This is a genomic window from Amaricoccus tamworthensis, assembly GCF_049800875.1.
GTDB lineage: Bacteria > Pseudomonadota > Alphaproteobacteria > Rhodobacterales > Rhodobacteraceae > Amaricoccus > Amaricoccus tamworthensis.
Map to the genome: position 1 here is coordinate 1 of NZ_JBNAFV010000011.1, position 57,671 is coordinate 57,671.

General features: G+C 58.9%; 51 protein-coding genes and 2 pseudogenes (1 of these 53 running past the window's edge). 15 read left to right on the plus strand and 38 right to left on the minus strand.

What is annotated here, in order from left to right; translation table 11 throughout:
* Window positions 1-272 precede the first annotated feature (272 nt).
* The 3 genes from ACP15P_RS15580 to ACP15P_RS15590 all read right to left on the minus strand — a co-directional run bounded on the left by ACP15P_RS15580 (window position 273) and on the right by ACP15P_RS15590 (window position 3,961).
* Window positions 273-1,301: an IS110 family RNA-guided transposase gene (locus tag ACP15P_RS15580; RefSeq protein WP_028720250.1), complete on the minus strand. Its 1,029-nt coding sequence runs from the start codon at window positions 1,299-1,301 to the stop codon at window positions 273-275.
* A 195-nt stretch (window positions 1,302-1,496) separates the two neighbouring features.
* A complete protein-coding gene (locus ACP15P_RS15585) occupies window positions 1,497-2,243 on the minus strand; it encodes a hypothetical protein (RefSeq protein ID WP_424929383.1) in 747 nt (248 codons plus the stop codon).
* Between the two features lie 218 nt (window positions 2,244-2,461).
* A complete protein-coding gene (locus tag ACP15P_RS15590) occupies window positions 2,462-3,961 on the minus strand; it encodes a CoA-acylating methylmalonate-semialdehyde dehydrogenase (RefSeq protein WP_424929384.1) in 1,500 nt (499 codons plus the stop codon).
* Window positions 3,962-4,054: 93 nt separating this feature from the next.
* Here ACP15P_RS15590 and ACP15P_RS15595 point away from each other — a divergent pair, with 93 nt between their 5' ends.
* Together ACP15P_RS15595 and ACP15P_RS15600 are read left to right on the plus strand one after the other, a co-directional pair.
* A complete protein-coding gene (locus ACP15P_RS15595) occupies window positions 4,055-4,939 on the plus strand; it encodes a LysR family transcriptional regulator (protein ID WP_424929385.1) in 885 nt (294 codons plus the stop codon).
* Between the two features lie 139 nt (window positions 4,940-5,078).
* Window positions 5,079-6,074: a LacI family DNA-binding transcriptional regulator gene (locus tag ACP15P_RS15600; protein ID WP_424929386.1), complete on the plus strand. Its 996-nt coding sequence runs from the start codon at window positions 5,079-5,081 to the stop codon at window positions 6,072-6,074.
* Here ACP15P_RS15600 and ACP15P_RS15605 read toward each other — a convergent pair.
* From ACP15P_RS15605 to ACP15P_RS15615, 3 genes are read right to left on the minus strand one after another with little or no spacing between them, the layout of a single operon-like run.
* Window positions 6,071-7,228: a Gfo/Idh/MocA family protein gene (locus ACP15P_RS15605; RefSeq protein ID WP_424929387.1), complete on the minus strand. Its 1,158-nt coding sequence runs from the start codon at window positions 7,226-7,228 to the stop codon at window positions 6,071-6,073. The two genes, ACP15P_RS15600 and ACP15P_RS15605, sit on opposite strands and share 4 nt — an antisense overlap.
* Window positions 7,229-7,240: 12 nt before the next feature.
* Window positions 7,241-8,128 carry a TIM barrel protein gene (locus ACP15P_RS15610; RefSeq protein ID WP_424929388.1) on the minus strand — a complete coding sequence of 296 codons (888 nt, stop codon included), beginning with the start codon at window positions 8,126-8,128 and terminating at the stop codon, window positions 7,241-7,243.
* The gene (locus tag ACP15P_RS15615; RefSeq protein WP_424929389.1) at window positions 8,125-9,243 is read right to left on the minus strand and encodes a Gfo/Idh/MocA family protein; all 1,119 of its coding nucleotides are present in this window, start codon (window positions 9,241-9,243) and stop codon (window positions 8,125-8,127) included. The genes ACP15P_RS15610 and ACP15P_RS15615 overlap by 4 nt, the downstream gene beginning before the upstream one ends.
* A gap of 82 nt (window positions 9,244-9,325) precedes the next feature.
* Here ACP15P_RS15615 and iolC point away from each other — a divergent pair, with 82 nt between their 5' ends.
* Genes iolC through ACP15P_RS15630 form a run of 3 tightly spaced genes read left to right on the plus strand, consistent with a single transcriptional unit; the run spans window position 9,326 to window position 11,985 of the window.
* Window positions 9,326-10,297: a 5-dehydro-2-deoxygluconokinase gene (gene iolC, locus ACP15P_RS15620; RefSeq protein WP_424929390.1), complete on the plus strand. Its 972-nt coding sequence runs from the start codon at window positions 9,326-9,328 to the stop codon at window positions 10,295-10,297.
* 12 nt (window positions 10,298-10,309) lie between these two features.
* Window positions 10,310-11,149, plus strand: a complete 840-nt coding sequence (locus tag ACP15P_RS15625) for a 5-deoxy-glucuronate isomerase (RefSeq protein ID WP_424929391.1) — start codon at window positions 10,310-10,312, stop codon at window positions 11,147-11,149.
* Complete coding sequence (locus tag ACP15P_RS15630) at window positions 11,146-11,985, plus strand: class II fructose-bisphosphate aldolase (RefSeq protein WP_424929392.1); 840 nt, start codon at window positions 11,146-11,148, stop codon at window positions 11,983-11,985. The genes ACP15P_RS15625 and ACP15P_RS15630 overlap by 4 nt, the downstream gene beginning before the upstream one ends.
* A gap of 211 nt (window positions 11,986-12,196) precedes the next feature.
* Here ACP15P_RS15630 and alaE read toward each other — a convergent pair whose 3' ends face one another.
* From alaE to ACP15P_RS15660, 6 genes are all read right to left on the minus strand, one after another.
* A complete protein-coding gene (alaE, locus tag ACP15P_RS15635; RefSeq protein ID WP_424929393.1) occupies window positions 12,197-12,658 on the minus strand; it encodes an L-alanine exporter AlaE in 462 nt (153 codons plus the stop codon).
* Entirely contained in the window at window positions 12,659-13,285 is a 627-nt protein-coding gene (locus tag ACP15P_RS15640; protein WP_424929394.1) for a LysE family translocator, read from the minus strand.
* Between the two features lie 216 nt (window positions 13,286-13,501).
* Window positions 13,502-14,314, minus strand: a complete 813-nt coding sequence (locus ACP15P_RS15645; protein WP_424929395.1) for a 3-methyl-2-oxobutanoate hydroxymethyltransferase — start codon at window positions 14,312-14,314, stop codon at window positions 13,502-13,504.
* Window positions 14,315-14,329: 15 nt separating this feature from the next.
* Window positions 14,330-15,523: an NAD(P)/FAD-dependent oxidoreductase gene (locus ACP15P_RS15650; RefSeq protein WP_424929396.1), complete on the minus strand. Its 1,194-nt coding sequence runs from the start codon at window positions 15,521-15,523 to the stop codon at window positions 14,330-14,332.
* A 1-nt stretch (window position 15,524) separates the two neighbouring features.
* Complete coding sequence (locus ACP15P_RS15655) at window positions 15,525-15,836, minus strand: MocE family 2Fe-2S type ferredoxin (RefSeq protein WP_424929397.1); 312 nt, start codon at window positions 15,834-15,836, stop codon at window positions 15,525-15,527.
* A 25-nt stretch (window positions 15,837-15,861) separates the two neighbouring features.
* The gene (locus ACP15P_RS15660; RefSeq protein ID WP_424929398.1) at window positions 15,862-16,941 is read right to left on the minus strand and encodes a fatty acid desaturase family protein; all 1,080 of its coding nucleotides are present in this window, start codon (window positions 16,939-16,941) and stop codon (window positions 15,862-15,864) included.
* A 158-nt stretch (window positions 16,942-17,099) separates the two neighbouring features.
* On the opposite strand from ACP15P_RS15660, the gene ACP15P_RS15665 reads away from it, so the two are divergent.
* Window positions 17,100-18,104, plus strand: coding sequence for a LacI family DNA-binding transcriptional regulator (locus ACP15P_RS15665; RefSeq protein WP_424929399.1), 1,005 nt, complete (start codon window positions 17,100-17,102; stop codon window positions 18,102-18,104).
* Window positions 18,105-18,107: 3 nt separating this feature from the next.
* On the opposite strand, the gene iolB is transcribed toward ACP15P_RS15665, so the two are convergent.
* The 16 genes and pseudogenes from iolB to ACP15P_RS15745 form a co-directional block, all read right to left on the minus strand.
* Entirely contained in the window at window positions 18,108-18,914 is an 807-nt protein-coding gene (gene iolB / locus ACP15P_RS15670) for a 5-deoxy-glucuronate isomerase (RefSeq protein WP_424929400.1), read from the minus strand.
* A gap of 11 nt (window positions 18,915-18,925) precedes the next feature.
* Entirely contained in the window at window positions 18,926-20,053 is a 1,128-nt protein-coding gene (locus ACP15P_RS15675; protein WP_424929401.1) for a phytanoyl-CoA dioxygenase family protein, read from the minus strand.
* Window positions 20,054-20,064: 11 nt separating this feature from the next.
* Window positions 20,065-20,970, minus strand: a complete 906-nt coding sequence (iolE, locus tag ACP15P_RS15680) for a myo-inosose-2 dehydratase (protein ID WP_424929402.1) — start codon at window positions 20,968-20,970, stop codon at window positions 20,065-20,067.
* Window positions 20,970-22,802, minus strand: a complete 1,833-nt coding sequence (iolD, locus tag ACP15P_RS15685) for a 3D-(3,5/4)-trihydroxycyclohexane-1,2-dione acylhydrolase (decyclizing) (RefSeq protein WP_424929403.1) — start codon at window positions 22,800-22,802, stop codon at window positions 20,970-20,972. Before iolD ends, iolE begins: the two co-directional genes overlap by 1 nt.
* Window positions 22,799-24,712, minus strand: coding sequence for a bifunctional 5-dehydro-2-deoxygluconokinase/5-dehydro-2-deoxyphosphogluconate aldolase (locus tag ACP15P_RS15690; RefSeq protein WP_424929404.1), 1,914 nt, complete (start codon window positions 24,710-24,712; stop codon window positions 22,799-22,801). The genes iolD and ACP15P_RS15690 overlap by 4 nt, the downstream gene beginning before the upstream one ends.
* Before the next feature lie 9 nt (window positions 24,713-24,721).
* A complete protein-coding gene (purU, locus tag ACP15P_RS15695; protein ID WP_424929405.1) occupies window positions 24,722-25,606 on the minus strand; it encodes a formyltetrahydrofolate deformylase in 885 nt (294 codons plus the stop codon).
* Entirely contained in the window at window positions 25,603-26,613 is a 1,011-nt protein-coding gene (iolG, locus tag ACP15P_RS15700; RefSeq protein ID WP_424929406.1) for an inositol 2-dehydrogenase, read from the minus strand. Before iolG (ACP15P_RS15700) ends, purU begins: the two co-directional genes overlap by 4 nt.
* Window positions 26,610-27,686, minus strand: coding sequence for a Gfo/Idh/MocA family protein (locus tag ACP15P_RS15705; protein ID WP_424929407.1), 1,077 nt, complete (start codon window positions 27,684-27,686; stop codon window positions 26,610-26,612). Before ACP15P_RS15705 ends, iolG (ACP15P_RS15700) begins: the two co-directional genes overlap by 4 nt.
* Window positions 27,687-27,751: 65 nt before the next feature.
* On the minus strand, window positions 27,752-28,570 hold the full coding sequence (locus ACP15P_RS15710; protein ID WP_424929408.1) for an ATP-binding cassette domain-containing protein: 819 nt from the start codon (window positions 28,568-28,570) through the stop codon (window positions 27,752-27,754).
* 26 nt (window positions 28,571-28,596) lie between these two features.
* Complete coding sequence (locus tag ACP15P_RS15715) at window positions 28,597-29,685, minus strand: ABC transporter permease (protein ID WP_424929409.1); 1,089 nt, start codon at window positions 29,683-29,685, stop codon at window positions 28,597-28,599.
* Window positions 29,686-29,776: 91 nt separating this feature from the next.
* Window positions 29,777-30,721, minus strand: a complete 945-nt coding sequence (locus ACP15P_RS15720; RefSeq protein WP_424929410.1) for a sugar ABC transporter substrate-binding protein — start codon at window positions 30,719-30,721, stop codon at window positions 29,777-29,779.
* A gap of 79 nt (window positions 30,722-30,800) precedes the next feature.
* Window positions 30,801-31,616 carry a TIM barrel protein gene (locus ACP15P_RS15725; RefSeq protein ID WP_424929411.1) on the minus strand — a complete coding sequence of 272 codons (816 nt, stop codon included), beginning with the start codon at window positions 31,614-31,616 and terminating at the stop codon, window positions 30,801-30,803.
* 141 nt (window positions 31,617-31,757) lie between these two features.
* The gene (locus ACP15P_RS15730; protein ID WP_424929412.1) at window positions 31,758-32,789 is read right to left on the minus strand and encodes a LacI family DNA-binding transcriptional regulator; all 1,032 of its coding nucleotides are present in this window, start codon (window positions 32,787-32,789) and stop codon (window positions 31,758-31,760) included.
* Between the two features lie 87 nt (window positions 32,790-32,876).
* Window positions 32,877-33,866 (minus strand): annotated as a pseudogene (iolG, locus tag ACP15P_RS15735) (inositol 2-dehydrogenase); the annotation flags it as partial.
* Window positions 33,867-33,893: 27 nt separating this feature from the next.
* Window positions 33,894-34,391, minus strand: a pseudogene (locus ACP15P_RS15740) (Gfo/Idh/MocA family oxidoreductase); the annotation flags it as partial.
* A 193-nt stretch (window positions 34,392-34,584) separates the two neighbouring features.
* Entirely contained in the window at window positions 34,585-35,217 is a 633-nt protein-coding gene (locus ACP15P_RS15745; protein WP_072776096.1) for a tyrosine-type recombinase/integrase, read from the minus strand.
* A gap of 284 nt (window positions 35,218-35,501) precedes the next feature.
* On the opposite strand from ACP15P_RS15745, the gene ACP15P_RS15750 reads away from it, so the two are divergent.
* Both ACP15P_RS15750 and ACP15P_RS15755 read left to right on the plus strand, forming a co-directional pair.
* Window positions 35,502-35,915 carry a GFA family protein gene (locus ACP15P_RS15750; RefSeq protein ID WP_424929413.1) on the plus strand — a complete coding sequence of 138 codons (414 nt, stop codon included), beginning with the start codon at window positions 35,502-35,504 and terminating at the stop codon, window positions 35,913-35,915.
* Window positions 35,908-36,687, plus strand: coding sequence for a methyltransferase domain-containing protein (locus ACP15P_RS15755; RefSeq protein WP_424929414.1), 780 nt, complete (start codon window positions 35,908-35,910; stop codon window positions 36,685-36,687). The genes ACP15P_RS15750 and ACP15P_RS15755 overlap by 8 nt, the downstream gene beginning before the upstream one ends.
* Before the next feature lie 310 nt (window positions 36,688-36,997).
* On the opposite strand, the gene ACP15P_RS15760 is transcribed toward ACP15P_RS15755, so the two are convergent.
* The 6 genes from ACP15P_RS15760 to ACP15P_RS15785 form a co-directional block, all read right to left on the minus strand.
* Complete coding sequence (locus ACP15P_RS15760; RefSeq protein ID WP_424929415.1) at window positions 36,998-38,527, minus strand: tryptophan 7-halogenase; 1,530 nt, start codon at window positions 38,525-38,527, stop codon at window positions 36,998-37,000.
* Window positions 38,524-39,897, minus strand: a complete 1,374-nt coding sequence (gene melA / locus ACP15P_RS15765) for an alpha-glucosidase/alpha-galactosidase (protein ID WP_424929416.1) — start codon at window positions 39,895-39,897, stop codon at window positions 38,524-38,526. The genes ACP15P_RS15760 and melA overlap by 4 nt, the downstream gene beginning before the upstream one ends.
* A gap of 109 nt (window positions 39,898-40,006) precedes the next feature.
* A complete protein-coding gene (locus tag ACP15P_RS15770; RefSeq protein WP_424929417.1) occupies window positions 40,007-41,617 on the minus strand; it encodes an ABC transporter ATP-binding protein in 1,611 nt (536 codons plus the stop codon).
* Window positions 41,610-42,770 carry an ABC transporter permease gene (locus ACP15P_RS15775; protein ID WP_424929418.1) on the minus strand — a complete coding sequence of 387 codons (1,161 nt, stop codon included), beginning with the start codon at window positions 42,768-42,770 and terminating at the stop codon, window positions 41,610-41,612. Before ACP15P_RS15775 ends, ACP15P_RS15770 begins: the two co-directional genes overlap by 8 nt.
* 4 nt (window positions 42,771-42,774) lie before the next feature.
* Window positions 42,775-43,797 carry an ABC transporter permease gene (locus ACP15P_RS15780; protein WP_424929419.1) on the minus strand — a complete coding sequence of 341 codons (1,023 nt, stop codon included), beginning with the start codon at window positions 43,795-43,797 and terminating at the stop codon, window positions 42,775-42,777.
* Between the two features lie 83 nt (window positions 43,798-43,880).
* A complete protein-coding gene (locus ACP15P_RS15785) occupies window positions 43,881-45,875 on the minus strand; it encodes an ABC transporter substrate-binding protein (protein WP_424929420.1) in 1,995 nt (664 codons plus the stop codon).
* Between the two features lie 109 nt (window positions 45,876-45,984).
* Here ACP15P_RS15785 and ACP15P_RS15790 point away from each other — a divergent pair, with 109 nt between their 5' ends.
* From ACP15P_RS15790 to ACP15P_RS15800, 3 genes are all read left to right on the plus strand, one after another.
* The gene (locus ACP15P_RS15790) at window positions 45,985-46,929 is read left to right on the plus strand and encodes a helix-turn-helix domain-containing protein (RefSeq protein WP_424929421.1); all 945 of its coding nucleotides are present in this window, start codon (window positions 45,985-45,987) and stop codon (window positions 46,927-46,929) included.
* Window positions 46,930-47,345: 416 nt separating this feature from the next.
* Complete coding sequence (locus tag ACP15P_RS15795) at window positions 47,346-48,008, plus strand: potassium channel family protein (RefSeq protein ID WP_424929422.1); 663 nt, start codon at window positions 47,346-47,348, stop codon at window positions 48,006-48,008.
* Window positions 48,009-48,016: 8 nt separating this feature from the next.
* Complete coding sequence (locus ACP15P_RS15800) at window positions 48,017-49,354, plus strand: TrkH family potassium uptake protein (RefSeq protein WP_424929423.1); 1,338 nt, start codon at window positions 48,017-48,019, stop codon at window positions 49,352-49,354.
* A 382-nt stretch (window positions 49,355-49,736) separates the two neighbouring features.
* Here ACP15P_RS15800 and ACP15P_RS15805 read toward each other — a convergent pair whose 3' ends face one another.
* Window positions 49,737-50,582 carry an SDR family oxidoreductase gene (locus tag ACP15P_RS15805; protein ID WP_394423199.1) on the minus strand — a complete coding sequence of 282 codons (846 nt, stop codon included), beginning with the start codon at window positions 50,580-50,582 and terminating at the stop codon, window positions 49,737-49,739.
* Between the two features lie 102 nt (window positions 50,583-50,684).
* Here ACP15P_RS15805 and ACP15P_RS15810 point away from each other — a divergent pair, with 102 nt between their 5' ends.
* Window positions 50,685-51,074 carry a winged helix-turn-helix transcriptional regulator gene (locus ACP15P_RS15810; protein WP_424929424.1) on the plus strand — a complete coding sequence of 130 codons (390 nt, stop codon included), beginning with the start codon at window positions 50,685-50,687 and terminating at the stop codon, window positions 51,072-51,074.
* A gap of 415 nt (window positions 51,075-51,489) precedes the next feature.
* Complete coding sequence (locus ACP15P_RS15815; RefSeq protein WP_424929425.1) at window positions 51,490-51,873, plus strand: GFA family protein; 384 nt, start codon at window positions 51,490-51,492, stop codon at window positions 51,871-51,873.
* A gap of 216 nt (window positions 51,874-52,089) precedes the next feature.
* Here ACP15P_RS15815 and acmB read toward each other — a convergent pair whose 3' ends face one another.
* The 3 genes from acmB to ACP15P_RS15830 all read right to left on the minus strand — a co-directional run bounded on the left by acmB (window position 52,090) and on the right by ACP15P_RS15830 (window position 55,611).
* Complete coding sequence (gene acmB / locus ACP15P_RS15820) at window positions 52,090-53,283, minus strand: methyl acetate hydrolase AcmB (RefSeq protein ID WP_424929426.1); 1,194 nt, start codon at window positions 53,281-53,283, stop codon at window positions 52,090-52,092.
* A 106-nt stretch (window positions 53,284-53,389) separates the two neighbouring features.
* Window positions 53,390-54,406 (minus strand): AraC family transcriptional regulator, encoded by a 1,017-nt coding sequence (locus ACP15P_RS15825; RefSeq protein ID WP_424929427.1) that lies wholly within the window; start codon window positions 54,404-54,406, stop codon window positions 53,390-53,392.
* 447 nt (window positions 54,407-54,853) lie between these two features.
* Window positions 54,854-55,611 (minus strand): IS5 family transposase gene (locus tag ACP15P_RS15830; protein WP_424929428.1). Its coding sequence is split into 2 segments (ribosomal slippage): window positions 54,854-55,290 and window positions 55,290-55,611, totalling 759 coding nucleotides; the frame shifts between segments, so codons are not numbered across the junction.
* 299 nt (window positions 55,612-55,910) lie between these two features.
* On the opposite strand from ACP15P_RS15830, the gene ACP15P_RS15835 reads away from it, so the two are divergent.
* Window positions 55,911-57,344 carry a helix-turn-helix transcriptional regulator gene (locus tag ACP15P_RS15835; protein WP_424929429.1) on the plus strand — a complete coding sequence of 478 codons (1,434 nt, stop codon included), beginning with the start codon at window positions 55,911-55,913 and terminating at the stop codon, window positions 57,342-57,344.
* A gap of 84 nt (window positions 57,345-57,428) precedes the next feature.
* Window positions 57,429-57,671: the start of an ABC transporter permease gene (locus ACP15P_RS15840; RefSeq protein WP_424929430.1), read on the plus strand. It continues 780 nt past the right edge of the window; 243 of the gene's 1,023 nt are visible here — the first part of the coding sequence; its start codon is at window positions 57,429-57,431; its stop codon lies beyond the right edge, outside the window.

Sequence of the window (57,671 nt, forward strand, 5' to 3'; positions counted from 1 at the left end):
AACCTTCTCTTGTGGATGCCGCCCTCATTTGCAAGGAATTTCTGAACATTAGACATGTGATCGAGTGCGGACTCTTGTCAGGCCTGTTAGTGCGGCCCGATAGATGCCGCTGGCCGGGATGGTGATGCGCGGACCGGGGCCAAATCTCCAACAGCGAGCTCGAAGCTCTGAGAAGGTTCCTGGTTTGCCCAACCCGGATCATGTCGATCATTTGCCCATTCGGATCATGCCTTCCTCACAACTCTGCGTTCCGTTCCTGCCGACGCGCCCGATCAGGCGGTGGCCATCACCGGATCGCGATAGTCCTCGCCGCGCGTCAGCATCGCCCAAATGCCGCGCGCCATCTTGTTGGCCAGCGCGAAGGCTGCGACCATCGGTGGCTTGCGTTCCAGCATGCGCTCAAGCCAGGGATTTTGCGGTGCGCCACGGCGCAGCGCCCAGCGGACCACCGCCATCGCGCCGGTGACAAGCAGTCGCCGGATGTCCCGCTGCCCCATCTTCGATGTTTTCCCCAGCCTCTGTTTTCCGCCAGAAGAATGTTGCCGCGGCACCAACCCGAGCCAAGCTGCAAAATCGCGGCCACGCCGGAACTGGTCCATCGGCGGCGCGAAGGTTTCGACTGCGAGCGCAGTGATCGGTCCGACACCCGGCATGGTCTGTAACTGCCGGGGCATGGCGGCCGCCCTGGACGCGGCGGCGAGCTTTGCCGAGACTGCGGTAAGGCGGGACGTCAACAGTTCGATCTGCTCCAGAACCATGCGGCAGATGTCTCGCGCCAGGTCAGGCAGGCCCGAACCAGGATCCTCGACCACCTTCGCCAGCCGCGGGATATATCCGACCCCTTCCGGCGCCACATGCCCGAATTCATAGAGGTGCGCGCGAAGGGCGTTGATCGCTTCGGTCCGCTGCTTCACGATCTGCTCGCGGGCGCGAAACGCCACCGCCCGGGCCTGTTGGGCTTCGGTCTTGGGTTCGACGAACCGCATGGTCGGACGCATCGCTGCCTCAACGATTGCTTCCGCGTCGGCGGCGTCGTTTTTCTGGCGCTTGATGAACGGTTTGACGTAATGCGGCGCAATGAGCCGGACGCTGTGCCCGTAGGCGGACAATTCCCGCGCCCAATGGTGCGCGCTGGGACACGCCTCCATCGCCACGTCGCATGCGGGATGGTCCGTCATGAATCGCGCAAACTGCAGTCGCGACAGCTTCTTGCGGAAAACAACCACCCCATCCGCTGCCGCCCCGTGCAGCTGGAACACGTTCTTTGCCAGATCGACCCCGATAATGCTAACTTCTTCCATGGATGCCCTCTCCTTCAGCTTGTGCTTCGACACCACGAGTATGGCACATCGCGATGCCGTCAGGGTGAGAGCGGCATCCACCCCATCTCTAACGTGAAAGCAGCCATTGACGCAGCAGCAGCGAACGACCGGTGTTTGATTAGCTTCGAGCACTTAGGCCGACACGGACGAATGCCAACGCTGTCTCTGTTGCCGCTAGTAGTTCACCTGCTCAAAGCCGTAGTTCCCTTCATAGTCACGCCAGTCGACGTAGACAGAACGGTGATAGATGCCGGGGCAGTTCTGGCCCCAGCGTTCGAGGCCGATATGGGCGGAGGGTAGGGCGCTGATGGAAGACCTCTGCCAGGCGAAATCGCCTTGGGTTCCGTATGTGCCGAGGACCACGGTGGCGCTACGGTTGCAGTCGCCGTCATGTCCGGATTCATGCTGTCGCGCATACCGGACATCGAAGACTCGGATGGATCGTACGAAGTTGAACTCAGGTCCGCTGATATCGATGTCCGCGCGATCTTGAATGAGCCGAAGGGCCTGGTCGGCAGGAACGAAGTCACTAGGTGTTTCTGGAATGCGCCAAGCAGCCATAATTGGATCAGCGGTATCGCGCGCTGGAAAGGATTGTCGCGGTCCAGTGCTGTTCTTCTGGAAGAACGCTTCAAAGATGCGGTCTACACTGTTTGCTGCTGGAGCTGTCTCAAAGGACGCGCCCATAGGACAGCGCCAGATTTGAAGCGGGGGTTCCACTGGCCAAGGCGTAATGCGTCGGATGAATTCGGCGCGCGCTCGTGCGCAAGGGACGGAAGCAGGCCAACCGCCAGACAAGCACAGGAGGATCGCGCAATCGATCGGGTATGTCTGCGCTCGGGCGGACATAGGCAGCGAGAGACCTGTCACAGTTAGAGCGACTGCGACCGAGGGGAGGAGCTTCTTAAGTAGATGACGCATGCTGTGGGCCTTCTGTGATAGGGTCAGCATACAACGAAATTATACTATCGCAACACTAAGTATATTATCGCATAATGAAGTTTATGTTAAAAAAATTTGAACAAGTCACTTCACGCGCAATTCGCTCAGCACAACCAGCTAAGTCGCGGAAAAGCAGATCACTTCGTTCCGGCCCTCCCTGACAGAGGCGGCGGGGTCATTCCCCGCCGCTCATCTTTTTAGCCCATCGTCGGCATGACGAACTCGGGATCGGTTCGCACACCCGTGGGCCAGCGGGTCGTGATTGTCTTCAGCCGGGTGTAGAACCGGACACCTTCTGGCCCGTGCATATGGTGGTCGCCGAAGAGCGATTGTTTCCAGCCGCCGAAGGAGTGGAAGGCCATTGGCACGGGGATCGGGACGTTGACGCCGACCATGCCCACCTCGATGTCATGGGCGAAGGTGCGGGCCGCATCACCGTCGCGGGTAAAGACCGCCACCCCGTTGGCGTAGTCGTGCGCGTGGATCAGGTCGACGGCCTCGGCATAGTCTTTGCGGCGCACGACCGAGAGAACCGGTCCGAATATTTCTTCTTTCCAGACCGTCATGTCGGGCGTGACCTTGTCGATCAGGGTCGGGCCTACAAAGTAGCCGTTTTCGTAGCCTTGCGGTGGTGTAAAACCGCGGCCGTCGACGACGATTTTCGCACCTTCCGCCTCACCCTTGTCGATCAGGCCGACGATCTTTTCCTGAGCGGCCTTGGTCACGACCGGCCCCATCTCTGACGCCTTGTTCGCGGCCGGGCCCACTTTGAGCGCTTCGATCTTGGGCACGAGCCGCTCGATCAGGGCATCAGCCACGTCGTCGGTCACCGGGACAGCGACCGAGATAGCCATGCAGCGCTCGCCAGCAGAGCCATAGGCGGCACCCATCAGCGCGTTGGCGGCCATGTCGAGATCCGCGTCGGGCAGGATCACCATGTGGTTCTTGGCGCCGCCAAGCGCCTGCACGCGTTTGCCATTTGCCGTGCCGGTCTCGTAGATGTATTTCGCAATTGGTGTGGAACCGACAAAGCTGATCGCCTTGACGTCTGGATGCGACAGCAACGCGTCCACCGCTTCCTTGTCACCCTGGACCACGTTGAACACGCCCTCCGGCAGCCCGGCCTCGGCCAACCACTCGGCGATCAGCAGCGATGCAGAGGGATCGCGCTCGCTGGGTTTCAGGATGAAGGTGTTGCCGCACGCCAAGGCGACCGGGAACATCCACATCGGCACCATGGCCGGGAAGTTGAACGGGGTGATGCCGGCAACCACGCCAAGGGACTGGCGCACGGAATTGCTGTCCACGCCCGTGCCCACATCTTCGGTGTAGTCCCCTTTCAGCAAGTGGGGCGCGCCGACGGCGAATTCGACGACCTCGAGCCCACGGGTCACCTCACCCACGGCATCATCATGGGTTTTGCCATGTTCGGCAGAAATGGCTTCCGCTAACTGATCCGCCCGATCCCACAGGATCATCTTGAACCGGTCAAGGATGCGCGCGCGGCGAAGCGGCGGTGTTTTCGACCAAGTTGCCCACGCTGTCTTTGCGGACGCAACGGCGGCGTTCACTTCGTCCGTGGACGCGAGTGCCACGGTCTTCTCCGCCTCTCCGGTGGCCGGGTTGAAAACCGGCTGGCTGCGGCCAGAGGTTCCCGCGACGCGGGCGTTGTCAATGAAGTGTGCGATCTCGGTCATGGATATCTCCTCCGTTTGTCAAAGGCTCTATCGCTCTTTTGATTTCGCATATAAACAGACAAATATGGTGATCCGTTATGCAGTAATGTAGACATGAACTGGGATGATTTGAGATACTTCCTCGCCGTGGCGCGCGAGGGGCAGATGCTGGGTGCAGCGTCCAGACTTGGCGTCAGCCAAGCCCGCCTCAGCCGCCACATTGCTGCCTTGGAGGACGCCATCAGCACGCGCTTGCTGGAGAGGACACCACGTGGCTCGACCCTGACAGAGGACGGGGTGGCTTTGTTCGAAGTTGCCGAACGCATCGAAGCCGAGGTGCTGAACGGCACCGCGCGTTTGCGGGGTCGTGACACGGTCTCTGGAACCATTCGCATCGGTGCACCGGACGGGTTCGGCAGCGCGTTTCTTGCGCCGCGACTCGGTCGGTTTCGCGACGCGTATCCCGACCTTCGGGTGCAGCTCGTTCCGGTGCCGCGCAGTTTCTCACTGTCCGAGCGGGAGGCCGATCTTGCGATCATGGTCGGGCGTCCGAAAAAAGGACGCTTGCGGGTCAAGAAACTCGTCGACTACTCTCTAGGGCTTTATGCATCGCAGGACTACCTGACCCGCGCCGGGACGCCGCGTTCGATCGATACGCTCAAATCCCATACGTTGATCGGATATGTCGACGATCTGATCTACAGCCCGGAGCTCAATTACACGCAGGAATTTGTGCGCGACTGGCGGTCCGATATCGCGGTCTCAACCGCCATCGGTCAATTCGAGGCTGTGCGCGCTGGCGCCGGGATCGGGATCTGCCACGACTTCATGGCGTCGGGTGTGCCCGGCTTGACGCGGCTCTTCCCCGACGTGTCCGTGACCCGAAGTTATTGGATCGTCTGGCACGAAAACCTTCGCGTTGCGCGCCGGGTGCAGGCTGTTGTCCAATTGCTTGATGAGATGGTGCGCAATGAGCGCGAACACTTCATGCAAACGTAAGACGCGCGCCCTGATGGATCGCCGACCTGCGCATCACGCCCTACCAGGCGCCCCGTTTTGCGGTGTCGCGAAACGCGGCAGGGCTTGTCTGCAACGCCGCGAGGCTATCAAATCAGTCACACGCGAGAGGTAGAAACTCATGGCCATCACGCTGCAAGATGTCGCCGTTCGGGCCGGTGTATCCAAATCCGCGGTCTCCCGAACATTTACTCCGGGTGCGTCGGTTTCGTCCTCGATGCGTGCCAGGGTTGAAAAAGCCGCGCGGGACCTTGGCTATCAGCCGAACGTGCTAGCCTCTAGCCTGACGACGGGTCGCACCAAACTGATCGGGCTGATTTCCAACAATTTCACGAACCCCTATTTTCTTGAGATCTTCGACGCATTTACCCGTGCCCTGCAAGACGCTGATCTACGCCCCATGCTGCTAAACCTGTCCGACGCTGCAGACGCTGAGACGTCGCTGAAGAAGCTTCAGCAATACAGCGTCGACGGGGTGATCGTGGCCTCCTCAACATTGCCGCCGCAATTCGCGACCATATTCCAGAACGCGGGGATCCCGGTTGTGCATGCTTTCGGATGGTCGTCGCCAATAACCGGGACGGCCTTCGCCGGTATCGACAATGAGGCTGCCGGGCGGTTTGCGGCCCAAACCCTTTTGGCGCGGGGCTATGACACGGTGGGGTTTCTCGGCGGTCCCGAGCACGCGACAACCACTCAGGAACGCCTGAACGGATTCAAATCCGCGCTGAATAGCCTTGGGAAAGCTGCACCCGTCCATTTCGCAGAAGACTATTCCTACACTGCGGGATTTGAAGCGATGAACGTGGCCCTCAAGCAAGAACCGGTTGATGCGTGGTTCTGTGGCGATGACGTGATTGCAGTGGGTGCGCTGCAAGCCGCACGGGCTGCCAACCTGCAAGTTCCGCAGGATCTGGGCCTCTTGGGGCTGAACGACATGGCGATGGCCGGATGGTCTGGGATCGAGCTGACCACCATCATTCAGCCGCTGAATGCCATCGTAGATGCAGCGGTCGCGCTTATTGAAAGCGGCATCGCCGATCCCGACGCCGTGCCAGACCATCGGCTACTGCCGTTCAGCCTTGCAGAACGTAAGACGCTCAGACTGCCGGGCTAGCGAAACATAGGCGGGCGGGCGTCGGTCCAGGCGCCATCCGCCTTGCCGCTTTCAGCGACTGCAAAGACCGCCGCCATCGATCGCAACCCATCCTCTGCGCGCGGATAAAGGGTCGCCGCTGGGTCGGGATCACGGTTTTCTTTGCGCGCTGTAATGGCTTCGGCAAGATCGGCGTAGATATTGGCAAAGGCCAGTGGCATGCCTTCGGCATGGCCAACGGTCACCCGGCTGGTCCGGTCCGCCTCGGGCGACAGCCCGGCTTGGCCGCGCTCGATGGTCTGCAGGTTTTGCCCAAGCGGCATCCAGTAGAGCTGGTTCGGCTGCTCTTGGCTCCAGCGCAAGCCGCCTTTCTCGCCGAATATCTGCAAGGTCAGACCGTGTTGGCGACCGATGGCGATGGATGAGGTCCAAAGCCTGCCGACGGCGCCACCGTCGAACCGCAAGTTTACCATCGCGTCGTCTTCAAGCTCACGGCTGGCAATGCAACTGACCGTGTCAGCGGACAGGCTCTCGGCCTGTTGACCAATAACGAAGCTGGCCATGTGCAAGGCATGGATACCGCAATCGGCGAATTGGGCGCTGACCCCTGCCTGTGCCGGATCGTAGCGCCAGCGCACACGCGGGTTGTCGGCATCGGCGGCGTCGGCATGGTGGCCATGCGCGAACTCGGCCTTCACCAGTCGGATCGCCCCGAGATCGCCACGGGCCACCATGGCGCGCATATGGCGCACAAGGCTGTAGCCCGTGTAGCCATAGTTGACAGCGCAAATGCGGCCGGTTTCTCGGGCCAAGTCCACGATCTCTTCGCCTTCGGCTACGGTCATCGTCATGGGTTTTTCACACAGGACGTGAAAGCCCGCCTTGAGGTACGCCTTGGTGATCTCAAAATGCGTCGCGTTGGGCGTCGCGACGGTGACAAGGTCGATCCGGTCCTCGCGGCCTGTCTCACCCTCCAGCATTTCGCGCCAATCGCCGTAGGAGCGGTCAGCGGCAAGCCCCAGCCGCCGCCCATAGGCCCGGCCTTCGTCCGGCCGATGATCCAGCGCCCCTGCGGTGAATGCGAACAAGCCGTCAAGGCCGGCTCCCAGCCGGTGCGCCGGCCCGATCTGGCTGCCCTCACCCCCGCCGATCATGCCCCAGTTCAGTTTGCTCATGGCCTTCCTCCTTCAGAAGCCGATGGATCGTAAATACGACCGGTTCGCCCGCGCGTCGTCCAACGGCGAGACGTCAAGTGTGGGGTCGCAGTCCTGTTCAACCGTGCACCAGCCGTCAAAGCCGGCATCGGTCAGAATTTTCCGCACCGCGGGGAAATCCACATCACCCTGACCAAGGTTACAAAAAATCCCTTGGCCACAGGCCTTGTAGAAATCCGTTCTGTTGGCGACGACATCGGCCTTTACCGACGGATCGATATCCTTGAAATGCATGTAGGACACGCGGTCAACGTGGCGTTTGAGGAAGGCCACCGGATCAAAGCCGGCATAGGAATGGTGGCCGGTGTCAAAGCAGATTTTCAAAAGCGCCTCATCAACCTCGTCCAGAAGCCGCTCAAGCTCGGGCTCGAAATCCACAAAGCCGCCGGCATGGGCATGGATCGACGGAAGAAGCCCGTGATCGGCGCCGATTTGTGCGGCCTCCTTGATCCGGCCGACAAAGGCCCGCCATTCGTCGGGCGGCATCTGTTCCGCCTCGTCAGCACGCCCCGCTGTTGGTGCGCGGCGCGGCGATATGGAATCGATCAGCACAAAATGGCGCGCCCCGTGAGCGGACAGCGACCGGGCCGTCCGAATTGCCGCGTCGCGGGCCTCGTCCCATTTTGACGGATCATGAAACGGGCGAAACACCACGCCGCCAATCAGCGAAAGATCATGTTCGGCCAGCGCGTCGCCCAAAATGTCCGGGTCCTCGGGCATAAAGCCGATTGGGCCAAGTTCAATTCCGCGATACCCGGCCTCTGCACAGTCTTGCAAAACCTGCTGCCAAGTCGGGTTGCGCGGGTCATCCGCGAATTCCACACCCCATGAACAAGGTGCGTTTCCGATCCGGATCGTCATGTTTGCAGCCCTCCAACGTCCGAAACGTCCACCCAACGCGATTGCTCGGCGGATTGGATAACGGCCTCGACCACCTCCGCGACTTCCAACCCGTCGCGAAACGTGGGCCAGACCGACTGGCCCGTGTCGATGGCGGTCAGGAAATCCTTGGCCTCGATGATGATCTGATCGAGGTAGCCCGTCCCATGGCCGGGTCCTTGGCAGAACGGCTCGAAATCGGGATGGGCGGGGCCGGTCAGGATCTTGCGGAAGCCGCGTGTCGCCTCCGGCCCCTCGGCCAGATACAGCCAGACGGCGTTTTGATCCTCCTGATCGAAACGGATGGCGCCCTTGCTCCCCGTGATTTCATAAGCATAGCCCATCTTGCGCCCGGTCGAGACACGGCTCGAGTAGATATGCCCCATCACGCCGGACGCAAACCGGCACATGATCTGCGCGTGATCGTCGTTTGTCACGGCCCCGCCAGGCCGGTTCGCCACGACCGTTTCCACCTCGCCCATCACCCGCGTGATTGGCCCCATCAACGCCAGTGCTGCATTGATGGGATGCGGGGCAAGGTCGCCCATGTTTCCGTTGGCCCGTCCCGCACAGCGCCAATTGAAGGGCGTGTCAGGATCGGCAAGGAAATCCTCGGTGTGCTCGCCCCGGAACCATCTGATCTCACCGAGAACACCGTCCTTCAGCAACTGACGCACAAATTGGCTTGCCGGGGTTCGGATGTAGTTGAAGCCTGTCATGTTCACGACGCCCGACGCCTCTGCCGCGGCGACCATCGCGCGAGCATCATCAAGCGTGTCGGCCAGCGGCTTTTCGCACAGCACCGGCTTTCCCAATGCAAAGGCGGCCTCGGCGATCTGGCGATGGGTGTCCTGTGGCGACGCGATGACGATCGCTTCGACCCGTTGGTCTTCGACCAAGGCCCGCCAATTGTCCGACCATCGGCGAAACCCGTACGCCTTGGCATAGCGTTCCGCACTGGCCGCACTGGTTGCGGCGATCATTTCCAGCCTCGGCCTCAGGCGCGTGTTGAAAACGGCGCCGACCGCCGACATCGCAACGGAATGGGCCTTGCCCATATAGCCGCCACCAACAATTCCTATTCCGATCTCTGCCATGCCCAACTCATATTGCAACCGGTTGCAAAACCGATATCCTGCGCCGTGAATTTGGGCAACGGCAAAAGGCCAGTTTCAACTGATGGATATTTTGAAACGGGATGCGACTGGGTTTCTGATCATGGGCCGCGCCGGGATGGATCTCTATGCCGATCCTCCAGGCTCCACGATTGACTCTGCAACGGCTTTTACAGCTGCTCTTGGCGGATCGTCGGCGAATATTGCGGCAGGGTTGTGCCGACAGGGGCTGCGGGCCGCGCTCGTCACCTGCGTGTCAGATGATGCCGTGGGCCGGTTTTGTCGCGCGCAGCTTGCGGCGTATGGAATAGAAGACCAATTCGTCCGGTCGGTCGGAGGAGAGGCGCGCAACTCGCTGGCCGTCGTCGAGACACGGGTTCAGGACACACAATCGGTGATCTACCGCAACGGCGCCGCTGATTTCGAGATGACCGAGGAGGACGTCTGCGCCCTGCCCTACTCCGCGTTCCAGGCCATGGTGACGACGGGAACGGTGTTGGCCGCAGAACCGTCGCGCAGCGCGGCCTTGAAAGCCTTCGCGTTGGCCAAGGCAGCGGGCGTGCCGATCGTGTTCGACATAGACTATCGCCCCTACACCTGGACGTCGGCAGATGAGGCCGAACAGGTCCTGAGCCACGCAGCCACCTTTTGCGATGTCATCATCGGCAATGACGAGGAATTCGGATTTATGGCCGGGGGCTATGACAGGGGTCTGTCCAAGGCCCGCGCGCTGGCGGCCGATACAGCGAAGATCGTCGTCTACAAAATGGGCGAAAAAGGCGCGGTCACCATCACACGCGATGGTGAGGTCAACACCGGTATCTTCAAGACCCAAGCGCTCAAGCCGACGGGCGCGGGCGACGCGTTCATGGCCGGGTTCCTTGGCGGGTTGGCCTCCGGATTGACGGTTGCAGGCGCCGTCGAGAGGGGCTCGGCAGCCGCGGCACTTGTCGTATCACGCGTCGGTTGCGCGCCCGCCATGCCCACGGCGGATGAGCTGGCGCAGTTTCTCTCTTCCAATGCCCTTCAGACATAAGGCAGGTTTCCGATGCACATTCCTCCCCACGACAATGCCAATCGCCCCATCGTCGATGTGGACGATGCGCATGTTCCCCTGACCTATTTCAATATCATCAAGCTAAAGGCGGGTCAGACCTTTGACTATCGCGTCGCCGGGTATGAAACCTGCATCGTGCCGGCCACCGGCACCGTCACTGTCGAGGTCGGCGGCGAGACCTTTGCGGACATCGGAAATCGCGGCGCAGATGTCTGGGACGGCGATCCTGAGGGCGTTTACGTTCCAACCGATACCGGCGCGCGCATGACGGCCCGCACCGACACGGAAACCTTCATTGCCGGGGCAAAATTTGCTGACACGCTGACGCCTTTCGCGGTGCGTGCGGCAGATCTCGACCTCGTGCAATACGGCTCTGACGACACCAAGACCCACCGCAAGATCAAACACATTCTTGGTGCTGGCCACCACGACCGAGTGGGTCGCCTTCTGGTGAGCGAGCTGTTCACCGTGGGTGCTGGCGGTTGGTCGGGGTTTCCGAGCCACAAACACGATACGGATCGCTTGCCTGACGAGACACGGCATGACGAGTGTTACAACTTTCGCTTCAAGCCAAACTACGGATCGGGACTGCAGATGTTGCAACGTGTCGATAACGAACCGGGCGATGCCTACCATATCATGGATGGCTCGACCGTTCTGATCGACAAGGGCTATCACCCCTGCTGTGCGTTGCCGGGATATGAAATGTACTATTTCACGATTCTCGGCGGCCTGTCCCAGCGGTCGCTCAAGCAGTATTTCCAGCCCACCCATGCAGAGCAGCTGCACACGATCCCCGGCATCATGGATATGGTCGCCAAGTTCAAATGACGCGGGCAACGCTGAACGATATCTTGCCGCAGGCCAATGCCGACGGTTACGCCGTGCCCGGCTTCGTCTGTCTGGGCTGGGAAGACGCACGAGCCTATGTCAACGCGGCTGAGGCCGAGCGCGCGCCGGTCATCTTGCAGGCAGGACCGTCCTGCCGCGCGCATACACCGCTGCCTGTCCTTGCCGCCATGTTCCTGCACTTGGCAGAAACGGCCTCTGTGCCTGTGGTGGCGCATCTGGACCACGGTCAATCGCTTGCAGAATGCGAGGAGGCGTTGAAGTGCGGGTTCACCTCGGTGATGTATGACGGTTCTCGCTTGCCACTGGCCGACAATATCGCGCAGACCAAAGCCGTGGTTGAGCTGGCCCGTCAGTTCGGCGCGTCCTGCGAGGGCGAGCTCGGTTTTGTCGGATATGCCGACGGCGCGGCGTCTGCCGGAACGGACCCTGATGACGTCAGCTTTTTCGTGACCGAAACCGGCGTCGATGCCTTGGCGGTTTCGGTTGGCAATGTGCATCTTCAAACCCGCCCTTCACAGTCCTTGGACCAGGAACGCTTGACGGCGATCTCGCGGCAAAGCCGGGTACCGCTGGTCATCCACGGCGGGTCCGGCCTTGCCTTGGAAGACCGGCAGAACCTGCCAACCCGAACGCCCATCGCCAAGATCAATATTGGGACAGAGTTACGGCAAGCATTTGGGGCCTCGCTTCGCAAGGTGTTAGCCGAAAACCCGGACCAGTTTGATCGTGTCGAGATCATGTCAAGAACGGAGGCGACCCTTCGGGGCGCTGCCTGCGCTGTATTACGCCAGTTGAGAACGAGCGGGCGGGCATAGTTCAAGTAGCGCTGTTGAATTGGTGTCAATCAAAGCTTCCAAGTCACTTCTCGGGGATAACTCGACAGGGAAACGGCTATTCGATTGTGACGAAGTGTTACTCAGTCGCAGGTAACATTTTGAAATTCCACTCGAGTGATTGCTGTAAAAACAGCATTGGCCAAATGATCTCATCCGAGAGCGAAACGATTTTTCCGATAGGACGGCGATACTATTCGCTACGAAGGCCAACTTTGCCTCGCACCAATTCGATGAAGACTCCAAAAGGTCGAGCCAGCAAGATCATGAAAATGATAGCCGATCCTAAGGCCGCACCCATTTCTCCAAAGCTGGCGCCGGCCATTAATAGAGTGGCACCATAAACCGGGCCCTGAAAGGTGAGAAATGCCACGATGTCGACAATGGTCGTAGTCAGGCGCTTACGAGGGGCAACGCGCCTCAAAAGCCAGTCCCGCCAACCCGTGTAGGGACGTGCCGTTGCGATCATTATTGGAACCATCAAAATCCGCGTGGTCAGAACCTCTTCCGGGTCCATCCCTGCGATGACCAGTTCAGAGAAACTTGCGACAGCAGTGAAGAAAACGATTGTTGCCAAAGTATCTACTATGAAAAGGCGCATCGCAGACGTTTTTATCTCCTTGGGATACTTGGCGACCATTTTATTGGAAAACACTCAGCGTTCAGCCGTGACCAGCCTGACGGCCAAGCCAACAAAAACCACAGCTGCGACGCGATTCAGGCCCATTTGAATGGCCGGCGAAGCCCTCAGCCACTTGCCCAAGAAGCCCGATCCCCATGCCACGGAGCCGAAAATGAGGACCGTCGCACATATGAAAACGCAACCAAAGATTAACAATTGCGGCGCCAAGGGGCCCACGGACGGGTCTGCAAATTGCGGTAGGAAGGCGAGAAAGAAAATGACGACCTTCGGATTTGTGACATTCATCACGATCCCGCGAAAATAAAGTTGCGCCAGACTCGGGTTGTTCGATTGCTTCACCGAAAGGCTCGTTGTGCCCGCTCTGAACGCTTGCCATGCGAGATACATAAGGTAGGCGGCCCCCAGAAACTTCACTGCGTTGAAGGCCATCGATGACGCTGCAAAAACGGCGGCTATGCCGAACGCGACTGCAGTGGTGTGAACAAGCAATCCGGTACACAAACCCAAGGTCACAACCAGTCCCGCAAGTCGCCCGTAAAGTGCGGATTGAGTAATAACAAAAATGTTGTCCGGTCCGGGTGCGAGCCCGAGTGCAACCGAAGCAGCGAAAAAAACAACTAAAACATCGAATTCGGGCATTCCTATCTCCTGGTTGGGTCCGCTTGCCTGAGGACGAAGGGGTCCCGTAACCCACTGTCTTGGGTTCCATCGGCGTTCAATGCGCTCTGATCAAGCAAACCTTCGCCAAGGGTCTTCCGAACCTGCGACCGTACCACCTGTCCGGGGCGCCACAATTGCGCTGTGGCAGATATTCACCTTGCCTTTACGAGTTTTGTGGTCATCAGCCCCGTCAAATCAGGTGTCGTAGTCAGCAGCCAGTCGCGCGGTGAATTTTTCAAGTTCCGCATCCGAGATTGCGACGGAATGTTCCGATGCTGGGTAAGCGCCGTTGGCAACATCAGCACCGAACTCTTTGAACGCATTGATGCGTTCCTCCTGCAAGCGGTCCAATTCCGCGCGAAAATCCCGATAGGTCTTGGCATGGCGCGGCTTGTGACCGCGTGTGTAGCCCAGAACATCCTCAGCGAACAGATACTGTGCATCGGCATGCGGTCCAGCGCCCATGCCAAGAAGAACGAGGTTCGTTCGCTTGGCGATCTCGGCGGCGATCCTGTCGGGAACGACCTCTAGCTCCACCCCAAAGCATCCGACGTCCTCGAGTGCTTTCGCGTGTCTGAAGACGTCAATTGCGCTGTCGGCGGTCTTTCCTACTGCCTTGAAGCCACCCGTCCATGTCGCCTTCGACGGGATCAACCCAATATGGCTCACGACCGGAATACCATCATCCGCCAGGGCCTTTATCGTCCCAAGCGAAGACGCGCAGTAAACGCAATCGCCGCCCACCCGCATCGCGCGGTGCGCGGCGCGCTGGTAATCCTCCAGCGTCACGAGTTCGCCGTAGAGCAAACCGACCTGGACGAAACAGTTCCCCGCCGCCTCTCGCATCTCGGGTGTCCAGACCGGATCGATGATCGAAAGCATGTCGATCCCGGCTTCCGCAGCAGCGGCAGCCTCGTCGGGGGTATCGACGTAGAGCATAGAAAGCGTCCGCTTACCCTTCAGCGCGCGGATGTCGGCGACCGTGGGCCGCTTATGATAAAGTCCCATTTTTCCTCCCTTCGCTCAGGCGGCCCTGAGCAGTTTCTTCAGATTATGCCCTGGGTCCGACAACGCGGCGGCATCCAACCGGACACCGATCAACCTCTGCGCAATCTTGATGTCCTTTGCGACCGCATTACCCCGACCGAGGCCCGCAGCCCCGACAAGCGCACCGTCGTCGTCAAAGAAGAATAGCATTTCTGCATCTTTCCCCAGATCCCGGATCGCAGCCGGTGATCCGGAGGTATCGCCGACGCCCTGAAGGCCCAGGTCGTATTGATCCGACCAGAACCAGACCGGTATGTCGAAGAGTGCGTTGCCACCCGCAAGATTGCGACCAGCCACCTCGCCCTGTGCCTGCGCGTTCTGCCAGGTCTCATATCGCCGATAAGTGCCTTCTGCAGTCTTGACTGCCGCGCAGTCGCCCGCCGCGAATATGTTCGGATCATCTGTCATCAGCCGACTGTCGACCCTGATACCGTTTTCGGTCGTCAGGCCGGCCGATGCGGCAAGTTCGGTATTCGGCACAACTCCAATCGCAGCAATGATCAAGTCGGCTTCGAAAATACGCCCATCGTTCAGAACGACGCCGCTGTCGGTGCATGAGGCGATTTGGGCGTTGCAGACAATTCCGACACCCGCGCCCTGATGACGTAACGCCATTTTGGTCGCGAACTGCTCGGGTACATTGCGTCCCAGAGGTCGCGGTCCAGCCTCGAGAATTGTGACGTTAAGATTACGTGTCCTGAGCTCTGCGGCTAGTTCCAGCCCAATCAGCCCTGCCCCGACGATAACGACGTGCTTTGCGGTCCGGGCAGCGGCATAGATCGCGTTCGCGTCCTCAATCGTACGCAGCACGAGCGCCCGATCTCCTCCGATGCAATTCAGCGGGCGCGGCCGCGAACCGGTTGCGAGAAGAAGTTTCTCGTACGGGAGCGATCCGCCTTCCGACAGTACAACTTCCTGCGCATCCCGTTTGATGGCGATAGCCGAGACGCCACATTTGAGCACTATTGCCTTTTCCGACAATGCCTCGAGTGTTGTGATCGGTTTTTCGACCGCACCTGAGTCATCGGGTTTGGACAATGGCGGTCGCTCATAGGGCAGCGCCGTTTCCTCGCCGATGACGGTGATTGGGCCCTGATACCCGGTATCGCGTGCGGTGACCGCGGCTCTGATCCCGCACTCACCGGCGCCGATAATGACGATGCCGGACACGTCAGATCTCGACGAAGACGCGGTCGCCCTCGACCTTGACCGGATACGTGCCCAGATTGACGCAAACCGGTGCACGTTTCGCCTCGCCGGTGCGATAATCGAACTGCCCGTTATGCTTCGGGCACTCGATAACGTAGTCCATCACCAACCCGTCCTCTAGATGCACCTGTTCGTGCGTGCAAAGCCCGTCCGTACAGAAATATTCATCGTTCGGGCTGCGATAGATCGCAAATGTGCGGTCACCGTGGTCAAAGCGGATCAGATCCTCTTCGTCGATGTCATCAGTTGCGCAGGCGTCAATCCACTCAGCCATGTCAGTCTCCCTGGTTTGTTTTTCGTTATTCTGCCGGGACGCTCAGCGCCTGCTCGTGCAGATCTTCCCGGTAAGGTTGAGCCGATCCGGGCAGTTCGCGCTTAATGAAGAAATCTTCGTAGCGGAGCTGCCGCTTCAGAGCGGGCCAGATTTCCTTATATGCGTCGAGGATCGATGCGTTCGGCGCAGGAAGGTCATGCTTGATCTTCTCGTGCAGCTCCGGAAGCCGATGATATGGCACCATCGGGAACATGTGATGTTCGACGTGATAGTTCATGTTCCAATAGATGAAGCGGCTGATGGGGTTCATATAGACTGTCCGGCTGTTCAAGCGGTGATCCAGAACATTCTCGGCCAAGCCCGCGTGCTGCATGATGCCTGTCATCACGTGGTGCCACGCGCCGTAGAGCCGCGGAAGTCCGATCACCATCAAAGGCAGGATCGACTGCATGGCGACTGCAACCACGATGGTCGCCATGTAGATCAGAACCCAAATCCGCGCGACTGAAACGACTTTGTGCTGCTCCTGTTCGGGGATATACGTCACCTCTTCGGTGTCGAGGCGCCCAGCAGCATTCAGTAACATCCTCTTCCAGCCGGTCAGAGCATCAATGATCCCGAAGAAGTTCAGAAAGATACGGAAAAGCGCGGGTGGTCGCATCGCCACAATCTCGGGATCGCGGCCGACGATGATCGTGTCGGTATGGTGCCGGGCATGGCTCCAACGCCATGTGACGGGATTCCGGACCATGCAGAACGACGCAATCTGGTAGACGACGTTGTTCATCCAAGGCGTCTTGAACGCGGTCCCGTGGCCACATTCGTGCCAGCGGCTGTCCATTGCCGAGCCGTAGAGCACGCCATAGGCCAGCCAGAACGGCGCTGACCACCAAGAGGGCCAGAGCGCGATTCCGATGCCCGCGAGGACGATCATCGACCCGAAAAGGATTATTGCATCGCGGATCGCGGGCTTATCGGAACGCTGCATCAACGCCTTCATCTCCTTGCGGGGGATGTCCGTATGATACCACTCCGCAGTGGCCAGGCCCGTTTCGACGGCACGCTCGGCATCCGGGCCAAGCAGGGAATAGTCGCGCTTCGTCATGATTTCCTCCCGAGACAGCTTCGCCAGTAGATACACTTGACCATCTGATTCCTGCCATACCCGGGCTTGTAAATCACACCAAATGACATCAGGATGATCTCCGTATTGATGCAATTACCTCAGTAGCCATGAAGTCTCGACGTCCCACTTTGAAAGACTTGGCCGAGGCCGCGGGCGTCGGCGTCGCCACGGTGGACCGGGTCCTGAATGAGCGCCCCAATGTAAGCGAAGCCGCGATTGAGCGCGTGCTCGGCGCCGCCGAACGCATCGGCTATCCGACTGGAAAACTGGAAGCCATCAGACTGGACGCCACGCGACCGATCATCCGATTTGGCTTTGTTCTCCATAAGCCGAGCCAGGAGTTTTATCGAAATTTCGCGCGAGCCCTTGAAGCTGCCGTAGAAGAGCGCGCAGACATCCGTGGACGTTGCGATGTGCGTTTCGCGGCGTCTCAGGCCCCGTCTGACTTTGCGTCCGAACTTACGAAGATTGCAAAGACATCAGACGTTCTCGCAACCTCAGCCATTAATCATCCGACTTTGACTGACACAATCCGCACTCTGCAGGATCATGCCAAACCGGTGTTTTCGCTTCTCAATGATGCCGCATCAGGCGTCCAGCAAAGCTATATCGGCCTCGACAACGTCAAGGTTGGAAGGATCGCAGGGTGGATGATTGCCACACAGATCCGTGAATCTGGCAAGGTGGCCGTCTTTATTGGCGGGAACCGTTGGCATGGGCATATCCTGCGCGAGACGGGTCTTAGGAGTTACCTCAGGGACCATGCGTCGCAGCTCGAACTTCTGGATGCCATCGTAAACCTAGAGACGCGGCAGGTCACTTATGAGGCAACGCTTGATCTTCTCGATCGGCATTCCGATCTCCGAGGCATATACGTGGCTGGCGGCGGGATGGAAGGTGCGATCGAGGCCCTCAGAGAATCCAGACCAGCCGGAAAGGTCGCGTTGATTGTGAATGAGCTGACAAATGAGAGCCGAGACGCCTTGTCCAAACGCTACGTAAGCTTGGTGATCGCTACACCGCTCGATCAGCTCTGTCGCGAGCTCGTCGATTTGATGATCAAAGCGGCGCAAGGCGGCATGTCTGAAAACTCAGGTCAGCACTACCTGCTCCCGCAGCTCTTCGTACCGGAATCGCTTTAAGGATCAGGCGTCCCGCTCCATGATCCACTCGACCTCAGGTGCAGGAACGAAGCGCCACTTGCGCAAGGGGCCAGCCATTACGTTGAGGTAGTACATCTCGAACCCGTATGGCGCACCACAGGGGTGGTGGCCGCGCGGCACCAAAACGACGTCTCCGTCGGAGACAGCCATCGTTTCATCGAGCAGTCCATCGTCTGTGTAAACCCGCTGAATGCCAAATCCAGAGGCTGGGTTCAGCCGGTGGTAGTAAGTCTCTTCCAGGTAGGTGATACGCGGAAAGTCATCTTCGTCGTGTCGATGGCTTGGGTAACTGGACCAGTGGCCCGCAGGTGTGAAGACCTCGGTCACCAACAGGCTGTCGGCGTAGTCCTCGTTCTCCATCGCGATGTTGTTGATGTGGCGGGTGTTTGTGCCCTTACCACGCTCAGTCAATGTGATGCCATCAGGCCCGATCCGCCGAGCTTCGTGACCGCCCTGCCCCGGGGCTGAACAAACAGCGATAATGCAATCGGTTTCAGCCGTGGCCTCCCATTCAGTGCCGTTCGGTAGGTAAAGGCAATGGGGCGGTGTTTTTTCAAACACATTCATCCGCTCGCCAAGAACCCCCCAGTTCTTCCCGGCCCCAGTAATCGCGGCCTTGCCTTCCACAATGACAAGGATGACCTCGCGATGGCCTGTTGCCTCCGCTGCAGTATCCCCCGCCTTTAGATGATGTAAGGAAAAGCCTACGTAGCGCCAGCCCGCGCTTTCCGGGGTGATGCGGTGCACCTCGCCCCGAGTTCCAAAGGGTTTGCGAAGAAGATCGGGCATAGGTAACTCCTTTATGCTGTGCGCCGGGCGGACAGCGCATCAAGGGCGCTGTGCAGCGCGGCCTTGTCCCAACCCTCTGCATAGGCACGGCGCAGGATGTCGGCTTGGGTGTCTGGCGCATTGCCATCGATCGGCGGGTCGGTATCGAGGTTCGTCGGAAAGGCGTAGCCTTCGGCGGTTGCGGCAATCACGGCATGGGCCTCAGCCTCGCTCAGGCCTTTGAGTTCGGGATATAGGGTGCGGCACATCGTGTCGCGATCAATCGCCTCCATCGCGCGGCCAAAAGGCGAAGAGATCTGCAACAGGTTCGCCATGCGGTCTATGTCGCGGCTGCGGTTCTCACCTGCCGCATGAAACAGCGCGGGGTTGAAAAAGACCGCGTCGCCCTTTTCGAGGGGCAGCTGGATGTAATGCTCTTCGAAAAAGGCGCTGTGGCCCGTCTGATGGAAGGCGATATAGCCCGGAGCATAGCGTTGCGAAAACGGCAAAAGCTTCGTCGGGCCGCTGTCCACCGGCATGTCGCAATGAGCGATGGCACCCTGAAGGGTGAGCGCTGCGGTTAGATCATGGACATGGACGGGATAGCTGGCGGCGGTCTCAGCCGTCTGAAATCCAAGATGGTAGTCGCGATGGGCGCGCTGCGCCTTGCCGCCGGGGCGCACCTGATTGACCTGCGCGGTCATCTGGTAATGCGGCCCGAGCCACGCGGCCGACGCCGCTGCGATGGCGGCATTGGCAAAATAGGCGGCATACCCTGCCGGGTCGCGCAGGCAGTGTTTTTGCAGCGCGTTCCAGATACGGTCATTGGCGCCGGAGGCCGCGAAATGGTCTCCCTTGCCTGTGCCCCTGGCGCGCTCTTCCTCAATGATCTGGCAAAACACTTCTGTCGCGCGATCAATCGGGCCGGTGTCCGTATAGGCGCGTTTCAGGCAGATCACGCCCGCCCCGCTGCGCAGCACACGCGCCCATTCGGCGAGAAGGTCAGGGTTGGAGAGATTGAGCGCGGGCACATCGTACATCGGTACATTCTTGTCGACCCCGCAGGCAAAGGGCACATCTGCGGGTGCGAGACGCTGAAGGATCAATGCCTCAAGCGTTTCGATGTCTCCACTGTCGATGAGGTAGTATCCGTTCTCCATACGCCGAACCGCTATCCAATGATCGCGATGCCCGACCGTCCGCAGATGTCGGTGATATGATCAAAGCCCAGTTTGGAATAATCATAGGGCGGCGCTTTTGCCGGGTCCTGTTCGGCTTCGACGACAATCCAGCCGCTATAGTCCATCGCCTTGAGTTTGTCCGTGATCGCCTGAAAGTCGATGCACCCTTCAGGGTCGCCCGGCACGGAGTAGACGCCAGCGGACACCCCATCGAGAAAGCTTTTATCTTCCGTGCGCACCCAATCGAGCACGGGCTGGCGCACGTCCTTGAAATGGACGTGGTGCACGCGGTGGCCCCACTTGTCGAGGACGGCGACAGGATCAGCCCCCGCAAATTGCAGATGGCCCGTGTCATAGAGCAGCGTCAGGTCCTCGGTGGAGCCTTCCATCAACCAGTCGATGTCTTCGGCATCCTGCACCATCGCGCCCATGTGGTGGTGGTAGCTGAGGACCGTGCCCTGGTCTCGTGTCCATTTGGCAAGTTCGGAAAGCTTTGCACCATAGGCCATGACCTCGTCGCGGGTCAGCTTCGGGCGCTGGCTCACAGGTTGGTCGATGTTCCCCTGGATCGTGTTCGAACACTCGGCATAGACGATGCAGGGCGCGTTGAGGGCGGCGAATTGGTCGACCTGTTCGCGGATCGCGGCCTTCTCGGTTTCCAGATCGTTGACCATCAAATTGCCCGAGCACCAGCCGCCGCACAGCGCCACGCCATACCGGTCAAGATAGGCGCGCAAGCCCTCGGTGTCCGCAGGCATTCGGCGACCGCGTTCGACGCCAGAGTATCCGATCTTCGCGGCATCCTCCATCGCACCTTCGGTGGTGTAGTCTTTTGTCAGGTCCGGCAGATCGTCGTTCTGCCAGGCAATCAGGGATATGCCGATCTTCACACTCATCAGTCTGCTCGCTGGGTTTTCTTGTTCTTGATGTATCTGTCATGGGCAGCATTCACCTCGGCCCGGTCCGAGACTTCCGGCACGCCGACATCCCACCACGTCCCGCCGGGTTCGGTGGATGGATAGGGATCGGTGTCAATGACCACCACGTAGGGGCCCTTGATACGATCGCGTTTCGCCAGCGCCTCTTCCAGTTCGGCGATACTGCCAACCTTGACCGAGGTCGCGCCCATGGACTCCGCGTGTTTGGCGAAGTCGATATTGGAGTTCTCGCCTCCGATCGCGTGATCGAGCAGGTTGTTGAACTCGGCCCCGCCGGTGCCCATTTGCAGCCGATTGATACAGCCATAGCCGCGGTTGTCGGTCACGACGACGGTAAAGGAAATGCCCATCATCGCAGCCGTCGCCATCTCGGAATTGGCCATCATGTAGGTACCGTCGCCGGTGAAACAGATCACGTCACGCTCGGGCTCGGCCATCTTGATGCCCATCGCGCCCGCGATCTCGTAGCCCATGCAGGAGAACCCGTATTCCATGTGATAGGATCCCGGACGTCCGGCCTTCCAGAGCTTGTGCAACTCGCCCGGCATGGTGCCAGCGGCGCACATGGCAACGGTGTTTTCATTCGCCGCGCGTTGGACGGCTCCGATGACCTGCATATCGGTTGGAGGGGCATTCCCGTCGCCGGGGGCATCCGTCAGTGGATCGACTTTGCCGAACCAGTCGTATTTCGAAGAGGCAGCATCTCCGTCAAAACGCGTGGCCCCGAGGGCCTCGCCCAGCTCCTCCAGCCCGACGCGGGCGTCTGCCATCAGCGGCAAGGCGCCGTGTTTGGCGGCATCATAGGCGGCGACATTGAGGCTGACGATTTTGCGATCCGCATGGGCGAACAGCCCCCACGACCCTGTCGTAAAATCCTGAAACCGCGTGCCGACGCCAAAGACCACGTCGGCCTCGGCGCAAACATCATTGGCCGGTTCACCACCGGTCACGCCGATGGGGCCAAGGTTTAGCGGGTGATCCCAAGGCAGCGCCGATTTGCCCGCCTGGGTTTCGGCGACAGGGATATTGTGCGCTTCGGCAAACGCCATAAGTGCGTCGGTCGCGCCGGAATAGTGTACGCCGCCCCCAGCCACGATAACTGGCCGCTTGGCACCTTTTAGCACCTTTGCCACGCGGTCCAACTCGCCCACGTCGGGGCGGACGCGCCGCTGGTACCAGACCTTTGGCTCAAAGAAGCTGACGGGATACTCATAGGCTTCGGCCTGCACGTCTTGACAGAAGGACAGCGTCACAGGGCCGCAATCGGCCGGATCGGTCATCGTGCGGAAGGCGCGAGGCAAGGCCGTCAGCAGTTGCTCGGGCCGGGTGATCCGGTCGAAATACCGGCTGACCGGCTTGAAGGCGTCGTTCACCGACACTGTGCCATCCCCGAAATCTTCGATCTGTTGCAGCACCGGATCCGGTCCGCGATTGGCAAACACATCGCCGGGCACCAGAAGCACCGGCAGGCGGTTGACATGCGCCAGCCCCGCCGCCGTCACCATGTTGAGCGCCCCCGGCCCGATGGATGACGTGACCATCATCGCGCGCTTACGGCGCAGCTGCTTTGAGTAGGCGATGGCGGCATGCGCCATAGTCTGTTCATTGTGCCCGCGATAGGTCGGCAAAGCGTCGCGGCTGGCATAAAGTGCCTCGCCAATGCCTGCCACGTTGCCATGACCAAAGATGGCCCAGCAGCCCGCGATAAACGGCTCTCCATCTTCGGTAAGCTGCGCTGCGATGTAGCGCACCATCGCCTGTGCGGCGGTCAATCGAATTGTCTTGCTCATGCCGCGTCCTCCATGGCTCGGCTTCGGGCCTTGTCCCAAATTTCGCAAAGGCGCTGATAGTTTGCGACCATTTCGGTTATAGCCTCTTCGTTGGTCATCTTGCCCGCCAGCCATGCGCGGGCGGCGTTGCCGAAGATCGTCCGGCCCACAGCAAAGCCTTTGACCAAGGGCTGCTTGGCCGCCAAAGCAAAGCTTTCCGCCAACCCAGCCTCCGGCGCGTCGAGACCCAGAACAACGATGCCGCGCGTGCGGGGATCATTGCGTTCGATGGCGGCAACGGCATTTTCCCAGGCGGCATCGGTCTTGAACGGCTCAAGCTTCCACCAGTCGGGATAGACGCCCGCGTCGTAAAAGGTCTGGATCAAGGTGGCAGAGGTCATGTCGTCCACAGGGCCAACCTTCGACGGAATGATCTCCAGCAGGAATTCCAGCCCGTTGCGACGGGCCGCCGTGAACAGCCGCTTGACCCGCGCCACCTGCATCTTCGCGGTCTTGTCATCATCATCGGGATGACAGAAGACCAGCAGCTTGACCACGTTCTCCCGCGCCCATTCGCGCAAACGGCCAAGGTCTTCGCCCAACTCGGGTTCGAACTCGATGGGCCGCGATCCGGGCAACTCGGTCGGGCGACCGATCCAGAGGCCAGAGCCGGTGGCGCGATGCAGCGCGGACCGCCCGATCCGGTTGTCACATAGGATGCCGTAGCCCGGTTGGCCGTTCTGCACCTTCAAAGCCGCATCGAGGCAAAGCTCCTTGAACGCTGCGCCCTTTTCCTTGGTGTAGCCGTCCATCTCTTCCAGTTGCAGCCGGTGATCGAAGGCGAAGGTTTTGACCGAAGACCAGTCGCCATGCCGGTTGGTCGCCCAGTGCACTTGCTCCAGCTCCGTATCGTTGCGCAGGTCCGGGCGCTTGATCCCGCGCTGGAAGAAATACTGAAGCTCCTCCCAGCTTGGATAGGCAGGCGTGCAGCCGTGACGGCTGACTGCAAAAGCCCCGCAGGCATTGGCGTATTTCAGTGCTGTCGGCCAATCCTCACCATCGAGCCAACCTTTCAATAGACCGGACATGAAGCCGTCGCCTGCCCCCAGAACGTTGAACACCTCGATTGGAAATCCCGGACCTGTCTGGCCGTCATCAAGGCTGTCGGGCACGTCGCCCTCGAAGGCCACTGCCCCCGCCGCGCCGCGTTTGCAGACCAAAGTCGCGCCGGACACAGCACGCACTGCCCGCAGCGCTGCGATTGTGTCGGTCGATCCACCCGCGATGTGGAACTCTTCCTCCGTGCCGACGATCAAATCGAACAGATGCAGCGTTGATTGCAGCTTGGCCGTTACGGCTGCGCTTTCAACGAACCGGCTTTCACCGTCGCCATGGCCAGCGACTCCCCAAAGGTTCGGTCGGTAGTCGATATCGAGCGCGGTCTGCATGCCATTCGCGCGGGCAATCTCCAGCGCTTTGATCGTGGCAGCCTCGACCTGCGGATGGCTCAGATGCGTGCCGGTCGCCACGACGGCTCGGGCGCTCTTGACGAAGTCCTCGTCAATGTCATCGATGGTCAGCCCCATGTCGGCACAGTTCTCGCGGTAGAAGATCAGCGGAAACTGCTCCTGATCCCGGATGCCCAACAGAACCAGCGCCGTCAGTCGCTCGGGGTCGATCTTGACGCCCCCGGTGTTCACACCCTCGCGTTCCAGCTGCTCGCGAATGAAGCGGCCCATATGCTCGTCGCCGACCCCTGTAATCACCGCCGACTTCAGACCAAGCCGCGCCGTGCCGCAGGCGATGTTGGTGGGCGAGCCGCCGATGTACTTGTCGAAAGAGCCCATATCCTCCAACCGCCCGCCGATCTGCGCGCCGTAGAGGTCCACCGAGGATCGGCCGATTGTGATGAGATCAAGTGTCTTGGACATGCCTGCCTCCTATCCCATGCGTTCCGAGGCGTAGGAGCCCGGCGACGGCGGGAAGACCACCGTCTTGTTTCCATTCAGGAAGACCCGGCCATTCACATGGGCATGGATGGCCCGCGCAAAGACCTGCGCTTCGACATCGCGCCCAAGCGACACGTAATCCTCTGGGGATTGCGCGTGCGTGACACGGATTGTGTCCTGTTCGATGATCGGTCCTTCGTCGAGATCGGCGGTGACATAATGCGACGTCGCACCAATCAGTTTCACACCCTTTTCGAAAGCCTGCTTGTAGGGGTTGGCCCCCTTGAACGATGGCAAGAACGAGTGGTGGATGTTAATGATCCGCCCGGACATCTTTTCACACATGGCGTTGGACAGGATCTGCATATAGCGGGCGAGCACGATCAGTTCCGCGCCGGTGTCTTCGACAACCTGCATGATCCGTGCCTCGGCTTCGGGTTTGTTTTCTTTGGTGACCTTGATGCAGTGGAACGGGATGTCGTGGTTCACCACGACCTTTTGATAGTCCATGTGGTTCGAGATCACGGCCACGATGTCGATCGGCAGCGCCCCTATCCGCCAGCGATACAGCAAGTCGTTCAGGCAATGACCGAAACGAGACACCATGATGACGACCTTGCGCTTCGTCGTTTCGTCAAAGAACTCGGCATCCATGTCAAAGCTTTCGCGAACGTGCGCGAAAGCATCGGTCAGGTCATCGAGGCCCCTGCCCTCTTCCGACTGGAAGCTGACGCGCATGAAGAAGGATCCCGTTTCGGCATCATCGAATTGCGCGCTGTCGGTGATGTTGCATCCCTGTTCCGCCAGAAAGGTCGAGATCGCCGAGACGATCCCGCGGCGGGATTTGCAATGAACACGGAGAGCAAACCTGGTCATGCGGATCTCAAGACCTCCGAAACCTTGACAACACGTCCTTCGGCTACTGATTTCAGCGATGCATCGGCCAGGGCCAATGCCATCATGCCGTCATGGCCGGTGGTCGGAGTCAGCCCACCGTTCGTCACCGCATCGACGAAAGCAGCGATTTCGTTGGCGTAGGCGTTCACGTATCGCGACATGAAAAAGTTTAGAAGCGGGGGCCGGACATAGCCCGTGCCATCGGCAATCTCGATATTTGCCTCGCGGTGGTTTTCCGCAGAGACAGAGCCTTTCGATCCCAGAACTTCAATGCGCTGGTCATAACCATAGGTCGCACGGCGCGTGTTGGTGATGGTACACTGTTTGCCGCTTGCGGTTGTAAGGATGACGTTGACGCTGTCGTAATCGCCGAGCTCGCCGATCTTCTCATCGGTCAGGACCGAAGCCGCGGCCTGCACAGACTCGACCTCCTCGCCCAAGAGCCAGCGTGCAACGTCGAAATCGTGAATCGTCATGTCGCGGAAGATCCCGCCGGAGACCTTGATGTAGTCGTACGGCGGCGGGCCCGGGTCGCGGCTCGTCAGGGTGATCATTTCAACTTCGCCGATGCGGCCGTCGTCAATGGCCCGTTTCAACGTCATGAAGTCGGGGTCGAAGCGGCGCTGGAAACCGACCATCAGGGTCGCATTCTCTGCCCTGACGGTCTCAAGGCACTCTATCACGCGGTCGAGGCTCAGATCGACGGGCTTCTCGCAGAAAACCGCCTTCCCCGCTTTCGAAAACTGCTCAATAAGATCGGCATGCGTGTTGGTCGGCGTACAGATCAGGACCGCATCCACATCGTCGCTGGCTGCGATCTGGTCGATAGAACGGATGTCGCAACCATAGGCATCGGACAATTGTTTTGCGGTCTCGGCCATGGGATCGGAAATCGCGATCAACTGCGCGTTCTGTGTCGACGACACCGCCCGCGCGTGTACTTGGCCGATGCGACCGGCCCCCAGAATTGCGATACGAAGGGTCATTTATTGTCTCCTTGGCAAGCAGTCACCGCAGCGGGGCGAACCGGCCTTTTGATTTCAACGATTTGGCCCGTGGTTGCACTGACCCGGGCGGCTTCCAGAACCGCCACTGTGTGGATTGTATCTGATGGAAGGACTGGTGGTGTTCCGCCGTGCATCACAGCGCTTGCGAATGCTTCATAAAAGTCTGTGTACCGTGACGGTACAGACGGCACACGGCGCGCCTTGCCATCCGTGTAGAGCGTCCCCCAGGCGTCTTCAGGCTCGGCTCCCCAGTCGGGGCGGCCCCCAACGGGCAGGTCGCCGCTCAGGACCGCAGCGACCTGTGCATCGCCACCCTTAACCACGAACGCGCCAGACTCTCCATAGGCGCGGAGCTCGCGCGCGTGCAAATGGTTCGCTTTGCTGGCTTCGATGTGACTGCTGGCACCGCTCGCGTGAAGCAAGTTTACCACGAAACCGACATCGGTTTTGCCGCCTGGAACGTCGCCCTGTTCGGTCTGCGCGAAGACCGAGGTCGCCGGTCCCAAGAGCCACAACATCTGGTCAACGATGTGGCTTCCGAGATCTCCGAGAAGACCGCCTTCAGGACCCGGCAGCAAGCCGTCGAGTGATGGGAAATCCATCCGGTTGTGAACCCGTTGCACTCGGCCCAGATCGCCGTTCTGGATCACTGCGGCAAGCGTTCGCAGATCGGAATCCCAGCGGCGATTTTGAAACGCGCTGATGACAACACGCTGCGCTTCTGCTGCACGAACCATCCTTTCGGCGTCGGAAGCGTGAAAGGCGAAGGGCTTGTCTGCGACGACATGCAGACCCGCCTTGATCGCCTCGAGGACCAGCGAAACCCGCGTTGTGGGAGGTGTCGTGATTGTAACTGCATCGACCACTTTCGCAGCGATCATGTCCGAAAGGCTAGCGAACACGGGAACATCGGGAAAGTCGGCCCGGACGTTGGCCACCGTTTCAGGTGACCGGGCCACGACACCGGCCAGATCAACGCCGTTGGCGGCCTTGATGAAAGGCGCGTGAAAGCGACGACCGCCAAAGCCGAAACCTACAAGACCGAGTTTCATCGTTTGCTCACCAAAAGACCGTCCCGCATCTCAAATGCACTCTCAACTGGCTGCCTGCTTTGATTTCAGGCCGCGTCTTCGTAGCCGGCCTGCGTCTTGGCGCCCGTGATATACGCGACAACGTCTTCGCCGTTGGTTTCCTCCTTCTTGAGGTCGGCGCAAATTCGGCCACGCCGAAAAACCACGATGCGGTCCACAAGGTCCATGACTTGGCGCATGTTGTGGCTGACGAGGATCAGCGGTTCACCTGCTTCCTTTAGCGTACGGATGATGTTTTCAACCTGTGCCGTCTCCTGAACGCCAAGCGCCGCGGTCGGCTCGTCCATGATCGTCAGTTTGGAATGGAACGTCGCGGTCCGTGCAATCGCCACACATTGCCGCTGGCCGCCCGACATCCGCTCGATCGAGCCCCGTATGTTAGGAATCTTGACCCCGGTTTTTTCCAACGCGTCGAGCGTACGCTGGCGCATTGCTTTGTAGTCAAGGATCGAGAATGGCCCGAGTTTCCACTTGATGATCTCGCGCCCCAGGAAGAGGTTGTCAGGAACATCAAGCTGATCGGCCAGGGCCAAGGTCTGAAAGACCGTCTCGATTCCGGCGTTGCGAGCTTCGAGAGGGCCGGCAAAGTGCACAGGCTTACCGTCGAAGATGATCTCGCCGCGGGTCCGCTCCTCCACCCCCGTAATCTGGCGCACAAAGGTCGATTTACCGGCGCCGTTGTCGCCCATGATCGCGACGTGTTCGCCTTTGCGAAGGGTGAAGTTGGCGCCCTCCAGCGCATGCACGCCGCCGTAGTGTTTGGTCAAATCCTTTGTTTCGAGTATGATTTCGCCCAAAGGGGCTGAGGAATGCGGTGCCTCCTGCCCAGAGATATTGGTCTGCATATCACTTGCCATGTTGTACTCCTCCCTCAAGTTCGCGCCGCAGCGCGCCGTTGACGATATTGGTCAAGGACCACGGCACCGATGATGATCGCGCCCATCGCCATCAACTGATAGAAGGCGTCGAGCTTGATATAGGTGAATCCGGACTGGATCACGCCGAATACCATGGCACCAAGCACGGTCCCAATGATGGAACCGCGGCCACCTGTCAGGCTGACGCCGCCGATCACCGCCATGGCGATGGCATAGAGCTCATAGAATTGCCCCATCCCTGCTTGGGCGGTCAGGTTCTTCGAGCTGAGAACGATGGCCGCAAATGCCGCGAGCATTGATGCGATCATGTAGACCATGACCTTGTGCCGGCGCACATTGATACCTGACATCCGCGCGGCCTCTTCATTGGAGCCTATGGCATAGGTGTGCTTGCCATAGACTGTATAGCGCATGATGAGGTGCAACAGGATCGCCAGACCGATGAACCAGACCACGGGCATCATGCCCGTGCCTATCCAGGCATAGCCCTCGGTCGGAAAGGACACAGGCTGGCCCTTGGTCCACCACTGAGAAATACCGCGACAAACGAGAAACATGCCAAGCGTCGCGATGAATGGTGGGATGCGAGCGAATGCGATGAAGAAACCGTTGATCGCGCCGATCATAGCCCCGAAGACCAATCCGACGATCAGGGGGACCAGAACCGGCAAATCAAATGACCAGGCGCCGAAAACGGCCTTTGGGTTCGGATTTCCGTTGACCAGTTCGGTCTGAGCAAATGACATCACAATCATAGCCGCTGCCCCGACAAGTGGGCCAGAGGACAGGTCGATCCCGCCCGAGATAATAACCTGAGTTACGCCAAGCGAGATGATCCCGATAATGGACACTTGAAGGATGATGATCTTGATCCGGGCCATGTTTAGGATGGTCCCATCGCGCGCGTCGTTAAAGTCGAACAACATGCTCTGATTGTTCATATAGGGCAGGATTTGCCCCAGTGCCTCAAACAAGAGGATGATCAGGATCAGGGCCAGAAAAACGTTGAATTCATTCGGCCAGGATCGCTTCGACTTGTCGAAGGTCAACCCGCCGATACCATGTGAAGTCTGGTCAGCCATTCCTGTCTCCTCCCAAGAAGTTGCCTCTCTTTTTTTTGGGGAGCGGCACGGACCGCGCCGCTTCCTTTGATTGGTTCATCCTACAAGAAGATCAGTTCTGGTTAAGGTAGCCGTCGATATTCGCGGGCGTCACCAGCTCGAAGGGGATGTAGACCTTTTGTGCGACCTCTTCGCCGTTGGCGAGCGCGATGGCCGCGTTGAGCGCGCCTGAACCCTGGCCAGAAGCGTTTTGGAACACGGTGACATCAAGATCACCGGCCTGCATGGCTGCAAGAGCGTCCTGGGTTGCGTCAACGCCGCCCACAACAATCACATCCATATCAAGACCGGCGGCCTTCATCGCCTGGATCGCACCGATCGCCATCTCATCGTTGTTGGCTATCACCGCATCAAACTCTTCGCCCGACGACAGCCAGTTGGTCATCAGGTTCGTCGCCTGTTCACGCGACCAGTTCGCAGTCTGGCGATCGATGATCTCGATGAAATTGCACATGTCCATGCCGATGACATCGTCAACGTCTTTCGTCCGCTGGACCGCTGCCTGATTGGAGAGTTCCCCCATCATCAGATATGCACGAGCCCCATCGCCCTTACCTTGGGCGCGCAGAATCTTGCAGATCTCGAAAGTTTCCAGCGTTCCGGATTCGATCTCGTTAGATGCAACGAAGGCTTGGTTGTCAGGCAGAGAATCGACGTTGATCGGCTGACGGTTCACGTAGACCAGCGGGACACCGGCCGCTTCGGCGGCGGCGGTCATCGCCTCGGTCGCCGAGGTGTCGACCGGGTTCACGATGATTGCGTCAACGCCAGATGCGATGAAGTTGTTGATCTGATCGAGCTGACGCGCCACATCGTTCTGCGCATCTTCGATCTGAACGTCGACGCCATCCATGCCATCGGCCATTTCCTGGATGCCGTTGCGCAGGACAGTCAGAAAGTTGTCATCGAACAGCGCCATGGAAACGCCGACGTCCTGTGCCCAGGCACCGGTCGTCATCATCATCGCGGCGGCACTCGCCATCAAAGTCTTCTTCATTTGGGTTCCTCCCTTTGCTGGTGTCCGGCACACCATTTCTTTTGCCGGATGCCCTGTACTAGGGCAGTTGCTCCCCCTATCAAGCGGCGTGCGCTTGAAGCTGCGAGGATATGAAATCGAATGAGCGCTTGATCTCCAGGAAGGGATCCTCCAACGCATGTGTTTCTGGTGAAAAGCACTCGTAGGAGATCGGCCCGTCATAGCCGGCCGCGATCAGCGCAGCGATCTGCTCGACATTACCGAGGCGGTCGCGCGCATCGATCAGTACACGGTGCTCGTCTTCCATCTGTGCCAAGGTCAGTTTCGGATCGACCACCGCCGAAATATGGATGATGCCCGTCATCTCCGGATAAATCGGGCCACCATCCGCCAATGTGTGGTGAAAGGTGTCGTGGACGATCTTGAAGTGGTCCTGTCCGCCGATCGAGGCGATCGTCTCAACCAGTTCCGTTTTTGAGCGCAATGACGAGCGCTGAAATCCGAGAGGTTCGACAAGAGCCGTTATCTCCGCGTCTTGCAGCAGCGGAAGCACGCCCTTGAGCGCGACCCTGAGGTTCGCCTGCCGTTCACCGTTCCCAAGCGCGGTGCCGTCGTTGCGGGGAATGAGGCTGATGGTCTCTGCTCCAGCGGCCTTGGCCGTGGCGAGCAGCGACTTGACCGCGTCCTCGCGGTCTGGCGTCCAATCGTTGAACGGATAGACTTGGCTCAGTCCGACAAGCCGGAGTCCTTTGTCCGACGCAATGCGCCCAGCTTCTTCCGGGCTAAGGTCATCGAACAAGGTGCGAGCAATGTCGTTTCGGACTTCGACACCGACGCAGCCGAGTTTTGCAGCCAGTTCGAGAAAGGACACGTAGCCGAGATTCGGTACGGTCATGTGGTTCAACGCTGTTTGCATGTCGCCCCCCCGTCAACCGGAACCTCCCTCCGGCGATCAGGATTACGATTGCGCCGAATTGCAGTGTCGGTCAATCAAACGGGAAGCATTTCGCGTCATTCATGACGTGCTCAGACTTTGCAGAATGACGTTTTTGCGTCATCAAACGATTTCTGGGAGATGTAGAAGCGGGTCGAGAAAGTATTGCCCTGATACACCGTCATCAGCTTGGCCACTGGCGGCAATCATCATATCAACGAGATCCCTGCAGAGCTCTGGAAGCGGCGTCGCGATGGCCATGATGGCATAGCCGTCTACCAGTGCCGCACGGCTTTCTGCCGTCAACTCGTTCACGATCAGTGCGACCTGCGGCTCGGCGTGCCGCTCGCGCAGCGCCGCAATCGCTCCCTCCATACCTCCTCCGGCCACATAGATGCCCTTCAAGTCAGGATGCCGGTCGAGAAGATCAAGAGTTGCCTCGTAAGTTAGCTGCCTGGTTTCGAGGTTCACAAGCGTGTCCAGAACCGAAAACCCTGGTGCTGCCTCCCGAACGAAGGACCGAAAGCCGACTTCGCGGAGATCATGCCCATGCCAACGGTTTCCGCCCACGAAGATCGCGAGCTTGCCGGGCTTGTGAACGGTCCTTGTGATTAGCCACGCTGCCAGTCGCCCGACCTTCATGTTGTTCAGACCAACGTAATTCTTCCGAATGCCCTGAGCGAAATCGTTGAGAAGTGAGAAGACCGGCACGTTCTTGTCTTTCAGATCCTGAACGATCCGATCGAGTTTCTGGTCGTTCACCGCCGAACCGGCAATCGCATCGCAGGTCTGACCTAGCTCTGTCAGGATATCTGCAAATTCGGCTGGAGACTGCGATGACGAGAACCGAACGATCGCTTTGGCGTGAACATCCGACCGCGCCGCGACCGCCTCCTCGATTTCATGCGCAAAATTGCGATAGAATTCCTGGGTCGGCTTCAGGAGCACGAAGCCGAGTTTGAGTTCCGGAATTGTTTGATTGAGCCGATCCCGGAACGTGCCCATACCGTGATAGCCTACACGCCGGGCCGCCTCGGCGATTTTTCTCAGCGTTTCCGGTCTGACGGTAGCGCGCCCGTTAATCGCCCTGTCAACCGTCGTCACGCTGACACCCGCCTCGTAAGCGACATCCTTGATCGTTGCCCTGTTCGCCACGCGAGGCCCTCATATGACGGATTTTCGTCATTGAGACTATTCCGCAGCATGCAAAGTGGCAACCTGATCAGATCTTGGGTCTCCCATCTACACGTCCGCCAGAAGCACCGGCCGACCCGTCTTGGCGGATAGCGTCGCTGCCTCGGCGATCGCAAGTACCGCAACGCCATCGTCCAGAGATACCGGGAGGGTAGTCCCATTGTTGATGGCATCAACAATGGCAGCCCACTCCGCCGCATGGGCGGGCATATAGCGCTCAAGGAAGAAGTAGGTGGGCTTTGCCCCAGTCACCCCAGCCGTGGTGGATTTCACAACCGTGTTCTCCAGCGTATTCTGTGCTTGTAGAAGACCTTCGGACCCGAGAAGTTCAACTCGCTGGTCGTAGCCATAAACGGCACGCCGCGAGTTCTTGATGACGCAGATGCGTCCGTCCGCATAAGTCATGGTCACATCGGCTGTATCGACGTCACCCGCCGCCCCGATTTCGGGGTCCACGCTAGAAGATCCAGCGGCCATGATGCTCATGGGCGCTTCCCCCATGATGAAGTTGGCCATATCGAAATCATGGATCATCATGTCCCGGAACAGCCCTCCAGAGACCTTGATGTAAGCCACGGGCGGCGGGGCGGGGTCGAATGAGGTGATCGACAACAGTTCGGCCTTGCCGATCTCGCCAGCGTCCAGTGCTGTCTTGAGTGCGCTGAAGTTCGGATCGAAGCGTCGGTTGAACCCAATCATCACCGGCAGGCCGTAGACTGCGATGTTGGTCTTACAGGAGCGGGCGCGTTCGAGGCTGAGGTCCACCGGCTTCTCGCAGAGCACGGCCTTGCCCGCAGCAGTTGCCGCCTCGATCAGCTCGGAATGGGTATCGGTTGAAGTGGCGATCAGCACCGCGTCAATCTGGGGATCAGCGATGATCTCTTCGGTTGTCCGCGCTGTACACCCATACTGGGCTGCGAGCTTCTCGGCATTGGCTGCAATATGATCCGAAATCGCCACGAGCCTGCTGTCTGTGTGGCCCGAGATGGCCGTGGCGTGGACGCCCGCGATACGCCCCGCGCCGAGTAGTCCGACTTTTTAACATGTCTTTCCTGCCTGTCAGATTCAGATGGATCGGTCCTCGGCGGCGCTCTGCCGCGCGGCGTCTAGAATGGCTAGAGTGCGTGCACCGGTCTCTGCCGTCACAGGGGGCGGGGTACCGGCCATCACGGCGGCGGCGAAAGCGGAGTAGTAATCGTGATAGCGACCTTGCTCTGACGGGACGCGCTCTGCGCCTTGCGACGTGCGCAGCGTGCCCCAGTTCGACTCGGGCTCGTAGCCCCAGGTCGCCAGATCATCGGCGGGCCGCTTGCCAGCAAAGATGTGCTGCGCCTGAACGTCGGTGGTCTTGGAGACATAGCTGCCCTTGTCACCAATCACGCGCAATTCGCGGTCGTCGATGTAGTTCAGCTTGCATGCAGACAGATGGCTGTGCGCGCCACTTTCATGCCGAAGTGTCAGGGTGAAGCTCACGTCTGTTGGGCCTTCAGGGAAATCGAAGGTATCCAGTTGCGCATCCACTGCTGCCACAGGACCGAGTAGATAGACCATCTGGTCGACGACTTGGCTGCCGAGAGGTGCGCAACGCCGTCATGCACAGTCAGAAACCGCATGACCGCTTCCTCCGCTCTGCGGTCATCTAAAAAGGTGGAACAACGCGGGTGCGGCCAATGTCCGCTAAGCGGGCTGCAAACGCAGCAATCTGTCACCCAGGCGAGTGACCGCTTTGGGCCGTCCTCTCGAACGGCCCTTCAGTCTAGATTTCAATAGCTTCCGCAATCGCCAAGGCATCTTCAAGTTCGACGCCCAAGTACCGGACTGTGCTGTCCATCTTGGTGTGTCCAAGGAGAAGCTGAACGGCACGAAGATTGCCCGTCTTCTTGTAAATCTGCGTCACCTTCGTCCGCCTCATCGAATGCGTGCCATATGCGCTGGCTTCTAGGCCAATTGATGTGACCCAGTCCCGGACAATGCGGGCATATTGGCGGGTGGAAATGTGAAGGCGTTCGTGAAACCGGCCCGGCCAAAGATACTCGGACCCAACCATGAGCTCGTCTTCCATCCACTTTTCGACCGAAGCGCGCGTACCTTCTGATATCTCAAATCGAACGGGCTTCTGTGTTTTGCTTTGAAGCACCGATGCCCGTTCTTTGATCTGACCAGACGCCATGACATCGACAACTTTCATCCTCACTAGGTCACATCCACGCAGTTTGCTGTCGATCGCCATGTTGAACAACGCGAGGTCTCGATGGTTCTCCGCCAGTTCAAGTCTGACGCGGATCGCCCAGACGTGTTTTGGTTTCAGTGGTCGTTTCTGGCCAACGATACGTCCCTTGTTCCATGCGGGTCTTAGCGCGCGAATGGCTGGTAGGTTTGGTGTTTCCATGACTGATCCTCCGATCCGCCATGCCCTCCACAACGACAACCCGACGTTGACAAGGCAACATATCACAGAATTGCTGCACTGCCTCTGAGGTCGGCTTCGAGCCCTTTATGACCAATGCTGCAATTTGCACAAATGTCAGCTTTTCGCGGACAGTAAGGAAAAGCGGCCCCAACGAACATTTATGATGGGGTGCTGAATGCACAGAGTTCAGTCGACACAGCGTGTGTGACATTCACGGAGAAATTTGGCACGCTAGCTTGAATTGAAGACTGCGGGGGAAGGTCGTGAAGATAGATGGATCATGCCATTGTGGTGCAATCACCTTCGAGGCGGAGCTTGATCCGTCATCGGTTGGGATATGTCATTGTGCGGATTGTCAGGCCTTGTCCGCTTCGGCATTTCGTACGCTGGCCATTGTGCGAAGTGATAGTTTTGACCTTTTGACGGGTACGCCGAAACATTACGTAAAGGTGGGGGATAGTGGCAATCCGCGTGTTCAGGCCTTCTGCCCCGATTGCGGCTCCGGCCTCTATTCCTGCGGCGTTGAAGATAAACCTGCCGCTTATAACCTTCGGGCCGGAACGATAAGGCAACGCGCTGAACTAGCTCCGAGTTTCGAATGCTGGACGCGTTCCAGACTACAATGGGTCACGGAAATCCCCGGTGCTAGACAGTTTGAGGGTAATCCTAATGCTTGAGTTTGATGCGGAGATTACCCGGATATTGAACAATGCTTATGAAGGTGCCGACCTGACCCGCCGACGGCAGGCATCCTTTGACGCGCTCAAGCCTAGCCCGGGTGATACGATCATTGATATCGGGTGCGGCAACGGCTTGCTGACCGCCGAGTTGGCCAGGGCCGTTGGGCCGACAGGCAAGATCATTGGCGTCGATCCCAGCAAGGACATGCTGAAGGCTGGGCAAGACCGCTGCAAGGGCCACGCGAACGTGGAGTTTGCAGAGGGTTTGGCGAATAACCTCCCGGTTTCAGACGGTGCCGCCGACAAGGCCGTATCAGTTCAGGTTTTCGAGTACATAAACGACGTGGACAGCGCGCTGGACGATGCGATTCGATGCTTGAAGCCGGGCGGGCGGCTGGTGATCAGCGACCTGCACTTTGGCAGCTTCATCTGGTATTCCGATTATCCCGAGCGCATGTCCAAGTTAGTATCCGCTTGGGACAAACATTTCGTCAGCGGCACGCTGCCCGAACGGCTTCCTGGTATCCTCAAGGCCAAAGGGCACGAAGTTGATGCAGTTACACCCGTTACCCTGACTGATCACGAACTCAAGCCCGACGGCATTGCCATCATGATGATGCATCTCATGAAGCAATACGCGATTGCCAATGCGCATGTAGACGAGGCGGAGGCGCAGGCTTGGTTCGATGAACAGCAGGCGCTGTCGGATGAGGGGCGCTTTTTCTTCTCGCTTGCGCAATTTGTCGTGGTTGCAAGGAAATCAGCATAATCTCTTGCTTGGAGATTGGTTGTCCCCGAACCAAAGCCGACATTGGTTTGAGATCACTCAACGGCAGTTCTGTCCGCGATCTGTGAGTCCGAACATCGTTGGATTTTGCGCACGCAGCGAATGTCGGGTCTGACGGGCCGCGCCGCAGCATCAGATGTGACTGCCGAGTGACCGCTTTGGGCCGGCCTTGCCCACCCACCAAAAAGCGGCCCGCCTAGAACTCCAGCAAATTTCAGTATCGTCGGCCACGACTTGTCGCAGCACGAAACGCCAAACCCACTTCTATCGTGCAATCCCGTCTGCAAGATGATCAGGTTCCTGTCCGTGCGAGATATACGGCGTGGGAAATCGCTTTTGCCGCCGCGCTACGGAATTCATCCTGTAAAGCATCTGCATTTTTTCGCGCACTGGACCTGATGCCGACATCTCTAACCAAAGCTTTTGACGGGGATTTCGGCAAGAGCCCAAGACCATTCAGGACAGGAAGATAGAGTTGCTCTTCAACATGAGGGAGCCGCCCCGGGAAAGGTGCGAAGTCCTGCGGGACAAGTGGCGCTGACTGCCATTTTTTCAATTTGGCATTCTGCTGCGCAGCGATGCCGGAGTGGGTCATGTCGCGCCAGAAGCCGGTATCCGTCCGACCGCCAGCGTAGTGCATGTTGATGAAATCGGCAAAGTCATCGACCTGCCGTGCGACCTGTCCATTGTAGGTCTGGCGGGCGGCGTCAGTGAGGTTTCCCCGTGGATCAACCAGGCCGCTGCCGATCAGCAAAATAAGCTGCACGAGGGTTCCGTGGATCGATGTGGCCTCGAGCGGTTCTAGAAAGCTTTGCGCAAGGCCGAGCGCACAGCAGTTTCCGATCCAGGCCTCTTCCAATCGACCGGGATCGATGTTGATGATGCGGCGCACGTCAACTGTCATTCCGAGATGCTTCTCGATCTCGGACTGCGCATCCTCTGCGCTGATATGCGCGTCCGAGAAAACATATCCGCACCCCATCCGGTCCTGAACCGGAATGCCCCACATCCAGCCGGAACCCATGGCCTGCGCGAGAGTGAAATTCGGGATCCTTGCGGGGTCCGCATGGTCGAGCCAGAAGGGCATGGCCTTGTTCAGTGGGAGCATGTCGCCGTAGGACCGCCAACGTGAACCGACCTCACTGATAATGGCCCGCCGAAAGCCGGTGCAATCAATCACAAAGTCGACTTCAATCGCGTCCCTGTCCACACAGACCAGACCGGTGATGTCTCCTGTCTCGCCGTCAATCTCAACGCCGTCCACCTCCGTCAGGATATGGTGGATATCGGTTGCCTTGCCCGACAGAAAACGCCCGAGGCGCGCCTGATCGAAATGATACGCGTGGTGGTAAGGGGACAACGGCACGGTGTCATCTTTATCCATCGCGAGGCCCGATTTGCCCTGTCGCATCAGCATCGTAAAAAGGTGCAGATCGGCGACGGGCTTGCCTGCTGCAAGGCGTGCGTGATGAAGCCAGTTCGATGGAATCGACGGCGGCGCGGGACGTAGCGCATTGGGGTCATCAATCGGACCCCAGTAATTCTTGCCGTCCTTGCGCCAGCCCGCGTGTTTGATACCAAATTTCAGCGTCGCGCCGGTGTCTCGGATAAATTCCGCCTCATCCAGCTCAAGGTCCAGAAGGACTTGCCGGAAGATCGCTGTCGACCCCTCACCGACTCCGACTGTCGGTATGTTCGGGCTTTCGACAACCGAGATGCGGATCGCGCGCTTATCTGGCGCGGCCTTGCGCAGCATGAGGGCGGCAAGCCACCCGGCTGTGCCGCCCCCAACCACCGCGATGTGCCGCTGCTTTTGGGTCACTCGGCGGCCTGCAACTCGGTTTTTCGCGCCCAAGTGGGCAGCCAGTTTCCGTGTGCGACGCGAAGATCGTCGACCAGCGACCAGATTTGATCGAGATCGAGTTCTGCCGCCGTGTGCGGATCCATCATTGCGGCGTGATAGATATACTGCGGATCCTCGGTGATGAGCGCCTCGACCACCAGCCCCTGAACAGAGACGTTCGACTGCATGATCGCGGCAAGTTGTGGTGGCAACGTACCGAAATGCGTTGGCTGGACGCCATTGCTGTCCACAAGGCAGGCAACCTCGACCGCACACCCCTCGGGCAGGTTCTCGATCAATCCGTGATTAGCAACATTGCCGTGGATGACGGAAGGCGCCCCGGTCCAGATCGAATTGACGATCTCGGATGCGTATTCGTGACTTTCATTCAACGTCATCTTGTGTTCCGACTTCAGCCGTTCACGCTCTTCCTCCCAGTTTGCCACCTGCTCTACACATCGCTTGGGGTATTCATCGAGCGGTATCTGGAAGCGGTCGATGATATCCTGACGACCATCCTTGATAAACCACGGCACGTATTCCGCGAAATGCTCAGAGCTTTCGGTGACAAAGTAGCCGAGCTTGCTCATCAGTTCGTAGCGCACAAGGTTTGGGCACCGCATGTTGTGTTGGTTGGGTTTCGGCGCGGTGCCCGCGGCATAGGCCTCGTGCAGGGCCGGATAGAGCGACCGACGTGTGCCATCCGCCTGCTGTTGTTCCAGCTTGGTAAAGAATGCGATGTGATTGATGCCGGCACATTCGTAGCGCACATCGCGATGGTCGATGTCCAGATCGTGGCTCAGTTCCTTGATGGTGCCCTGCACGGAATGGCATAGGCCGACCTGTTTGATCTGCGGATATTTCCGCGTGATCGCCCAGGTGTTGATGGCCATCGGGTTCACGTATTGCAGCATCCAGGCGTCGGGGCAGACCTCCAGCATGTCTTCACATATGGACCACAAGTGTGGCACCGTGCGCAGGCCCCGCATGATCCCGCCAATACCAAGAGTATCGGCGATTGTCTGACGCAGCCCGTAGGTTTTCGGAACCTCGAAATCGGTGACGGTACAGGGCTCATATCCGCCAATCTGGAAGGCAACGATCACGAAATCGGCCTCGGTCAGTGCTTCTTTCTGGTTTGTATGTGCCGTAATGCGCGCCTTGCATCCGATGGATTCGACCATGCGTGCTGCGATGCTAAATCCTTCTTCCAGACGTTTTTCATCGATATCCATCAAGGCGACATGCGAATCCCGCAATGCCGGGCGCTGCAGGATGTCACCGACGATATTGCGCATGAAGACGGCCGAACCTGCGCCGATAAATGCGATCTTTGGTGATGGTGCCATGCTCAAATCCTTCCTTGCCATGCAGTGGCTGAGTTAATTGCGGAATTCATGCCATGCGTCCGGGCCGAACGATGCAGGTTCCTGATTTTCAAACTGGAGCGGCCCATTTTCAGGCCACGACGTTGAACGCCGCGTCAACAAGGCGGCGTGTGTAGTCTGTTTCGGGGTTCTCCAGCACCTTGGCGGTGGGGCCTGCCTCCATCACCTTGCCGTGCTGCATCACGATGACGTTATGGCAGAGCGCCCGCACAACCTTGAGATCGTGACTGATGAACATATAGCTGAGGCTGTGTTTGCGGCGCAGGTCGCGCAAAAGATCAATGATCTGTGCCTGAATGGACAAATCCAGCGCCGATGTCGGCTCGTCCAGCAGGATGAATTCCGGATTTAGCGCAATGGCCCGGGCAATCGCGAGGCGTTGTCGTTGGCCACCTGAGAATTCATGCGGGAAACGCTCGAGCGCCGCATGTGGCATCTGGACATCGTCGAGCGCCTTGCGGACGATCTTGTCACGCGCGGACGCCGAACCTCCGATATTATTGACCACCAGACCTTCTTCCAGAATCTGCCGGATGATCATGCGCGGGTTGAGTGAGGAAAACGGGTCCTGAAAGACAACCTGCATTTTTGTCCGGAACGGCCGCAATTCCTTGCGGCTCAATTGGTCAATCCGCTGACCCTGAAACGTGATCTCGCCACGGTGGAAAACGCCGAGGCGGATCATCGCCATGGCAAGTGTAGTCTTGCCCGATCCACTTTCCCCCACGACGCCAAGCGTCTCACCTTGCCGCACTCTTGCAGAAATATCGTCGACCGCTTTCAGTTCCTTCGTCAGCGGGCGAAAGAACCCTCCCGCATTGAAGCTGAACGTTACGCCCAGATTACGACCCTCAATCACCACCGGGGCATCCTCGTTCAGCGGGTCCGGACGGCCCTTGGGTTCGCTCTCGATCAGATGCCGCGTATAAGGATGCTGCGGATTGGCGAACACCTCTGCGGTGACGCCTGACTCCACGACCTTTCCCTGCCGCATGACAACGACGGTGTCGGACACCTTGCTGACGACCGTGAGGTCATGTGTGATCAGGACGACCGCCATCCCATGCTTGGTCTGAAGTTGCTTCAAGAGCGACAGGATTTCGGCCTGCACGGTTACATCAAGTGCGGTGGTCGGTTCATCTGCGATCAACAGGTCCGGGTTGTTTGCCAGCGCCATCGCAATCATCACCCGCTGTCTCTGGCCGCCCGACATTTCGTGCGGATATTGGTCGATCCGGGTTTCGGGGTCGGGCAGCTGCACCTCGGCCAGAAGGCGCAGCACTTCCTTCCGCAGCGCCTTCTTGCCTATATCGCGATGGACACGAATGATCTCACCCACCTGATCGCCAATCTTGTAGATCGGATTGAGCGAGGTCAGCGGCTCCTGAAAAATCATCGAAATGCGCTTGCCACGGATACGCTGCAACTCCAACTCGGACCATGTGGATAGGTCCTCACCGTCGAACCAGACGCGGGTATCCTTGCCGACGATTGCATTGGGGGCGAGCATGCCCATCACGGCGCGCGCGGTGACGGATTTGCCAGAGCCGGATTCACCGACGACGGCCAGCGTCATTCCGCGATCAACCGCATAGCTGACGTCGCGCACGGCTTCGGTGACACCAACGGCCGTGCGAAAGGACACGGCAACGTTTTCGACTTTGAGAAGCGGCTCAGTCATTGGAATACGGGTCCATTGCATCGCGCATCCCGTCGCCCAGGGCGTTGAATGCGAGTACTGACAGAATAATCATGGCAACAGGCGAAAGCAGCCAGGGCGCGGCTGCGAGCGACTGGAAATCGCGCACGGCGTTCAGCATCACCCCCCAACTGACGAGCGGCTGCTGGATGCCCACACCCAGGAAAGACAAAAAGCTTTCGAGCAGGATCACCTCTGGAAGCACGTAGGTGGCCCAGACGATGATATGGCTCGACATATTGGGCACGATATGGCGCAGAATGATGCGCCGGTCACTGGCCCCGACCGCGACGGCGGACCGGACAAATTCAACGGACCGGATCGCGATGACCTTGCCGCGCAATTCGCGGGCCAAATTCGCCCATTGCAGCAAAACGATGATCGCCGCGAACATGATAAAGGTCGTGATCGGGTCGGCGTTGCGGGGCAGCACGGCTACAAGGGCAAGGTAAAGCGGAAGGTCCGGGAAAGATTTGATGAATTCGATCATCCGCTGGATGACGGTGTCCGTACGCCCCCCAAAATACCCCGATGTCACACCGACAAGCGTGCCAATGACGCAGGCTGCGGCCATCACGAGAAAGCCCATGAGCAACGTCACGCGTGCGCCATACACCATGCGGCTGAAGACATCGCGGCCGAGTCCGTCGGTCCCGAGAAGGTGGACGAACTGTCCGTCCGCGCCCGCGATGAGATGGGTGTCAAATGTCATGCCGAGGAATTGGTACTCCGCCCCTTCGGCGAAAAATTCAAGCGGTATGACTTGCGCATAAGATGGCTCAAACGTGATCTCGAAGGTGTTGGGGTCCATGACCTCTTCAAAGCCCAGCACGAACGGGCCGTGCAGCCTTCCATCTTCGTCAATGAAGCGGATCGTCTGCGGCGGCGAATAGATCGCATTTCTGTCCTTTGTCTCGACCGAGTAAGGGGCGATGAACGGTGCAAAGATGGCTGTCAGTAGGATGAGAAGCGACACGATAAGCCCCGCCATGCCCCAGCGATTGCTCCGAAAGCGTCGCCGCACAAGTTGCCAATATGACAGCGATGGACCTTCCTTTTCCGCGTTCATGGCGTGATCGGACGGCGCACCCGGCGGTGTGACCGCCCCGGACATTTGTGGTGTCGGGTCGCTCATGCTTCTAGCCTCCGACCACGGTGGCCCGGCGGACGCGCGGGTCCAGCAGTGCCAGAACGATGTCCGCAATGAGATTGCCGATTACGAGGAGTACGGCGACGAGCAGGAAGATGGCAGCGATCACATACATATCGCGGTCCGTGACCGAGCTGATGATGAGCGGACCCAACGTTGGAATGCCGAGCACCAGCGCTATCTCGATCTCGCCCTTGATCATGTAGTCGAAGCGCGCGCCCATGTTCATGATGACCGGGTGCAGCGCGTTAGGGACGGCGTGACGAAACAAGACCTTCCGACGGCCCAGCCCCTTGGCCCGCGCGGTTTCGATGTATTGGGCGTTCATCACGTCCAGCAGGTTTCCACGCATCATGCGCGTCGTGTAGGCCTGCCCCGCCCAGATCGAGACCAGAAGGATCGGCCAGACATGAAGAAACAGATTCCACAACTTGGCGAAGGACATGCCGTCCTGCACCTGGAATTCGGGCGAATACAAAGCGCCGATGTAAGGCGAGTGCCAGACGAATGCGAGCAGGTAGAGCAGGATCAGGGCAATAACGAATTTCGGGATCACGATGCCCATGAAGGCCACCAGGGTCGCAAGTGTGTCGCCCCAGCGGTACTGGTTGGTGGCGGCGTAGATCCCCAGAAAGACTCCGATAACCTGACCGACAACCAGCGTGACCAGAGCGATCCCGATGGTGCGCCACAGCCGCAGGTCAATGACATCCACAACGGGCCTGTTCTGGGTGAAGGACATGCCGAAGTCGCCAGCGAAGACGATATTCTTTATCCAGACCCAGTATTGCACGTAAATCGGCTGATCGAGTCCGAGCCGCTCGCGCATCATTTCGGCCTGCGGCAGCAGAGCTTCGCGGCTTTGTCCGGTCTGCGCCATTGTCCGGCCAATCCAGCCATCCACGAAATCACCGGGCACGGCTGTGATGATCAAGAAAGTTGCGATTGAAATGCCGATAAGCAGCGGGATCGTGACGAGAATTCTTTTCAGTATGAAAAGCAGAAATGCCATGAAATCTTCCCCCCTGCAAAACTTGAATGTTGATCAGTGCGCGGCCGCCGTCCCCGACGGCCGCGCGTACCATGCCACGTCGCTTAGTATTCCGCGACGGTGCCTGGGAGGACCTCTTCTTCCTGCTCGGCCGCAGGCGTCCACAGGCGTTCACGGATCACGCTGTCCTCTGCCCATTCATACATGAACACAGGCGTGCCCGGATGCGCGTTGCGGATCCGCTTGTTGACCAACAGCGCCGCCGGGATTTGAACGGTGCCAATGTAGTAGGCGTTCTCCGTCATCAGGCGCTGCATCTGCTTGGCCAACTCGGCCTGCTCGGCTGCATCGCTGCTGGCGACAAACGCATCATAGGCGCTGGCCAGCTCTGCCTCGAACGGCAGACGGTTGCCGCCACGGTTGAAGAACGGACAGTTCGCCCCGGCCGGGAAGGTCTCGCAGACCTCGCGTGTCGGCAAGATGACCGGCAGCCGGGCGAACAATGCCTGATACTGGCCGCTGGTGCGGTTGGTATCCATCGTCGTCTGGTCAAGACTCCGCAGGTTCATCCGAATGCCCACTTCCTCAAGCTGGGAGGCCACGGCCTCTGCCTGCTTGCGGTCGGCATTCGCGCCGCCATCGTGAAGAACGGTGATGACGATGTTTTCGCCACCGCCGGGCAGGTTGCGGACGCCGTCACCGTCGGTGTCAGTCGCGCCGAGCCCGTCCAAAAGCGCATTGGCGCGGTCTTGATCGAACGGCTGGAAGTCGGAGCTGCCCGCATCATAGTAAGGCGACCCTGTCGAGAACCCCGCGACATAGGGATAGGCGAATGGCCCACGGGCCAGCGCCTGACCAATCGCATCGCGATCCAGCGCATGGCTCAGCGCCAGACGGAAATCCGTTTCGCGGAAGAGATCGCGCATGGCGCGATCAGTGTCGTCCTCTGCAGATGCTGGATCAAGGTTCAGCATCAGGCGCCACGACAATACGCGCGGGCCGAAGTTGGCCCTGACGGGACTGTTTTCGTCCTGGCTCTGCTTGAGGGCTTCGACGTAGTTTCCCGGGTCTTCCATATTGGAGAAGTCCCCGGTGCCGGCCACAGCCTGCGCGGTCCGATCACCCCAGGTCGAGAGACGGAAATGCATCTCGTTGAAGTAGGGAAGCTGGTTTCCGGCCTCGTCCACTTTGAAATAGTAGGGGTTACGTCGCATGATCACCAATTCATCCGGGCGATGCACGACCGGGACCCATGCCCCCAATACGACGGGTGGGACCACGTCGTTGGGAAGTGCCTGCGTGTAGCTGTCATAGGTTGCATCGGAGTTATAGGTCGGATGCGCGTCCTTCAGGATGTGCGACGGTCCCGGGCAACCTTGGATGTAGGCGAGGTTCTCCACGATCGTTTCAGCCTGTGGTGACTGGAAAACAAACTTGAACGTGTAATCGTCGATGACCTCGAAGTTAGCGGCGCCAAAGCTGTCTTTGGCCATCCGAGACGCTACGTTTTCATCCTGGACGTTGTCTTCGTACCAGAACCTGACGTCCTCGACGTCAAAGTCATCTCCGTCGGACCACTTCACGCCCTGCATCAGGTTGACGGTCAACTCGGTGCTGTCGACATTCCAGGTCCAGCTTTGCGCCAGGTTCGGAAGCGGGCCGGTCTGTTCCTCGGCTTTGACCTGCCACCGCGGGCCCTGACGCACGAGACATTCCTGCATGGCCATGTTGATGCCGCCCCAGCCCTGATGCTGGCCCGCCATCCAGTTCCAGCCTTCGGGCCGGCCGCCGATGACATGGCGGAAAACACCGCCATATTCGCCGATGCCATCGACCATCGCGCCGGACTTGAAAATGATCGGCTCTGCCGGCAGGCGCTCGTTCACCGGCGGCAACGCACCACTTTCGACCAGCGCGTCAAGCATCGGCGCCTGATTGTAGCTGTCAAGCGATCCATAGCTGTAGATATCGCCACGCCCGATCAGTTCGTATTCAAGGCCGGACAGGCTCGTCTCCGGCGGCATCTGGTCGGCAGTCGCCAGTGTGCCGGATGCCACGATTGCGGTCGAAACCGCCAAGGCACGTTTCATGGTCTTCATGCTTCTCACCACAATTTCCTCCCTTTGGTGAAACCTGGCCATATGAAAATTGACAAGTGCGGTCGGAGTCCTACGGCTTCCGCAGGATTTTTTCCTGAAAATCACACAGATGGCCTTCGCGCCCGCAGCAAAGCTGATACGGTTAAAAAAGAACCTGAGCGAGAGAGACGCACCGATGGAGCCCTTTACAGATGCCGAAAGCGTATCCTTCGACACCGAACAGTTCAGCGATGGACGCGGGATTTATTTTCATCATCATCAGCCGAAACTCATGCGCGAGCCCTACCACGTTCATCCGTCCATTGAGGTGAACTATCTGCGCGATTGCCAGATGACTTATTCGTTCAGTGGCTCTCAGGTGCAGGTCCCGCCGGAACGACTTTGCATCTTCTGGGCGGTGCAACCTCATCGCGTGATCGGCGTCGATGGCAATGGCACAACCACAAACGCATATATTTCGCTTCAGGAATTTTGGAACTGGCCACTTCCAAAACTGTTTGTAGAGCAACTTTTTCAGGGCTGTGTTCTGATTGCGGACACACCAAATGCTTCCGACAATGATCTGACAAGCCGCTGGGCCTCGGAACGGAACTTGCGAGACCTGCCAACCAATCGCGTCCACGTGTTGGAGGCTCAGGCACGGATCGCACGGCTTGCGATGGACGGTTGGTCGGCGGTGACTGAACCGCGACATCATCGCACCCGGCAATCTCTTGGAGGGAAAACGCTGTACCATTTTGAGAGGATGATGCGGTTCGTGGCAGCAAACTATACCACCGACATTGGATTAACCGATGTCGCGAAAAGCACTGGCGTCTCGCCCAATTACGCCAATACCGTCTTCAAGAAAATGCTCGGAACGACTGTCAAAGTTCACCTCGCTGAAATACGGCTGACACGGGCCCGGATGCTTCTTCTCGAAACCGATGAGCCGGTCATAAACATCGCACTTGACAGCGGGTTCAATTCGTCGTCAGCGTTCTATGATGCCTTTCAGCAGGGCGTTGGTACGAGTCCCATAAAGTATCGGAAACAAAAAGGTCGTACGCGCTAGGCTTCATTGCAGCGTTCTGCAGCTTTAGTCTCCCAACAGGTAGTTTCCCGAACCAGAGTTTCTCAACTCATTGGACAATGCTACCGATGGTCACGTGTCCGGTGCCAAAGATAGCGTGTTCCAAACGCTTCACTACGCCAAAACTGACTTGTGGAGCGAACGGCAGCTTTAGAAAGCCGCACCGCAGCAACAAACGAAGAAGTCAAACGGCAGCTTTGGGCCGATCGTGTCTCGCCGATCATGCGGGCCATGTTGGTGCTGCGGCCGATCTGATGGCCGCTGTGAGCCCATTTCGACCGATGCTGCGATCTGGTCGAACGTCAACTTCTCAGGAAATGAGAAGCGGCTTCGTACAGCTTGGCAAAACAATGCATCGCCTTACCTTTCCGAAACGCAACGGGTTTTTGAGGTGTCGCATGGCAAGCAAGCCACGGGTTTTTGCAGTAATCGGTTTGGGCACCTTTGGTGCGACGCTTGCCGGCGATCTTCAGCGCTTTGGGAACGAGGTTATCGGAATCGATATCAATGAACGCCTGGTCGGCGCTCATGCAGAGGATTTGTCTCAGGCTCTTGTTCTGGACGCGCGGGACGACGGTGCGCTCAAAGAGGCGGGCATTGACAGCGTCGACGTCGGCGTCGTCGCCATGGGCACGAACATCGAAGCCAGCGTTCTGGCGACGATCAACCTCAAGACCCTCGGTGTCGAGACGATCTGGGCCAAGGCGACTTCGAAAAGTCACCATCGTATTCTGTCGAAGCTGGGTGTCGATCGTGTGGTTCATCCGGAGCGCGAGGTTGGGCAGCACGTCGCCCAAGTTCTGAACAATCCCCTTGTGCGGGACTATGTGAGCCTTGGAAACGGGCAACACGTGGTGAACTTTCGGGTTCCCGAAAGCCTCGAAGGAAGATCCTTGTCCGAACTGAGCTATCGGCAGGACCACGATCTGCGATGCATCGGCGTTTTGCGGGGAACAGACTTTATCGGACATGACGACGCAAGTTGTGCGCTGGAAAAGGATGATCTGTTGCTTTTGCTTGGCGGGCGTCAGGACCTTCGTGACTTCGCGCGTGAGCTCTAGGTGTTCTGATGTCGGGCCTGCACTTCTCGATCCGCCGAAAGCGCTTCAGTCCACCTGCAGTCCTCGCAACGATCTACGCTGTGTTTATCATCGTCGGAGCGGTGGCACTCCGGTTGCCTTTCAGCAATACCGGTGACGTCACTTTTAGCGATGCGGTATTCACCGCCGCCTCTGCTGTCACAGTCACCGGGTTGATCGTGGTGGACACAGGTTCGGACTATACGCTGATCGGTCAGGTTATCATTGCCCTGCTGATTCAGATCGGCGGACTGGGCCTGATGACCTTCGCTGCCCTTCTTTTGACGATGCTTGGGCTGACCATCGGAATGCCTCAAAGGCTTGTGCTGCGCGACGAGCTTGGCCAGACAGGCGTAAGCGATCTGCTTGCGCTTGTGCGCGTGGTGGTATTGGTGGCCTTTGTTGCCGAAGCCATCGCAACCGGTCTGCTGATGTTTGTGTTTGTGCCCGAATTCGGCTGGACACACGGCTTTTGGCAGGCACTTTTTCACGCGATATCGGCATTCAACAATGCCGGATTCTCGCTGTTTTCGGACAGCCTTTCCGGCTACGTTGCCGACCCTGTCGTCAACATCACCATCACGGTGCTTTTCATTCTGAGCGGTCTTGGTTTCGTCGTCCTTGCGGATATCAACACACAGCGCGGATGGAGGAAATTGACGCTTCACAGCAAACTGATGCTGTCGGGCACGCTGGCCTTGATCCTGTTTGCTTGGATCATGTTCGCTTTGCTGGAATGGAGCAACCCGGCCACGCTCGGCGGACTTGAGAGTTCTGGTGCACGTATCCTGGCGAGTTGGTTTCAAGCGGTGACACCACGCACGGCAGGCTTCAACACCCTCGACTACGCGCAAATGGAAAACAGCACGACGGTGATGACCTTGATGCTGATGCTGATCGGCGGCGGACCGTCCTCCACGGCTGGTGGTATCAAGGTGACGACACTGATCGTCCTGGCCTTGGCGACGGTAGCGTTCATTCGCAGACAAGAGCGGTTTCACATTTTCGGCCGCAGTCTGGGGATATCGGAAGTCATGAAGGTGCTGGCCCTGACTGCGCTTTCGATTTTTCTGGTGGCTATCGGACTGTTTTTGACATCAATTACGTATGACGGTGACTTCCTCGATCTCCTGTTCGAGGTCTGCTCGGCCTTCGGGACTGTCGGCCTGTCGAGAGGCGCCACCGGCGAACTTGATGAATTCGGACGCGCGATGATCGTTCTCATCATGTTTGCAGGTCGGCTGGGTCCTCTGACCATTGCCTTCTTTCTTGCCACGCAAAGCAAACCCAAGGTCGGATATCCGGAAGGAAAGGTGTTCCTAGGCTAGCGTTCCGACGAGAAGAGCCACCAATGGCTCAGCCGCAGCGACAGCTCGCTTGGTCGCACTGGTCAGACCTCCAGCAACGCATCGATGTCGCTAGCGTAGCGAAAGTCCGCTCTGCGGAAGCCGCGCCGCAGCGCTTCGCTCAGCCACGAAGGTCCGGTATGGGGCGTCCTTAACAGAGCAAACTGCCTTTCAGCCAGATTTGCTGCGCGTGCTCCGACGGCGGCTGAGAGCCCTTCTTAACCGCTGCTGCACTGTCCGCAGGTGACTGGTGGTCGTCGAAAGCCGACATTGGTTGAAGCAAGGGAGGGAGCACTTAAGTGCTGCCCAGAAAGCAGCGCAAAAATCCGAGGCGGGGCGCGAATAGACGCCCCGCACAAAGGCCTTATCCGATGGCTGTGGCTACCGCCGAGGCGAGTGGCGTTGTCGGTCGCCCGATCAGGGTGGAAAGCTGCGTTCCTTCATCAAACAACGCGCCCTTAGACGCCTCGACGTCACAATGGGCAAGGAACCCAGCCAGTTCGGCAGGTAGGCCCGCGCCGGTGAGCGCTGCCGCATAGTTGGGCTCAGTCATATTGACATAAGGGATGTCCCTGCCCGCCTGGGCAGACAGCGTCGCGGCCAGATCAGTCAGGGTATAGCTGTCGTCACCGGAAAGCTCGTAGGTCTTGCCTTGAAGGCTCGTGTCCAGCAGGACAGCCGCAGCAGCGGCGGCGTAGTCCTGCCGCGTGGCTGAAGATATCCGGCCATCCCCGGCCGCACCGATCAATGCGTTGTGTTCCAGTGCCGCGGGCAGCCCCATGGTGTAGTTTTCCGTGTACCAACCGTTGCGCAGAACGGTATGGCCGATGCCAGAAGCGGCCAGAAGTTTTTCTGTCTCCACATGTTCCAGCGCAAGGCCCAGCGTGCTGTTCGGTGCGTTCAGCAGGCTCGTATAGACAATATGCTTCACACCCGCAGCTTTGGCGGCCTCTATTACGGCTGCATGTTGAGTAACGCGGCGACCGATATCGCTGCCCGAGATCAGCAGCAGCGTCTCGACGCCTTCCAAAGACGCGGCGAGCGTTTCAGGGGCGTCGTAATCGAAAGCACGGACAGGCACGCCCAGATCGGCGGCCTTATCGGGATTGCGAGCCAAAGCAACGAGGCCCTCGGGCGCGCTTTTGGTTTTCAGGGTCTCGACAACAAGGCGGCCAAGCTGGCCGGTGGCGCCGGTCACTGCGATTGTCATGGCAGATCTCTCCATTTTTTCTTTCCATGCGGCACAGCTAGGTCCTTTACTTACAAAAGGTAAGTACATACATTTTTGTTAGTATATTCTTCTAAGGTCGCCATGCCGAAACTCAGTGACGCCGTTCGCTCGGGCAAATTGATCGGGAACCTGCAAGCGCAGCAATGCCCGTCGCGCAGTATCCTCAAGCATGTCACGGGCCGCTGGGCTGTTCTGACGCTGATTGCGCTTCAGGGAAGGACGATCCGCTTTGCTGCGCTCAGGCGGACGATCGGCGGGGTCAGCGACCGGATGCTGACACAGACGCTTCAAACATTGGAAGCCGATGGCTTCGTGCATCGGCAGGACTTCAAGGTCGTGCCGCCCCATGTTGAATACTGCCTGACCCCGATGGGCGAAGAGGTCGCACAACATGTGCGCGTGCTCGCAGACTGGATCGAAGACAACACCAGCAACATCCTGTCGACGCGGGAAGAGATCGCGGCAGAATAGTCGGACGCCATGGAGATCAAACCGGCAGCCAATCATAGGCGCCGAATGATAGCGTCGCCTCTGCTGATTTTCGCGGCTGTCGCAACCCGCAAAAAGCGGCCGTTTAGATCAGAATTACCAATGGCAGCTTTGTCCCGCGATCTGTCGGTTCGCCCATCGCTTGATTTTTCCATTGCAGCGAACGTCGGCATTGTGGGCTGCGACCGCAGCATTGAGTTGTCGTGGCAAACGGCAGCAATGGGCCGTCAACGATGAGCAATTTAGCGTTTCACCAAGGATGCTGCGGCGCCGCAGAGGTGGGCATTGAGGCCTAAGTAGTCATGTCTGATGTACCTGCATCAAATATTGAACAACCCTACATAGTCCCGCAAATTGGTCCCACGAGAAAGTAACATTGATCAGCCGAGTTAGCTCTATGGAATGGTCAGCGCGATGCTATTGTGGGGCGACCCGCCTCGCTTTCGCCGAGGAAGACATCGGTTGGCAAGCGAGTTGCACTTGCGAGAGTTGCCGGCGCGCGAGTGGCGCTCCTGCCGTTGGATGGGTCAACGTTGTTGGATCTGTCCGCTGGAGTGGCAATCCGCCACGTGAGATTTCGGTCAATCCTGGGGTCACGAGGAAATTCTGCGGGACATGCGGGTCACATCTGACCTACCATCCAACAGCAGCCCGCCCAGGTCATACAGACGTTCTAGCGGCGCAGCTTGACAAGCCGGAGCTATTCCGGCCAACCCGCTGGGATCATTGGGACGAGGCGTTGGGTTGGCCACATCACGAAACGCTCACCAAAGCCGACTAGAGCAACTGTCGAGTTTTCTGCGCTGTCCGCTTTTTCCGCAGACTGTAAGCTTGAGCCTGGTCGCATTTCGCGGTTATAGCGAATGTCGGCAATGCTCGCTGCCCCTACAACATCTTTGCTGGCGTTCAGACGGCCACTTTGGGCCGGACTTGCTCAACTTGGGTGTCGCCGGGCAGATGCATTTTATCCGCCCGGTTAACAGACCTAGCTAGGGTCTTAGGCTGCGTTGGCTGAAGTCAGTGATTGATATACTGCGGCTTCGAAGTCCATGTAGCCCGTGAAGGACGCGGCGTCGGCGAAGGGCAGGATTTGCGTTGCCCAATAGCCGCCGCAACCATTGGCTCGATCGATCCAGTAGAAACAATTGGCCAACCCCGCCCAGCCAATGGCACCTGCCGGGCGGCCTGTCGGGGCTTCCTCGGAATTGACCATGAAGGTGTAGGACCAGTCCTTCGCCAAGCCCGGGAAGAACTCGGCATCGTTCGACAACGACGGAATGACACCGGGCAACATGGTGACCTTCTGCGGCGGCACCAGCGAGCCGCGGATGGCCCACTCCACCGTCTCCGGTTCGAGCACGCGGCCCTTCGGCCCGGCCCCGTCGTTCAGCCACATCCGGATGAATTTCATATACTCGGTGACCGTCCCGTACAGGCCGTGGCCACCCATGTGCACTTCGGGATCGTCAGGCAGCGCGAAGTCATCCATCGGCGTCAAACCACCATCGTCGCCGCGCGCGTGGATCGTGGCGGTCCGCGCCTTCATGTCGTCCGTGCGCGTGAACGCAAGGTCGGTGATCCCCAACGGGGCGAAGATGCGTTCGGACATCACTTCGCCCAAACGTTTGCCCCGAATGCCTTCGACGACCTGACCTACCCAGTCGATGTTGGTTCCGTATTCCCAACGCTCTCCGGGATCGAAAAGCAACGGCGTGTTGATCGCCGCGTGCGACCCCGTCACCACCGAGGGCTGGCCCTTTTCTTCCGCCAACCGCTTGTAGGTCTCGTTGAAGAAGTCGTAGCCGAACCCGGCGGTGTGCAGCAGAAGCTGCCGGGTCGTGATGTCGGTCTTCGGTGCGCGCAGGATCGGTTCCCCGCCAGCGTCGAAGCCGTCGATCACCTGCAACTTGCCAATTTCGGGTGCGTATTCCTTGGCAGGAGTGTCGAGGTTCAGAAGCCCGTCTTCGACGCATTGCAGCGCGGCGGTGCCGGCGATCGCCTTGGTGGTCGAGAAGATTGCGAAGACCGTGTCCTCGGTCATCGGATCGCCGCCGATGCGCCGCTCTCCGAAGGCTCCGGAATAGATTGTCTCGTTCCGGTCGGTCACTTGGGCTACAACGCCCGGGACGCGCGTGTCGCCCTCGCAGACGCCCGAAAGAATGGTATCGCATTTGCTTTTCAGATCGGTCATTTTGTCCTCCCATACGATTTCCGGTGAGAGGCTAGCACACAAGGCGGGACACGATCTGTCCGGCATCGGCAGGGCATGTCCTGTTTCGGAGGAAAACTTGCGCGGGCTAGGCGTGCAGGTGTCGCGCCCTCTCGCGTGTGTGCGACGGAAGCTCTCCAAACCGGTTGCGATAAACGGCGGCGAGTGCGCCGAGATTCACATAGCCCCAGTCGTTCGCAATCTGTGACACGGTGCGATGGGGCGGTGCCTCGCGCAGTTCGGTGCGAAGGCCTTCAAGTCGGCGCGCGGCCAGGAACTCTCGTGGTGTGAGCCCGCGAAAGCGGCGGAATCCCTCAGATAGCGTTCTGGCAGAGACACCGACGCGCATGGCCACGTCACCGATCCGGGGGGCTTCTCTTGCCTCGGCCGACAGGATTTCCTCGGCTTGGCGGACGTATCTTGGTGCGGCTGAGCGCGCGCCGTCCTGCAACGAAATTCCCGCACATTTTGCCCAATGCACGAGAAGTTCGAGGCAAAGCATTTCCTCGAGGTGGCGGCCCAACGGACCGTCCGTACTCATCGGCGCGTCAGAGCCGAGCGTGCGTGCTGCATAATCCAGAAGGCTCAACCAACGCGAGCCGGGACCGCCGAACTTGGCACGTCGCGTCCACAGCGTGTCATCCGGTACGAAGCCAAACCATTTCCTGGCTGTTTCCGCGACCACGTCATGCGGAATCGTCAGATTGAGCTGCATATGATCGGCGTCGCCTTCGAGCCAATAGTCGGTTCGCGAACAATCTACGACAAAGCTTTCGCCCGCTCCGGTCGTCGCCGGTTGCTTGTCGCATTGATGATTGAGCGCACCGCGCAGCGTGTTCAGAACCAGTATCTTTCCGGCGTCCTCGTCGAACTGATCGAGGTGGATGCCTGTTCCATATGAGAACCGGGTCATGGTCACTTGCCCGGCGTCGGCGGAGATCATCGTCGCGTTCGGCTTCGAGAGCCGCTCGAGCGGACGAACGCGGTACGGCATGTACACCTGCCGGCAGAACTCCTGCACTTCATCCCAGTCATCGGAATGAATTGGCTGATCCCGTCGTATAGGATTGCCCCGCGCATCCAGGACGAGAGCCTCCTCGAGCATCTCGCGCACCTCCCCTTGAAAAAGATTAGACTACATTCATGGCATTTCCGCAACGCTACAAAGGTGCTGCTTAGGCCAAACTGCGCTGGGCAAACTGCAGCGCAACCTGGTCAGTCGGCCTGAAAATGCAAAAGAATGCCGGATGTCTGTATACGATATGTCCGCGATTCCGACTTCTGCCAAGGTCAAGATCGAGCACGCGCAGCGAATGGCTGCTAAGCGGGCCGCGACTGCAGAAACTCGGGTCGTCGCTGTAGGTCCGGTCAGGGCCGAGAACCGACTTGATGGAATGTCGGAGAAATGCTCGAAACGAGGTGTGCCTGCAGCTCTTGTGTCGGATGATGCATTGCGATCTTTACTCAATAAAACAAGGATCTTCGCGCTGGCGAGGTCATGCGCTATACTGCCGAGAATGAAGTTTATGTATCTGCGCCTTAGGGTCAGGACTCATAACCAGAACATGACGATGGCTGCGAGCGCACAAGCTGAGAGGAAGACCTTCGGGCATCGGTCATAACGGGTTGCGACACGGCGCCAGTCCTTGAGGCGGGCAAAACTGTTCTCGATCTTGTGGCGTTGGCGATACCGGCCTGCGTCGTGTGGGATCGCCACTTTCCGCCCCTTGCGCGACGGGATACACGGCTCAATTCCCATGTTTTCAAGGGCTTCTCGATACCAGTCGGCGTCATAACCGCGATCCGCCAGCAGGTGTTTGGCAGGCGGCATAGTATCGAGCAGAGCCCGCGCGCCGATGTAATCGCTGCGTTGTCCAGCGGTCAGGAACATCCGCAAGGGTCGACCGATCGCATCGGTCACGGCGTGTAGCTTCGAGTTCATTCCGCCTTTGGTGCGCCCGATCAGACGGCCACGCCCCCCTTTTTGAGGCCCAGGCTAGAGGCGGTGCGGTGCGTCTTGAGGTGGGTGGCGTCGATCATTAACGTATCGGTCCCGCCGCCCTGGTCGGCTAGTTCCAGAAGCATCCGGGCGAAGATGCCTTTCTCACTCCACCGTTTCCAGCGGCTGTAAAGGGTCTTGTGCGGGCCATAGGCTGCCGGTGCATCTCGCCAACGCAAGCCATTGCGATTGATGAAGATAATCCCGCTTAGCACCCGTCTGTCATCAACTCGAGGCTTGCCGTGGGACTTCGGGAAAAAAGGCTCAAGCTTGGCCATCTGCGCATCGCTCAGCCAGTAAAGATCGCTCATGTCACCGCTCCGTTTTCGGAACCGTGAATCACGCCGCGCGGCGTAAATCAATGCATCCTGACCCTAAGCTCTCGGTTCTATTCGCATCCAGCTGCGCGGCAATTATCGGGGTACTGGTTCTGATGTGGCGCCCAAGACCGCACAAATGATCTGACCGTTCTAATCTTTCTGCCGTTTGCCAAATCAATTCGCGACTTCCGTGGAACCGTTACCTGTGGCAACCTCCTGACATGACCTCTCAGCCCGCATATTCGCCCTCGGAGCAGGCAGCGCTTGACGCATTTCATGCCCGAGGGGGGATGCTTTTCCCGTTTCATGACGGGTATGAGGAGCTGGGCAAATTGCTAGATGTAATCCCGAAGGAGGCCTGGCGGCGGGATGAGGCGGTTCTTGGCAGTCTCGTCCTTTACCTAGTAAAGCAGGGGCAGGCCCCTCGAGCTAAATCCTATCTCAACGCGTTGGTTCTCGATTTCGAGAAGACAGATCAGTTCATTGTTATAGAACTGCTTTTGGCTCTGCACCTGGGCGAAGAGGTGAGCGACCGCGACTTGCGGCGCTGGCGGCGGTTGGAACGGACGCTGCCGATCAACGAGCCGTTGCTGCTTGGTCTCTACTATAACGCCATGATGGCCATGCAGGTCCGAATGGGGTATATCTCGGCAGCCCGCATCGCAGGGCAGCAGGCGATTTCCTGTTACCGGGAGGCCGAACATGTATATCTAGAGCATTTCATCTACATTCACCTTGCCGATTTGGACCTGATCGAGGGTCGGTTGCACCGGGCGCAGCGCGGCCTGGCCACGGCAGAGCAATGCCTCGCGCAGTCGGGAACCCATTACGGAAATGAGCAGGAGGTGATCTCAGTCATTCGCCTTGCTGTGGATTATGAACGGGGCGAACTGGCACGGGTTCGGGCCCGCGCGTCGGAGCTGCGCAATTGCCTCGTTCGGGGCGACAGCTGGTCGGAGCTGTTCTTCCAACTGGCCCGCGTCGCAGTGCTCTCCACCTATTTCCTTGAAGGAAGAGAAGCGGCCAGCCGCGAATTGACCGACTACCAGGCCGATTACGCGCGGCGACATGGCGGCGAGGCGCCGACGATGGAGGCCCTGCAAGCCCTGATCTGGCAACTGGAATGGCAACCCGACGCGGCCGAGCGGTCGCTGGAACAGTTGCGCCGTGCCTCCATGCAAAGCGCGATCGGCACCATGCTGGTGACGGAACTGGAAGGCACGATGGGCATCGGCGAGCCTGTAAGCGCGGACACCCCCCGCGCCCGGATCGTCAAGGCGCTGCAACAGGCCCGCACCGCCCGCGGCAGCAAACGGCTTGCCACGCTGGAAAAGGCCCTGCGACTGGCCTTCGACGAAGGCCAGATCGCCCCGTTTCTGGAACATCGGGACGTATTCATCGGCCTGAGTGCCACCCTGTTGCGCAGTGACCGGCTGCACGGTCAGGGACGGCTGGGGCGAATGACGGATCGGGTGCTGCGGCAAGTCTCGGGCAGCTACGTGATACCCGAGTCGCTGCGCAAGCTGGGCTTCAACCGGCGGCAGTACCGGGTCGCCTCTGCCTTGTTGTCGGGGGCAACCAACAAGCAGATTGCCCGCCAATTGGGCACGACGGAGGCGACAGTGAAATACCATGTGACCTCGCTCTACCGGCTTTCAGGCGTTCGCCGGAGGCGAGACTTCATTGATTTCATGGTAAAAATACAATCTTCTTCAAAAAACTAGACTTTTTCATCATATATTGGACTTCTTAGGAGTCGCGCCGTTCCGCATCCGTCGTCCAACATCAAGGGCGGAATGGACGGCTGAATGATCGCATATCTTCTGAAACGTGCTGTGACACTGATGCTGGTCCTGCTGGGGCTGGCTATCTTGATCTTCGTGATCGCACGTATCGTGCCCGGGGACCCTGCGCGCATCGCGCTCGGCCCGCTCGCCACGCCCGAGCAGGTGGCCGAACTGCGCGAGGAAATGGGGCTCGAGGAATCCTTCCCAGTGCAGCTCTGGACGTATCTGTCCGGCTTGGCGCAGGGCGATCTGGGCAAGTCCCTG

Bases quoted from the DNA above. Each gene is read 5' to 3' on its own strand.
- ACP15P_RS15580 (WP_028720250.1), bottom strand. From the start codon at position 1,301: ATGGAAGAAGTTAGCATTATCGGGGTCGATCTGGCAAAGAACGTGTTC.
- ACP15P_RS15585 (WP_424929383.1), bottom strand. From the start codon at position 2,243: ATGCGTCATCTACTTAAGAAGCTCCTCCCCTCGGTCGCAGTCGCTCTA.
- ACP15P_RS15590 (WP_424929384.1), bottom strand. From the start codon at position 3,961: ATGACCGAGATCGCACACTTCATTGACAACGCCCGCGTCGCGGGAACC.
- ACP15P_RS15595 (WP_424929385.1), top strand. From the start codon at position 4,055: ATGAACTGGGATGATTTGAGATACTTCCTCGCCGTGGCGCGCGAGGGG.
- ACP15P_RS15600 (WP_424929386.1), top strand. From the start codon at position 5,079: ATGGCCATCACGCTGCAAGATGTCGCCGTTCGGGCCGGTGTATCCAAA.
- ACP15P_RS15605 (WP_424929387.1), bottom strand. From the start codon at position 7,228: ATGAGCAAACTGAACTGGGGCATGATCGGCGGGGGTGAGGGCAGCCAG.
- ACP15P_RS15610 (WP_424929388.1), bottom strand. From the start codon at position 8,128: ATGACGATCCGGATCGGAAACGCACCTTGTTCATGGGGTGTGGAATTC.
- ACP15P_RS15615 (WP_424929389.1), bottom strand. From the start codon at position 9,243: ATGGCAGAGATCGGAATAGGAATTGTTGGTGGCGGCTATATGGGCAAG.
- iolC (WP_424929390.1), top strand. From the start codon at position 9,326: ATGGATATTTTGAAACGGGATGCGACTGGGTTTCTGATCATGGGCCGC.
- ACP15P_RS15625 (WP_424929391.1), top strand. From the start codon at position 10,310: ATGCACATTCCTCCCCACGACAATGCCAATCGCCCCATCGTCGATGTG.
- ACP15P_RS15630 (WP_424929392.1), top strand. From the start codon at position 11,146: ATGACGCGGGCAACGCTGAACGATATCTTGCCGCAGGCCAATGCCGAC.
- ACP15P_RS15640 (WP_424929394.1), bottom strand. From the start codon at position 13,285: ATGCCCGAATTCGATGTTTTAGTTGTTTTTTTCGCTGCTTCGGTTGCA.
- ACP15P_RS15645 (WP_424929395.1), bottom strand. From the start codon at position 14,314: ATGGGACTTTATCATAAGCGGCCCACGGTCGCCGACATCCGCGCGCTG.
- ACP15P_RS15655 (WP_424929397.1), bottom strand. From the start codon at position 15,836: ATGGCTGAGTGGATTGACGCCTGCGCAACTGATGACATCGACGAAGAG.
- ACP15P_RS15660 (WP_424929398.1), bottom strand. From the start codon at position 16,941: ATGACGAAGCGCGACTATTCCCTGCTTGGCCCGGATGCCGAGCGTGCC.
- iolB (WP_424929400.1), bottom strand. From the start codon at position 18,914: ATGCCCGATCTTCTTCGCAAACCCTTTGGAACTCGGGGCGAGGTGCAC.
- ACP15P_RS15675 (WP_424929401.1), bottom strand. From the start codon at position 20,053: ATGGAGAACGGATACTACCTCATCGACAGTGGAGACATCGAAACGCTT.
- iolE (WP_424929402.1), bottom strand. From the start codon at position 20,970: ATGAGTGTGAAGATCGGCATATCCCTGATTGCCTGGCAGAACGACGAT.
- iolD (WP_424929403.1), bottom strand. From the start codon at position 22,802: ATGAGCAAGACAATTCGATTGACCGCCGCACAGGCGATGGTGCGCTAC.
- ACP15P_RS15690 (WP_424929404.1), bottom strand. From the start codon at position 24,712: ATGTCCAAGACACTTGATCTCATCACAATCGGCCGATCCTCGGTGGAC.
- purU (WP_424929405.1), bottom strand. From the start codon at position 25,606: ATGACCAGGTTTGCTCTCCGTGTTCATTGCAAATCCCGCCGCGGGATC.
- iolG (WP_424929406.1), bottom strand. From the start codon at position 26,613: ATGACCCTTCGTATCGCAATTCTGGGGGCCGGTCGCATCGGCCAAGTA.
- ACP15P_RS15705 (WP_424929407.1), bottom strand. From the start codon at position 27,686: ATGAAACTCGGTCTTGTAGGTTTCGGCTTTGGCGGTCGTCGCTTTCAC.
- ACP15P_RS15710 (WP_424929408.1), bottom strand. From the start codon at position 28,570: ATGCAGACCAATATCTCTGGGCAGGAGGCACCGCATTCCTCAGCCCCT.
- ACP15P_RS15715 (WP_424929409.1), bottom strand. From the start codon at position 29,685: ATGGCTGACCAGACTTCACATGGTATCGGCGGGTTGACCTTCGACAAG.
- ACP15P_RS15720 (WP_424929410.1), bottom strand. From the start codon at position 30,721: ATGAAGAAGACTTTGATGGCGAGTGCCGCCGCGATGATGATGACGACC.
- ACP15P_RS15725 (WP_424929411.1), bottom strand. From the start codon at position 31,616: ATGCAAACAGCGTTGAACCACATGACCGTACCGAATCTCGGCTACGTG.
- ACP15P_RS15745 (WP_072776096.1), bottom strand. From the start codon at position 35,217: ATGGAAACACCAAACCTACCAGCCATTCGCGCGCTAAGACCCGCATGG.
- ACP15P_RS15755 (WP_424929414.1), top strand. From the start codon at position 35,908: ATGCTTGAGTTTGATGCGGAGATTACCCGGATATTGAACAATGCTTAT.
- melA (WP_424929416.1), bottom strand. From the start codon at position 39,897: ATGGCACCATCACCAAAGATCGCATTTATCGGCGCAGGTTCGGCCGTC.
- ACP15P_RS15770 (WP_424929417.1), bottom strand. From the start codon at position 41,617: ATGACTGAGCCGCTTCTCAAAGTCGAAAACGTTGCCGTGTCCTTTCGC.
- ACP15P_RS15775 (WP_424929418.1), bottom strand. From the start codon at position 42,770: ATGAGCGACCCGACACCACAAATGTCCGGGGCGGTCACACCGCCGGGT.
- ACP15P_RS15780 (WP_424929419.1), bottom strand. From the start codon at position 43,797: ATGGCATTTCTGCTTTTCATACTGAAAAGAATTCTCGTCACGATCCCG.
- ACP15P_RS15785 (WP_424929420.1), bottom strand. From the start codon at position 45,875: ATGAAGACCATGAAACGTGCCTTGGCGGTTTCGACCGCAATCGTGGCA.
- ACP15P_RS15790 (WP_424929421.1), top strand. From the start codon at position 45,985: ATGGCCTTCGCGCCCGCAGCAAAGCTGATACGGTTAAAAAAGAACCTG.
- ACP15P_RS15795 (WP_424929422.1), top strand. From the start codon at position 47,346: ATGGCAAGCAAGCCACGGGTTTTTGCAGTAATCGGTTTGGGCACCTTT.
- ACP15P_RS15800 (WP_424929423.1), top strand. From the start codon at position 48,017: ATGTCGGGCCTGCACTTCTCGATCCGCCGAAAGCGCTTCAGTCCACCT.
- ACP15P_RS15805 (WP_394423199.1), bottom strand. From the start codon at position 50,582: ATGACAATCGCAGTGACCGGCGCCACCGGCCAGCTTGGCCGCCTTGTT.
- ACP15P_RS15810 (WP_424929424.1), top strand. From the start codon at position 50,685: ATGCCGAAACTCAGTGACGCCGTTCGCTCGGGCAAATTGATCGGGAAC.
- ACP15P_RS15815 (WP_424929425.1), top strand. From the start codon at position 51,490: ATGGAATGGTCAGCGCGATGCTATTGTGGGGCGACCCGCCTCGCTTTC.
- acmB (WP_424929426.1), bottom strand. From the start codon at position 53,283: ATGACCGATCTGAAAAGCAAATGCGATACCATTCTTTCGGGCGTCTGC.
- ACP15P_RS15825 (WP_424929427.1), bottom strand. From the start codon at position 54,406: ATGCTCGAGGAGGCTCTCGTCCTGGATGCGCGGGGCAATCCTATACGA.
- ACP15P_RS15835 (WP_424929429.1), top strand. From the start codon at position 55,911: ATGCTTTTCCCGTTTCATGACGGGTATGAGGAGCTGGGCAAATTGCTA.